The 57,006-nt window shown below is 55.2% G+C and carries 55 protein-coding genes; 33 read left to right on the forward strand and 22 right to left on the reverse strand.

From position 1 onward, the window contains the following. Nucleotides 1-1,152: carbamoyl-phosphate synthase large subunit (gene carB, locus VGH19_24020; protein HEY1174453.1), on the reverse strand; the 1,152-nt coding region annotated here is incomplete at its 3' end. Between the two features lie 407 nt (nucleotides 1,153-1,559). Here carB and VGH19_24025 point away from each other — a divergent pair. After that, on the forward strand, nucleotides 1,560-4,676 hold the full coding sequence (locus tag VGH19_24025; protein HEY1174454.1) for an ELWxxDGT repeat protein: 3,117 nt from the start codon (nucleotides 1,560-1,562) through the stop codon (nucleotides 4,674-4,676). 9 nt (nucleotides 4,677-4,685) lie between these two features. Here VGH19_24025 and VGH19_24030 read toward each other — a convergent pair whose 3' ends face one another. Beyond that, complete coding sequence (locus VGH19_24030) at nucleotides 4,686-5,135, reverse strand: TIGR03067 domain-containing protein (GenBank protein HEY1174455.1); 450 nt, start codon at nucleotides 5,133-5,135, stop codon at nucleotides 4,686-4,688. Between the two features lie 293 nt (nucleotides 5,136-5,428). Then, a complete protein-coding gene (locus VGH19_24035) occupies nucleotides 5,429-6,562 on the reverse strand; it encodes a Gfo/Idh/MocA family oxidoreductase (GenBank protein HEY1174456.1) in 1,134 nt (377 codons plus the stop codon). 323 nt (nucleotides 6,563-6,885) lie between these two features. Here VGH19_24035 and xseB point away from each other — a divergent pair, with 323 nt between their 5' ends. The 4 genes from xseB (at nucleotide 6,886) to VGH19_24055 (ending at nucleotide 9,821) form a co-directional block, all read left to right on the forward strand. Further along, nucleotides 6,886-7,170: an exodeoxyribonuclease VII small subunit gene (xseB, locus tag VGH19_24040; GenBank protein ID HEY1174457.1), complete on the forward strand. Its 285-nt coding sequence runs from the start codon at nucleotides 6,886-6,888 to the stop codon at nucleotides 7,168-7,170. A gap of 10 nt (nucleotides 7,171-7,180) precedes the next feature. After that, nucleotides 7,181-9,172 (forward strand): 1-deoxy-D-xylulose-5-phosphate synthase, encoded by a 1,992-nt coding sequence (dxs, locus tag VGH19_24045; protein ID HEY1174458.1) that lies wholly within the window; start codon nucleotides 7,181-7,183, stop codon nucleotides 9,170-9,172. Between the two features lie 104 nt (nucleotides 9,173-9,276). Further along, on the forward strand, nucleotides 9,277-9,528 hold the full coding sequence (locus VGH19_24050) for a hypothetical protein (protein HEY1174459.1): 252 nt from the start codon (nucleotides 9,277-9,279) through the stop codon (nucleotides 9,526-9,528). Nucleotides 9,529-9,533: 5 nt separating this feature from the next. After that, entirely contained in the window at nucleotides 9,534-9,821 is a 288-nt protein-coding gene (locus VGH19_24055) for a type II toxin-antitoxin system RelE/ParE family toxin (protein ID HEY1174460.1), read from the forward strand. Between the two features lie 6 nt (nucleotides 9,822-9,827). Here the strand turns inward: VGH19_24055 and VGH19_24060 are convergent, their stop codons facing one another. Then, nucleotides 9,828-10,802, reverse strand: a complete 975-nt coding sequence (locus VGH19_24060) for a J domain-containing protein (GenBank protein ID HEY1174461.1) — start codon at nucleotides 10,800-10,802, stop codon at nucleotides 9,828-9,830. Nucleotides 10,803-10,973: 171 nt separating this feature from the next. Here VGH19_24060 and VGH19_24065 point away from each other — a divergent pair, with 171 nt between their 5' ends. The 7 genes from VGH19_24065 (at nucleotide 10,974) to VGH19_24095 (ending at nucleotide 16,364) form a co-directional block, all read left to right on the forward strand. After that, nucleotides 10,974-11,879: a rhomboid family intramembrane serine protease gene (locus VGH19_24065; GenBank protein HEY1174462.1), complete on the forward strand. Its 906-nt coding sequence runs from the start codon at nucleotides 10,974-10,976 to the stop codon at nucleotides 11,877-11,879. Nucleotides 11,880-12,026: 147 nt separating this feature from the next. Continuing rightward, nucleotides 12,027-13,361, forward strand: a complete 1,335-nt coding sequence (gene purB, locus VGH19_24070; GenBank protein ID HEY1174463.1) for an adenylosuccinate lyase — start codon at nucleotides 12,027-12,029, stop codon at nucleotides 13,359-13,361. Between the two features lie 120 nt (nucleotides 13,362-13,481). After that, on the forward strand, nucleotides 13,482-14,072 hold the full coding sequence (gene msrB, locus VGH19_24075) for a peptide-methionine (R)-S-oxide reductase MsrB (GenBank protein HEY1174464.1): 591 nt from the start codon (nucleotides 13,482-13,484) through the stop codon (nucleotides 14,070-14,072). A gap of 183 nt (nucleotides 14,073-14,255) precedes the next feature. Then, entirely contained in the window at nucleotides 14,256-14,876 is a 621-nt protein-coding gene (locus VGH19_24080; GenBank protein ID HEY1174465.1) for a MotA/TolQ/ExbB proton channel family protein, read from the forward strand. Continuing rightward, a complete protein-coding gene (locus VGH19_24085; GenBank protein ID HEY1174466.1) occupies nucleotides 14,876-15,340 on the forward strand; it encodes a biopolymer transporter ExbD in 465 nt (154 codons plus the stop codon). Before VGH19_24080 ends, VGH19_24085 begins: the two co-directional genes overlap by 1 nt. Next, nucleotides 15,337-16,143, forward strand: coding sequence for a hypothetical protein (locus VGH19_24090; GenBank protein HEY1174467.1), 807 nt, complete (start codon nucleotides 15,337-15,339; stop codon nucleotides 16,141-16,143). The genes VGH19_24085 and VGH19_24090 overlap by 4 nt, the downstream gene beginning before the upstream one ends. Further along, nucleotides 16,140-16,364 carry a hypothetical protein gene (locus VGH19_24095; GenBank protein ID HEY1174468.1) on the forward strand — a complete coding sequence of 75 codons (225 nt, stop codon included), beginning with the start codon at nucleotides 16,140-16,142 and terminating at the stop codon, nucleotides 16,362-16,364. Before VGH19_24090 ends, VGH19_24095 begins: the two co-directional genes overlap by 4 nt. 46 nt (nucleotides 16,365-16,410) lie before the next feature. Here the strand turns inward: VGH19_24095 and VGH19_24100 are convergent, their stop codons facing one another. Next, entirely contained in the window at nucleotides 16,411-17,982 is a 1,572-nt protein-coding gene (locus VGH19_24100) for an IMP dehydrogenase (protein ID HEY1174469.1), read from the reverse strand. Nucleotides 17,983-19,168: 1,186 nt separating this feature from the next. Here VGH19_24100 and VGH19_24105 point away from each other — a divergent pair. Genes VGH19_24105 through VGH19_24120 form a run of 4 tightly spaced genes read left to right on the forward strand, consistent with a single transcriptional unit; the run spans nucleotide 19,169 to nucleotide 23,277 of the window. Continuing rightward, a complete protein-coding gene (locus VGH19_24105) occupies nucleotides 19,169-19,378 on the forward strand; it encodes a hypothetical protein (protein HEY1174470.1) in 210 nt (69 codons plus the stop codon). Further along, a complete protein-coding gene (locus tag VGH19_24110; protein ID HEY1174471.1) occupies nucleotides 19,375-21,495 on the forward strand; it encodes a hypothetical protein in 2,121 nt (706 codons plus the stop codon). The genes VGH19_24105 and VGH19_24110 overlap by 4 nt, the downstream gene beginning before the upstream one ends. Then, nucleotides 21,473-22,348, forward strand: coding sequence for a hypothetical protein (locus VGH19_24115; protein HEY1174472.1), 876 nt, complete (start codon nucleotides 21,473-21,475; stop codon nucleotides 22,346-22,348). The genes VGH19_24110 and VGH19_24115 overlap by 23 nt, the downstream gene beginning before the upstream one ends. Next, a complete protein-coding gene (locus VGH19_24120; protein HEY1174473.1) occupies nucleotides 22,345-23,277 on the forward strand; it encodes an SIR2 family protein in 933 nt (310 codons plus the stop codon). The genes VGH19_24115 and VGH19_24120 overlap by 4 nt, the downstream gene beginning before the upstream one ends. Nucleotides 23,278-23,851: 574 nt before the next feature. On the opposite strand, the gene VGH19_24125 is transcribed toward VGH19_24120, so the two are convergent. Next, on the reverse strand, nucleotides 23,852-24,397 hold the full coding sequence (locus VGH19_24125) for a hypothetical protein (GenBank protein ID HEY1174474.1): 546 nt from the start codon (nucleotides 24,395-24,397) through the stop codon (nucleotides 23,852-23,854). 402 nt (nucleotides 24,398-24,799) lie between these two features. Between VGH19_24125 and ruvC the strand changes: the two genes are divergently transcribed. The 3 genes from ruvC to VGH19_24140 are packed head-to-tail and all read left to right on the forward strand — an operon-like array spanning nucleotide 24,800 to nucleotide 26,776. Next, on the forward strand, nucleotides 24,800-25,459 hold the full coding sequence (gene ruvC, locus VGH19_24130) for a crossover junction endodeoxyribonuclease RuvC (GenBank protein HEY1174475.1): 660 nt from the start codon (nucleotides 24,800-24,802) through the stop codon (nucleotides 25,457-25,459). A 13-nt stretch (nucleotides 25,460-25,472) separates the two neighbouring features. Further along, nucleotides 25,473-26,075 (forward strand): Holliday junction branch migration protein RuvA, encoded by a 603-nt coding sequence (gene ruvA / locus VGH19_24135; protein ID HEY1174476.1) that lies wholly within the window; start codon nucleotides 25,473-25,475, stop codon nucleotides 26,073-26,075. After that, nucleotides 26,072-26,776: a lysophospholipid acyltransferase family protein gene (locus tag VGH19_24140; protein ID HEY1174477.1), complete on the forward strand. Its 705-nt coding sequence runs from the start codon at nucleotides 26,072-26,074 to the stop codon at nucleotides 26,774-26,776. The genes ruvA and VGH19_24140 overlap by 4 nt, the downstream gene beginning before the upstream one ends. 25 nt (nucleotides 26,777-26,801) lie before the next feature. On the opposite strand, the gene VGH19_24145 is transcribed toward VGH19_24140, so the two are convergent. The 4 genes from VGH19_24145 to VGH19_24160 all read right to left on the reverse strand — a co-directional run bounded on the left by VGH19_24145 (nucleotide 26,802) and on the right by VGH19_24160 (nucleotide 28,826). Further along, nucleotides 26,802-27,326, reverse strand: a complete 525-nt coding sequence (locus VGH19_24145) for a hypothetical protein (protein HEY1174478.1) — start codon at nucleotides 27,324-27,326, stop codon at nucleotides 26,802-26,804. Nucleotides 27,327-27,410: 84 nt separating this feature from the next. Beyond that, on the reverse strand, nucleotides 27,411-27,785 hold the full coding sequence (locus VGH19_24150) for a DUF721 domain-containing protein (protein ID HEY1174479.1): 375 nt from the start codon (nucleotides 27,783-27,785) through the stop codon (nucleotides 27,411-27,413). A gap of 78 nt (nucleotides 27,786-27,863) precedes the next feature. Then, nucleotides 27,864-28,358, reverse strand: coding sequence for a hypothetical protein (locus tag VGH19_24155; GenBank protein HEY1174480.1), 495 nt, complete (start codon nucleotides 28,356-28,358; stop codon nucleotides 27,864-27,866). Nucleotides 28,359-28,445: 87 nt separating this feature from the next. Beyond that, the gene (locus VGH19_24160; GenBank protein ID HEY1174481.1) at nucleotides 28,446-28,826 is read right to left on the reverse strand and encodes a dUTPase; all 381 of its coding nucleotides are present in this window, start codon (nucleotides 28,824-28,826) and stop codon (nucleotides 28,446-28,448) included. A gap of 162 nt (nucleotides 28,827-28,988) precedes the next feature. Between VGH19_24160 and VGH19_24165 the strand changes: the two genes are divergently transcribed. Continuing rightward, complete coding sequence (locus VGH19_24165) at nucleotides 28,989-30,179, forward strand: SAM-dependent methyltransferase (protein ID HEY1174482.1); 1,191 nt, start codon at nucleotides 28,989-28,991, stop codon at nucleotides 30,177-30,179. Between the two features lie 160 nt (nucleotides 30,180-30,339). Here the strand turns inward: VGH19_24165 and VGH19_24170 are convergent, their stop codons facing one another. Then, a complete protein-coding gene (locus VGH19_24170) occupies nucleotides 30,340-31,725 on the reverse strand; it encodes a neutral/alkaline non-lysosomal ceramidase N-terminal domain-containing protein (GenBank protein ID HEY1174483.1) in 1,386 nt (461 codons plus the stop codon). Between the two features lie 129 nt (nucleotides 31,726-31,854). On the opposite strand from VGH19_24170, the gene VGH19_24175 reads away from it, so the two are divergent. Together VGH19_24175 and VGH19_24180 are read left to right on the forward strand one after the other, a co-directional pair. Next, entirely contained in the window at nucleotides 31,855-32,526 is a 672-nt protein-coding gene (locus VGH19_24175) for a hypothetical protein (GenBank protein ID HEY1174484.1), read from the forward strand. Between the two features lie 2 nt (nucleotides 32,527-32,528). Then, entirely contained in the window at nucleotides 32,529-33,080 is a 552-nt protein-coding gene (locus VGH19_24180; protein ID HEY1174485.1) for a LemA family protein, read from the forward strand. Between the two features lie 11 nt (nucleotides 33,081-33,091). Here the strand turns inward: VGH19_24180 and VGH19_24185 are convergent, their stop codons facing one another. Then, the gene (locus VGH19_24185; protein ID HEY1174486.1) at nucleotides 33,092-34,450 is read right to left on the reverse strand and encodes an ectonucleotide pyrophosphatase/phosphodiesterase; all 1,359 of its coding nucleotides are present in this window, start codon (nucleotides 34,448-34,450) and stop codon (nucleotides 33,092-33,094) included. A 108-nt stretch (nucleotides 34,451-34,558) separates the two neighbouring features. Between VGH19_24185 and VGH19_24190 the strand changes: the two genes are divergently transcribed. Next, nucleotides 34,559-34,945: a hypothetical protein gene (locus VGH19_24190; GenBank protein ID HEY1174487.1), complete on the forward strand. Its 387-nt coding sequence runs from the start codon at nucleotides 34,559-34,561 to the stop codon at nucleotides 34,943-34,945. A gap of 4 nt (nucleotides 34,946-34,949) precedes the next feature. On the opposite strand, the gene VGH19_24195 is transcribed toward VGH19_24190, so the two are convergent. Further along, on the reverse strand, nucleotides 34,950-35,477 hold the full coding sequence (locus VGH19_24195; protein HEY1174488.1) for a hypothetical protein: 528 nt from the start codon (nucleotides 35,475-35,477) through the stop codon (nucleotides 34,950-34,952). 156 nt (nucleotides 35,478-35,633) lie between these two features. Between VGH19_24195 and VGH19_24200 the strand changes: the two genes are divergently transcribed. The 4 genes from VGH19_24200 to VGH19_24215 all read left to right on the forward strand — a co-directional run bounded on the left by VGH19_24200 (nucleotide 35,634) and on the right by VGH19_24215 (nucleotide 41,404). Next, nucleotides 35,634-37,460 (forward strand): serine hydrolase domain-containing protein, encoded by a 1,827-nt coding sequence (locus tag VGH19_24200; protein ID HEY1174489.1) that lies wholly within the window; start codon nucleotides 35,634-35,636, stop codon nucleotides 37,458-37,460. Nucleotides 37,461-37,636: 176 nt separating this feature from the next. Then, complete coding sequence (locus VGH19_24205; protein ID HEY1174490.1) at nucleotides 37,637-38,548, forward strand: hypothetical protein; 912 nt, start codon at nucleotides 37,637-37,639, stop codon at nucleotides 38,546-38,548. A gap of 20 nt (nucleotides 38,549-38,568) precedes the next feature. Continuing rightward, a complete protein-coding gene (locus VGH19_24210) occupies nucleotides 38,569-38,991 on the forward strand; it encodes a hypothetical protein (GenBank protein HEY1174491.1) in 423 nt (140 codons plus the stop codon). Nucleotides 38,992-39,256: 265 nt separating this feature from the next. After that, entirely contained in the window at nucleotides 39,257-41,404 is a 2,148-nt protein-coding gene (locus VGH19_24215; GenBank protein HEY1174492.1) for a fused MFS/spermidine synthase, read from the forward strand. 155 nt (nucleotides 41,405-41,559) lie between these two features. Here the strand turns inward: VGH19_24215 and VGH19_24220 are convergent, their stop codons facing one another. Then, a complete protein-coding gene (locus tag VGH19_24220) occupies nucleotides 41,560-42,417 on the reverse strand; it encodes a DUF1080 domain-containing protein (GenBank protein HEY1174493.1) in 858 nt (285 codons plus the stop codon). 261 nt (nucleotides 42,418-42,678) lie between these two features. Here VGH19_24220 and VGH19_24225 point away from each other — a divergent pair, with 261 nt between their 5' ends. After that, entirely contained in the window at nucleotides 42,679-44,592 is a 1,914-nt protein-coding gene (locus VGH19_24225) for a sulfatase-like hydrolase/transferase (protein ID HEY1174494.1), read from the forward strand. Between the two features lie 6 nt (nucleotides 44,593-44,598). Here VGH19_24225 and VGH19_24230 read toward each other — a convergent pair whose 3' ends face one another. Next, nucleotides 44,599-45,681 (reverse strand): Shedu anti-phage system protein SduA domain-containing protein, encoded by a 1,083-nt coding sequence (locus tag VGH19_24230; GenBank protein HEY1174495.1) that lies wholly within the window; start codon nucleotides 45,679-45,681, stop codon nucleotides 44,599-44,601. A 125-nt stretch (nucleotides 45,682-45,806) separates the two neighbouring features. On the opposite strand from VGH19_24230, the gene VGH19_24235 reads away from it, so the two are divergent. Further along, nucleotides 45,807-46,562: a class I SAM-dependent methyltransferase gene (locus VGH19_24235; protein ID HEY1174496.1), complete on the forward strand. Its 756-nt coding sequence runs from the start codon at nucleotides 45,807-45,809 to the stop codon at nucleotides 46,560-46,562. Nucleotides 46,563-46,799: 237 nt separating this feature from the next. Here VGH19_24235 and VGH19_24240 read toward each other — a convergent pair whose 3' ends face one another. Next, complete coding sequence (locus tag VGH19_24240) at nucleotides 46,800-47,327, reverse strand: tetratricopeptide repeat protein (protein ID HEY1174497.1); 528 nt, start codon at nucleotides 47,325-47,327, stop codon at nucleotides 46,800-46,802. A gap of 317 nt (nucleotides 47,328-47,644) precedes the next feature. Between VGH19_24240 and VGH19_24245 the strand changes: the two genes are divergently transcribed. Next, nucleotides 47,645-50,014: a TIM-barrel domain-containing protein gene (locus tag VGH19_24245; protein HEY1174498.1), complete on the forward strand. Its 2,370-nt coding sequence runs from the start codon at nucleotides 47,645-47,647 to the stop codon at nucleotides 50,012-50,014. A 24-nt stretch (nucleotides 50,015-50,038) separates the two neighbouring features. Here VGH19_24245 and VGH19_24250 read toward each other — a convergent pair whose 3' ends face one another. The 4 genes from VGH19_24250 to VGH19_24265 form a co-directional block, all read right to left on the reverse strand. Then, a complete protein-coding gene (locus VGH19_24250) occupies nucleotides 50,039-50,356 on the reverse strand; it encodes a hypothetical protein (protein HEY1174499.1) in 318 nt (105 codons plus the stop codon). Between the two features lie 77 nt (nucleotides 50,357-50,433). Then, nucleotides 50,434-50,769 (reverse strand): ribonuclease E inhibitor RraB, encoded by a 336-nt coding sequence (locus VGH19_24255; GenBank protein HEY1174500.1) that lies wholly within the window; start codon nucleotides 50,767-50,769, stop codon nucleotides 50,434-50,436. Nucleotides 50,770-50,817: 48 nt separating this feature from the next. Then, nucleotides 50,818-51,372, reverse strand: coding sequence for a hypothetical protein (locus VGH19_24260; protein ID HEY1174501.1), 555 nt, complete (start codon nucleotides 51,370-51,372; stop codon nucleotides 50,818-50,820). Further along, nucleotides 51,369-51,836 carry a hypothetical protein gene (locus tag VGH19_24265; GenBank protein ID HEY1174502.1) on the reverse strand — a complete coding sequence of 156 codons (468 nt, stop codon included), beginning with the start codon at nucleotides 51,834-51,836 and terminating at the stop codon, nucleotides 51,369-51,371. The genes VGH19_24260 and VGH19_24265 overlap by 4 nt, the downstream gene beginning before the upstream one ends. Before the next feature lie 164 nt (nucleotides 51,837-52,000). Here VGH19_24265 and VGH19_24270 point away from each other — a divergent pair, with 164 nt between their 5' ends. Continuing rightward, entirely contained in the window at nucleotides 52,001-52,480 is a 480-nt protein-coding gene (locus VGH19_24270) for an Lrp/AsnC family transcriptional regulator (GenBank protein ID HEY1174503.1), read from the forward strand. 73 nt (nucleotides 52,481-52,553) lie between these two features. Here VGH19_24270 and VGH19_24275 read toward each other — a convergent pair whose 3' ends face one another. Together VGH19_24275 and VGH19_24280 are read right to left on the reverse strand one after the other, a co-directional pair. Next, nucleotides 52,554-54,458, reverse strand: a complete 1,905-nt coding sequence (locus VGH19_24275) for a hypothetical protein (GenBank protein ID HEY1174504.1) — start codon at nucleotides 54,456-54,458, stop codon at nucleotides 52,554-52,556. 80 nt (nucleotides 54,459-54,538) lie between these two features. Beyond that, complete coding sequence (locus VGH19_24280; GenBank protein HEY1174505.1) at nucleotides 54,539-55,498, reverse strand: trypsin-like peptidase domain-containing protein; 960 nt, start codon at nucleotides 55,496-55,498, stop codon at nucleotides 54,539-54,541. Nucleotides 55,499-55,644: 146 nt separating this feature from the next. Between VGH19_24280 and VGH19_24285 the strand changes: the two genes are divergently transcribed. Together VGH19_24285 and VGH19_24290 are read left to right on the forward strand one after the other, a co-directional pair. Next, nucleotides 55,645-56,025 carry a PH domain-containing protein gene (locus tag VGH19_24285; protein ID HEY1174506.1) on the forward strand — a complete coding sequence of 127 codons (381 nt, stop codon included), beginning with the start codon at nucleotides 55,645-55,647 and terminating at the stop codon, nucleotides 56,023-56,025. Between the two features lie 69 nt (nucleotides 56,026-56,094). Beyond that, on the forward strand, nucleotides 56,095-56,850 hold the full coding sequence (locus VGH19_24290) for a tetratricopeptide repeat protein (GenBank protein HEY1174507.1): 756 nt from the start codon (nucleotides 56,095-56,097) through the stop codon (nucleotides 56,848-56,850). Nucleotides 56,851-57,006 lie beyond the last annotated feature (156 nt).

Raw genomic sequence — 57,006 nt, forward strand, 5'->3', positions numbered from 1 at the left:
GAGCGTGGCGTCCGCTTGCGGGAATTTCTCGAAGGCGAAACGCGGGATCTTCGTGACGACGTAATCGATGGTCGGCTCGAAGCTCGCAGGAGTCTCGCGCGTGATGTCGTTCTTGATCTCGTCGAGCAAATAACCAACGGCCAGCTTCGCGGCGATCTTGGCGATGGGGAAGCCCGTGGCCTTCGACGCCAGCGCCGAGCTGCGGCTCACGCGGGGGTTCATCTCGATGACGATCATGCGGCCCGTTTGCGGGTCCACGGAGAACTGGATGTTCGAACCGCCCGTCTCCACACCGACCGCGCGAATCACGGCGAACGACGCGTCGCGCATGATCTGGTATTCCTTGTCCGTGAGCGTCTGGATGGGCGCGACGGTGATGGAATCGCCCGTGTGGACGCCCATGGGATCAAAGTTCTCAATGGAGCAGATGATCACGCAGTTATCCGCGCGATCACGCATCACTTCCATCTCGTATTCCTTCCAGCCGAGCAAGGATTCCTCGATGAGGATTTCGCTCACCGGGGAGAGGTCCATGCCGCGCTTGGCGATCTCTTCAAATTCATCGCGATTGTAAGCGATACCGCCGCCCGTACCACCGAGCGTGAACGCGGGACGGATGATGAGCGGGAAGCGACCGATCTTCTCGGCCACGGCCCACGCTTCCTGCATGTTATGCGAGGTGCCGGAGATGGGGACATCCAGACCGATCTCGAGCATCAGGTCTTTGAAAATCTGGCGGTCTTCGCCCTTCACGATGGCTTCAGCCTTCGCGCCGATCATCTCGATACCGTGCTTCTCAAGGATGCCCTTGCGATGCAGGGACATGGCGGTGTTCAACGCCGTCTGGCCGCCGAGCGTCGGCAGCAAGACCAGCTTGCCCTTCGCGCCGGTGCGCTTCATCTCGTCGAGCTCGCGCACGATGATCTTCTCCACGGCCTCGGGCGTGATCGGTTCGATGTAGGTGCGGTCGGCGAACTCCGGGTCCGTCATGATGGTGGCGGGGTTGGAGTTCACGAGGATGACGCGGTAGCCTTCCTCGCGCAGGGCCTTGCAAGCCTGGGTGCCGGAGTAGTCGAACTCGCACGCCTGGCCGATGATGATCGGACCCGCGCCGATGATAAGAACCGAGTGAATGTCTGTGCGCTTTGGCATGTTACAAAAATCTTCGTCCTGACGACGCCCGGACCGCCCGCTCCACGGGTTGGCCCTGACAAATCAAAACGCCCCGGATGAAACACCGAACGGCCAAGAATGGGAAGGAGAAGTTTTTAACAATCGGGGAATGTAACAAAACCCCTCCCCTAAGAGTTTGCCAGGGTTGACCGCAGTATGATACTTAATACCCTGTCTACCGCCAAGAAAGAGGGGGATGTGACACATCTATGTCGTTCAAGCGCCAAATCTCGCTGCTCACGTTTTGCCTCGGGCTGACCACCTTCCAGATCGGTTGGGCCCAGCCCGCCCGGATATTGGGCAATCTCCAGCCGGAAGATGCCGGACGGGGCAGTTCGCTGCCTTATTCCACGGGTCATAGCAGTTCTGCGCCGTATGATTTCGCCGTGGTGGATGGCATCGGATACTTTGCGGCAGAAGATGCTGTGCATGGGATGGAGCTTTGGCGGACAGATGGCACGCCAGAAGGCACCCGGATGGTCACAGATATCAACCCCGAATGGCCTTCCAGTGGGCCCAAACAATTCATGGCCGGTGAAACACTGGTCTATTTCACAGCCACCGGACCTTATGGGCAACGTCTGTTCAGAAGTGATGGCACGGCAGCGGGCACCTTCCCTGTGCGGGATGAACTGCCGCGTGGTCCCGCAAATGAGCTGAGCCGCGCTCTTTTAGGTGTCGTGGGCGATCAACTCTACTTCGCCGCTGCAGCAAACGGCGACTATGACTTTGAGCTCTGGACCACTGACGGCACGCGAGCAGGTACCAGGCAGGTGAAGAATCTGACCGCAGCGGGCGCGGGCGTCATGTTTCCCGAACAGGCACCTGGTGGTGGCGCTGCGCTGGGCAATAGGTTCTTCTATTCGGCCAATAACGGCGTAGAAGGCTATCATCTCTGGGAGACAGACGGCACCTCCGCCGGAACACGGCAGGTCAAAAATTTGGTGCCACCTGGGAAACTGGGCGGATTGACTGGAGACTGGGTCAACGGCTATCCGCAAAATTTCCTCGCCTCGGAAACACTGGTTTACTTCACCGCCACATCTCCAGTAGATGGCCGGGAATGGTGGCGTACGGACGGCACACCGGAAGGCACGTATATGCTCCCGCAATTCGCGCCGGAACGGCCGGCGCATGATGAAGCCGGCTTTTCCAGCATCTCGGAGGCAAACCATGCCATCACGCTCGGCAATACTTTGTTTTATTCAGTACGCCGGTTTGATTCCCAAGGACTCAATTACACAGCAATTCCCGGGGTGGCTGTCTCCGATGGCACGGCCAGTGGAACCCGCTTGTTAAGGGACAAGCTCGAGATCCGGTTCAGACTGACGAAGGAAGCGGACAAAGTATGGTTCATTGCCAGGGACTGGAATGCCGTCAGTGATCCAGAGCATCACTACGGTCTCTGGGCGGCGACTGCGGAGGAGTGCCATTTTGTCGCCAGTGTGAAGGCTGAATCCCGGTTGGTGTCTGCCGGTGGAAAGTTGTATTGCACCAATCCCGCAGGCGGTTTGATGACTGTGGATGCAGCTACGGAAGTGGTGCTGGGCGGGGGTGTCTGGGATGCGGGAGAGGAAGAATGGACTGTTCCGTCACCTTTTTTCGAATTGGATGACTATACTGAAGGATATATCGGACTCACACATGCCGCGGCCTTGGGATCACGGGTCTTCTTTTCAATATTCACAGCTGAAAACGGAGGTGAACCCTGGATAACGGATGGCACCACTGCCGGCACAAAAATGCTGCGAGACATTTATCAGCATCCGACCAGCAGCAGTGAGATGTTCACGACTCCCGCGAACGCCATGTTTCTCGGGTCGCAAAATACCATCTATTTTCCAGCTCGTACTGAACCCGGCAGTTTATTGTATCACTTGGCGAGATATTCAACGGGGAGTGCTCCAGAAACAGTGCCTGGTTATATTCCCAGCAATTTGAACGGAACTGCGTGGGGCGTAGAACTTGATGATGTCATTATCTGCGCGCTGAATCCCACGTCAGACGGCGAAACCCAGCCGTCCCAGTTATGCGTTATCTTGGGGGATAGCATATCCTCACTGATACCTGAGACAGATGCCGGGCATTTGAACAACCCATCTGGATTTACCCGTCTAGGAGACGATGTATTCTTCTTCGCCAACAGCGCTGCCGGTGAATTGAGTCTTTGGCGCACTGCCGGCACTGCTGCAACCACGGTCAAAGTGAAAACATGGCGCGATTTCGAGGGAAGATACTGGTCCATTCCGGGAGCTATCGTCGTCTCCGGTGAGCGCATCTATTTTCCAGTTTTCTATACCTCCTCGATCGAGCTTTCTGAGAACAACTATGAGTTAATCTCCAGCGATGGCACGCCCGAAGGCACTTACTCCTTTGCCACCATCCCCACGACGTATTCCCCTATTGGCGGAGGCTCTGCCATGATCACTCTATTACCTTTGGGAAATGGTGTGCTGTTTAATCATTCCATTGGATACGGTTATAATGACGGCACTCGGGAGGGGACTGGTTTTTTCAATCTTTTTGATGATGTGGCGATCACCAGCCTGGTCTCCGTCAGAGGTAAAATATGGTACACTATCTCCGGTAACGGACTCTGGTGCACAGACGGCACGGTCAATGGCACCCGACATGTCAGCAGCACAGCTTCCTACATCCGCGATGGGTTCGAATTCAAAGGAATGGTGTGCCTGTTCGCTGGTGACAAGATCCTTACCATCGATCCGGACACAGCGGTGATACAATCGGATTTCACGATCGATCCGGATAAATTTGGGGGTATTTTCAGAACTGCTGTCACAGAAGATTTCATTTATTTCACCCTGTCAGATGATGCCCATGGAATCGAGTTATGGCGGACCGATGCCTCTCTGGAAAGCATCACGCTCGTACAGGATATCGGGCCGGGCCTCAGGTCATCCGATGTCGCCAATCTAAGGCAAATCGGCACAAATATATTCTTCACGGCGGAAGATCATCGCGGGCGCGAACCATGGATCATGCCGTCATCACTGAGCGCGCCTTGTGAAGTGTTCCACCCGGGAGATCGCTCCGTCATCGTGGGGAATGCATTCCACTTCGTCCCTGCATTGGTTTCAGGATCGGCCGAGAGATGGAGATGGTGGAATCTGCCGCCGGGATTGAGCTATGACTGCAAAACGGGCATCATCACGGGTATTCCACAGATGAGCGGGACCTTCAAGGTGACAGCTGAAGCAGCCAATAGCGGGGGGACAGATGTGATGTCGTTCACTCTTCGCGTGGTCGATCCCGATTACGCCCGCATCAGCCTGACTCCAGCAACAGGCATTCCGGGCAAATTATCCTTGTCGCTTAGCGCCATCGCCGGGCTGCGTTATCAAATCTTTACGAGCACCGATCTCGTCGAGTGGGAACCGGTAACGCTCGATGCCGATGCGGATTTTGTGATTCCAGAATTGGATACTGAAGCAGAGCAGCGCTTCTTCAAAGTGCTGACACTTGAACTGAGGATCAAACCTTAGGCGATCGAACTATTTCTTCCGCGTGAGGATCATCAAATACGCATCCGGCGGAGTGGTGCGGAAGGCGGTCGGGCGCGGTTTACCAGGATTGTTCGAGCACCATTTCATGTTATCGCCGTCAACGGTCATGATGCCTTGATAGCTCTTGCCCATGAGCTGGCCTTTCGTGGCGGTGGTATCGATGGTGATCAAATTACCGCTGCGGCTGATCTTATAGGTCCCCTCGCCCATGTTGTTTCCGTGGGGGTCTTTCGCGGTGATCTTGTCCTCCGTGATGACCATCTCGCCGATGCGTGCGCGGGCGCTGCCGGGTTTGGAGCCGTCGCCGTCCACGGCAGCGCCTTGCCAGATGCCCATGATGCGTTTTTGATCGGCGGAGGGTTCGGCGGCAATGGAGTTTAAGGTCATGGCAGATATCGCCATGGCAAACAGGGTGGTCACGACGCGGGTCGTCTTCATAGATAGAGATGAGGTTGCGGTTGGCGGAAGAACAACGAACCTGGCTGGAACGGGTTCATTTGTTTGGTAGTGGGACCTGCCTCTACCCTGCCCTAAACCAATCCATCTTGCAAGGTCACGTGCAGCAGGTTGCACCTGCACGCCACCATGGGCGGTGGGCAGGTGTGCACTCTTTTGCCATCCCTACCCTGCCCTTGCTTATGGGGGTTGCTGCGACTCGGAGAGTCGCGCTCCAGCCGGGCCGGTTGCACCGGCGGGCCTATGGACAGGCGATGGCGCCTGTCCCACTACCATTACGCCAGCGCCACTACTTGATGCGTCTCCTGCGACTTCAGCGCTGCTTCGAAGAGTTCGTGGCTGAGCACGGCTTCTTCCGGGGTGGCGCAGGCGAACTTGTCTTTTAAGGCACCGGCGCGTTCGGCGGCGTAGGCGGCCCACATCTGCAGGAAGCAATCCGGGAAACCGGGCTCGAAGATGCCGCCGGTGATCGTCGGGAAAGGCGTTTGGAAGCCGAGATCGATCCGTTGCCAGATCTGCTCTTTTTGCCGTTCGAAGACCCAGAGCGTCTTCGGCTCCTTGGTGCTGTACTTGATGCCGCCTTCCGTACCTAGCACCTCGATGAACCACGTGTTCGTCTCGCTCGGGGCCAGGCGTTTCATCTCCAGGCGCATCGGCACTTCCGCGCCGTCGATCAATACTTCCGTGTGGAGCATCGCGTTATCCCACGTATCGCACGCGGCCATGCCGCCTTTGCCATCAGGGCGTTGCGTGTAGATCTTCTGGAGTTGCGCATACACGCGCAGCGGTTTCCAGCCGAGGCGGAACGGCACATGCACCGCGTGCATACCCAGATCGCCCATCACACCGATGCCCCCGCAGAACTTCGTCATGCGCTTCCAATTGATCGGCTTCGTCGGGTCCAGATCGCTCGCGTGATGGAATCCCGAATGGATCTCGAGAACTTTGCCAACCTTGCCCGAGCGCACATAATTCACCACGCGCTGCGGTCCCGGCAGGAACGGAAACTCCGAACTGCACCGCACGAATCGCCCGGACTTCACCGCTGCCGCTTGGATGCTCCGCGCCGCCGCCAGATCGATGCCGAAGGGCTTTTCCGCCAGCAGATCTTTCCCCGCCGCCAGCACGTCCAGATACAGCTTTTCGTGGAGGTTATGCGGCACCGCCACATACACCACGTCCACGTCCGGGGATTTCAGCAACTCCTGATGATCCTTCGTGAGCAGCTTCACCGTGGGCACCTGCTTGAACCACTCGAGCAAACTCTCCTGGAGATCGCACACCGCCGTGAGTTCCACCTTCACCGGGAAATCCTGGAGGACGAACCAGCGCGCGAACGCACTCGCCGCCTCCCGCCCCATCAACCCGCCGCCGATGATCCCTACCCGCATGGTGCTCTGCTGTTTCATAGATAAGTCAGTCAATTGATCGATCAATCAAATCAGGTGCGTACGATAATCGGACGAGTATGGGACGATGCAAGAACTCACTTATTCAGGTCGGTTGCGCCAACAGGCTGCCCACTCTACTGCAGACGGCCCTTCTGTTCGTCCATTGATTGCGCATGCTGACTGAACGGGAACCACGGAGTAAAACAAATCTGGAAAACACCTTAACAATAAGCACAACCATCTCTGGTTCAAGTGATTACCAAAAGCAAACGAAAGCGACTTCAGATGACGGAATTTAATCCGCTGGACGCATGGGCGGACGTGTTTTAGGGTCAGCCCTTATGTCGAAGATTGCCAAAGGCGCGACGACGGCCGCGGCGGAGCTTGCAGAAGTTCCGTTCGAGGTAGCGTTGCAGAAGCTCGAAGCCATCGTGGAAACGATGGAGTCGGACGAATTGCCTTTGGAGACTTTGCTGGCCCGCTACGAGGAAGGCACGAAACTGGCCGCGCAGTGCCAGGCCCGCCTCGCGGATGCTGACCTCAAGATTTCCAAGCTGGAGAAGAAATCCTCCGGCGACTTCACGCTCACTCCGGTGGAACTCCCGGGGGATACGGCGGAAGATTAAAAAACCAATTATGAGCCGATACCTGGACATGGTGGATCATCCGTCCCACGTCAAAAAGCTGAAGCTGGACCAATTGACCCAGCTTTCCGAAGAGATTCGTTACGAGCTGATCACGAAGCTCTCTAAGAACGGTGGTCATCTCGGGCCGAACTTGGGCGTAGTGGAGCTGACGCTCGCGATGCATTATGTGTTCTCGACGCCGAAGGACAAGTTCGTGTGGGACGTGAGCCATCAGGTGTACGTGCATAAGTTGCTGACGGGCCGCAAGGACCGTTTCCACACGATCCGCACGACGAATGGCTTGAACGGTTTCGCACTCCGCACGGAGAGCGAGCATGATTGCTACGGTGCGGGTCATGCGGGGACGGCGCTTTCCGCCGCGCTCGGTATGTGCGCGGCGCGGGATCAGCGTCGCAGTGATGAAGACGTGGTCTGCGTGTTCGGTGATGCGGCGCTGACGAACGGTGTTTCGTTCGAGGCGTTGAACAACATCGCGCATACGACGAAGAAGTTCATCGGCATTCTGAATGATAACGAGTGGAGCATCGCGAAGAACGTGGGTGCGATCTCGAATTATCTGAACAAGTTGATCACGAATCCGCGCTACGACCGCTTGCAAAAGGATGCCTCGAGCTTCTTGAAGAAGTGGGGTTCCACGGGCGAACTCGCGGTGCGCTTGGGCCATAAGGCCGAAGAGGCCGTGAAGGGTGTCGTGAGCGAAGTCTCGCTCCAGCATAACGACGACGACAAGCGCGGTGATGGCCGGGGCGGTTTCGGCAGCAGCTTGATCTTCGAGGAGATGGGCATGAAGTACATCGGACCGATCGACGGTCACGATCTGCAATTGCTCATCAGCACGCTGGAATACGCGAAGACGTGCGAGCAGCCGGTGGTGATCCATGTGCTGACGAAGAAGGGCAAGGGCTTCGACGCCGCCCTGCAGCATCCGGAGAAGTTCCACGGCACGGGACCTTACAATGCGGAAACGGGCGAGACGGCTCCGGCGAAGCCGGGCACTCCGCCAGCGTTCCAAGATGTGTTCGGCGAGACCTTGGTGCGCCTCGCGCGGAAGGATAACTCGATCGTGGGTATCACGGCAGCGATGCCGACGGGCACGGGCATGAAGGCCCTCGAAAAGGCGATGCCGGGACGTTACTACGATGTGGGTATCGCGGAAGAGCACGCGGTGATCTTCGCGGCGGGTATGGCCACGATGGGTTTCCGTCCGGTGGTGGCGATCTACTCGACGTTCTTGCAACGCGCTTACGATTGCATCCATCACGACGTGTGCTTGCAGGATCTGCCGGTGATCTTCTGCATGGACCGCGCCGGTCTCTCGGCGAATGACGGCCCGACGCATCACGGCTTGTTCGATATCGCTTACTTGCGCTGCTTGCCGAATGTGATCGGTATGGCGCCAGCGAACGAAGATGAATTGGCGGACATGATGTTCACGGCGTCGCACGCGAAGCATGCGAGCTTCATCCGTTACCCGCGCGGTGTCGCGGAAGGCGTGCCGGTGAAGGAAACGCCGAAGATTCTCGAAGTGGGCAAGGCCGAAGTGGTGAAGCACTTCGCGAACAACGGCGGCAAGAAGGTCGCGGTGTTCGCCCTCGGGCCGATGCAGAAGATGGCGAACAAGATCTCCGAGCTGTTGGGCGAAGGTCACGACGTGGCCATCATCAACCCGCGGTGGTTCAAGCCGCTGGATGAGGAGACGACGGCGTTCTTCGCGCAAGGCGCGGACGCGGTGGTGACGATCGAGGATCACGTGATCGCGGGCGGTTACGGCAGCGCAGTGCTGGAGCTTCTCTCGAAGAAGAACATCACCACGCCGGTGGTGCGCATCGGCTGGCCGGACGAGTTCATCGAGCACGCGTCCACGGTGGATTACCTGCGCGAGAAGCATGGTCTGACGGCGGAGAACGCAGTGAAGCAGGTGAAGGAAATCTTCGCCAAGGGCAACACCACGGCGCAGCCGAAGACCTTCGCGGTGGCGTAAGGAAAGAAACGGTTTTTCAGAACGGCGCCTGAGAGATCGGGCGCCGTTTTTTAATGCCTTAATTCAAACTGGCGAAATCAGCCGAGCAATAGTATAGGTGCTATATGACGGTGACACTGACATCTGATCAGGAACGATTCGTGCAGGAGCAGATTCGTGCAGGGAAATATTCCTCCGTCGAACAGATGGTCGCGGAGGGGCTGCGCTGGGTGCAAAGCGAAGAGTTTATCCAGCAGAATATTGAGTCATTGCGGCAGCAGGTGGATATAGGCATCGGACAGCTTGAGCGCGGGGAATCCAGCCCGGCAGCGGATGTTTTCGCGCGGTTGGAAAAACGTGTGCAGAAGAAAGCGTAGCTTTCATGGCTGCTGTAATATTTTCCGCGCAAGCTGAGGAGGATTTGGCGTCGATCACGGATTACATTGCTGCTGACAATCCCGATGCGGCTTTAAATCTGCTGAGTGAAATCCAAACCAAAGTCTTCCTTTATAGTCGCACCCCAGAATTAGGGAAGAAGGCGGATCATTTGAGAGCGGGACTGCGTTACTTCATCAAGGGTAACTATTTGATCTTCTATCGTTCTAACAAAGGGGTGCTTGAAGTGGTCCGGGTTTTGCACGGAGCGCAAAACCTGCCGGAACTTTTTTAAAAGTATCTACCGCGCAGTCACCTGCACCGGAGGCACCGGCTTCGCCACGAACTTGATGTAAGTATTGCGTGCCGGGCCTTGGCCCCAGATGGGTTCGCCATGCCAGTCAGCGCCCATGACGAACTTCATGAATCCAGGGCCTTCAGACCACATGCGATTCTGCGGGATCAGTTGCACAGGTTGTCCGGTCAAGTCGCGTTCTTTGATGAACTGGCTGACTTGTTCCAAGTTATCCATGCTGGTCCAACGTCCGTCCTTGGAGGAAGAGACGAAGCTGACGGTCTTGTTCGTGGTCATGCCGGCCACGCCGAAGAAGAGGGCATCATTCCAGCGGAAGCGGTTTTTCACGGGATTGAAAACGAGCCAGTCACCTTCGCGCAGAGTGAGGTTAACTTCTTCTGTGCAGGCACCGAAACGATCGGCAACCGTCTTGCGCTGGCTGTCCGGCACGAGCTTGCCGTTATGCCAGATCTCGGCCACGAAGCATTCGGTGGCGAGGCAAATCTTATGTGCGATGACCGGGCCGGGCGGTTCGGGTGGCTTTGGTGTGGCAATGGGAGTTGAGGAAGCATTCGCAGCAGGTGAAGTCTTATTGCCCAACCACTTTTGCTGCCAGGCAATGCCAGCGGCAGCGATGACCACGATCAAGGCCAGCGCCAAGCCCCAGACTTTGAAGCCGGAAGATTTTGTGGCGGCGGCTTCGTAAGCAGTTTCAGGTTCGGGATGCGGCTCGGCTTCGGGCTCGGATTTGCCTTCAAAGGCGGCCTGTTCCTCGGCCACTTTACGTGCCTGCATGATGCGTTGATAGGCAGCATTGATGTCCCGCAAGGTCTCATCCGCCGCCCGCTTCTCCTCGGCATCATGGCCGAACTGGTCCGGGTGCCAGCGTTTGACCAGTTCGCGATAAAGTTTCTGCAGGTCAGCGGTGCTGATGTCGGCGTGGGTACCGAGTTTCTCGTATGCTTTGGCCAATTCGTCCATGCGTCATGTCCTCCTCAAAAAAGGGCAGAGGTAAAACTATTTGAGTAACACCGGAAGGCGCATTCTGGTCAAGGTCATTTGGCGCTTTTGATTACGTAAAGACGCGTATTCAGCGGAGGTGGCATACAATCCCATTGTCGCACCTGAGGTTATGCATTAACGTATGCTGAAATGCTGGCAGACAGAGATTACATGCGTGAACCGGCCCGGTCTGAGCCCATGCGGCTGACGACCAAGCTGATCATTGCCAATGTGGCCTGTTTCGTGATCTTCAACATCTTCGCCGACATCTCCCAAAATCCGGGCTTGAGGAACGTCCTGTATCTGAGCCGGGAAGGATTGATGAGCGGTTACGTCTGGCAACTGCTGACCTTCCAGTTTCTCCATGGCGGCCTGTTGCATCTGGTATTCAACTGCCTGGCTATTTACTCCTTTGGACGGATGGTGGAGGAGCGGATGTCAGGAAAACGATTCCTGCAACTCTACCTGACGGCAGGCGTGCTGGGCGGAATGGCTCAGATCTTGGGTGGCCTGGTTTTCAAGAGTTTTGCCGGCCCGCTGGTAGGTGCTTCAGCGGGAGTGTTTGTTTTGGTCAGCGCGTTCGCCCTGATGTTCTGGTATCAACGGTTCAAAGTTTTGCTGTTCTTTTTCATCCCTGTGGAGCTGTCCGGGCGTATCGTGTTCTGGGCTGCTTTGATCATGTCCTTGATCGGCATGACGGCTTCTCTAATAGTCAAAACGGAGGGGTCGCAAGTCGCCCATCTCGCACATCTGGGCGGATTTTTCACGGTATTCCTTTTCATGAACCGCTACGGTGAACAGGTGACTCCCGCAGGCTGGATATCGCGGCGAGCAGCGTCCCGGCCAGCACCGACATTGGTCAATGCTGGCAATAAACCGTCAAGCTGGCGCACACCCCCGGCCGAGGTTACCGTGGAGGAAGAGCCGACGGCTGATTTCATCAGCAAAGAAGTCGATCCTATCCTCGACAAAATCTCTCAAAAAGGCATCCACAGCCTGACGGATCAAGAGCGCAAGATTCTCGAAAAAGCGCGTTCCAAGATGGCGAAAAAGTGAGGAACCGTTGAATGGTTAAAAGGGTGATCCGTTAAACGAGTTCACAATTTGACGATTTAGCGCTTTTAACGTCCTTCACTGATTTCCTTGTCCGCTGCACTTTTCTCTTTTGCCTGCGCTACCACGCGGTAGGATTTCACCCGCTTTATGATTACGCGTTATTCGCGCCCGGACATGCGGGCCATTTGGACCGACGAAAACAAGCTCAAGATCTGGCTCCAGATCGAACTGCTCGCCAGCGAGGCGTTGGTGGCGGAAGGCGTCGTGCCCAAGAAAGATTTCGCCAAGATGAAGGCGGGCGCGGACCTGTGCTTTGCAGATACGAAAGCGCTCGTGGAACGCCAGAAGGAACTCGAGAAGACGCTGAATCACGACGTCATCGGTTTCACCACGGCCGTCGCGGAGAAGATCAATGATCAGGCCAGCCGCTGGTTGCACTTCGGCCTCACCAGCTCGGACATCGTGGACACCGCCTTTGCCGTGCAGATGGTGCAGAGCGCGGACATCCTGATCAAGGACGTGAAGATCGTGCGCGAATCCATCGCCAAGCGCGCGAAGGAGCACATGCTCACCCCGTGCATCGGCCGCAGCCATGGCATCCATGGTGAGCCGACCACGTTCGGCCTCAAGCTCGCGCTGATGTATGATGAATTTGGCCGCGCCTTGGAACGCCTTGAACGTATCCGCGAAGTCTCCGCGCTCGGCAAGTTGAGCGGCGCGGTCGGCACGAACGCGCATCTCTCTCCGAAGGTAGAAGCCTATGTGTGCAAGAAACTCGGCCTTAAGCCTGCGCCCATCGCCACGCAAGTAGTGCAACGTGATATCCATGCGGAATACATGAGCGCGCTGGCGCTCATCGCCGCGAGCATCGAGCGTTGGGCGGTGGAGTTCCGTCATCTGCAACGCACGGAAGTGCTGGAAGCCGAAGAGCCGTTCACCAAGGGCCAGAAAGGCAGCAGCGCCATGCCGCATAAGCGCAATCCCATTACATGGGAACGCCTCACCGGTTTGGCCCGCGTCATCCGCAGCAACTCGATTGCCGCTCTCGAAAACGTCGCCCTCTGGCACGAACGCGATATCTCGCACAGCAGCGTGGAGCGCATCATTTTCCCGGATTCCTGCACGCTCCTCGATTACATGTTCGGTCTGCTCACGCGCATGATGGACGGCCTGAACGTCTATCCCGAGAACATGAAGAAGAACCTGGGCCTGAGCCTAGGCATGTGGAATAGCCAGACCGTTCTCCTCGCGCTCATCCGCAAGGGACTGACGCGTGAAGATGCGTATGGCCTCGTCCAGCGCAACGCCATGAAGACGTGGGAAGTGAAGCACGCCGGTCGCGATGACGCCGATTTCCTCGAAGTGCTGAAAGCCGATCCCGATGTGGCCAAGCACTTCAAGAAGGGCGAGTTGGAAAAACTTTGCTCCCTCGACTTCCACATGAAGGAAGTGAAAGCGCGGTTTAAGACGGTGGGATTGTAAGCTGGTTGCACCAGGGGCTTATAGAGGAATGCCGCTTGGTCGGACCGCGGGACTGTGCCCCGCAGTCCGCAAGGAAGCTCCACAAGAGTGTTGGAATATTTCCACCGCTTGTGTCATCCTATGAGTGTGATCAAAGCCGCCCTTTACATCTCGTTGCTTATCGGCGCCATCGGCTTCGCAGCCTGCAGCCAAGCGGAAGACAAGACGGTGTCGTCCACCACGACAACCAACGCTCCCCAGCCTGCCATGAAAACTGACGCCAAGACCGCCGGAACCAATGCCGCTCCCGCCAAAGTCGTGAAGACAGAGGAAGAATGGCGCAAGCAACTCACGCCGGAGCAGTATCATGTTTTGCGCATGGCGGGCACGGAACGCGCCTTCGGCGCGGCGTATGAGGAGTTCAAGAAACAAGGCGGTGGCACGTATTACTGCGCGGGTTGCAATGCCGAGCTGTTCTCCTCAAAAGAGAAGTTTGATTCTCACTGCGGCTGGCCCTCCTTCTACGACCCGGCGAATGCCAAAAATGTGAAGACGCGCGCGGACATGGCTCACGGCATGGTCCGCACGGAAGTGCTCTGCGCGGTTTGCGATGGTCACCTCGGTCATGTCTTCAAGGGAGAGGGTTTCAAGACGCCTACGGATCTGCGTTATTGTATCAATGGCGTGTCCTTGAAGTTCGTGCCATTCGCGGACGATGGGAAAAAGAAATAGCCGAGCGATGGACTGTCCTGCGCAAACCGTCAAGCGCCCTCTCGTTTCCCTCAAAAGATCAGCCACATCACCAAAGGTTTGGTTTGGCAAAATGCCCCTCCTACAACATTAAGGCTTGAAGATAGGTCCATCACGAGGCTTACCGGTTGAGTTTTCTGCGGCGTGCCCGTAAGGTGACTCAATATGTTGCCCAAGTTATTGGCGCATGGTGGCGTCATGTTGTGGTTGATCTTGATGGCTAGCGCGGTGGCCCTCGCTGTGGTCATCGAGCGCCTGCTGCATTATCACCGTGCGCAGATCAATTCGACGGAGTTCCTCATCGGCGTAAAAAACGTGCTGAAGCGCGATAACGTGGTGGAGGCGCTCTCCATCTGTGATGCGACGCCGGGACCGGTGGCGCGTCTGGTGAAGGCGGCCATCTTGGCGCGAGATCGCGGTCGTGATGGTGTGCGTGAATCTTTGGAAGAGGCGGGGTTGATGGAGGTGCCGCGGCTGGAGCAGAAGTTGAACTTGCTGGCGACGATCGCGCAGATCAGTCCTTTGATGGGGTTGCTGGGGACGGTGATGGGTTTCATCCGCATTTACATGGTGATGGAAGAGCAAGGGCAGTATGCGCAGGGCGGACTGCTCTCCGGCGGTATCTGGCAGGCGCTGATCTGCACGGCGGCGGGATTGGCCGTCTCGATCATCGCGTATGCGGCTTACAATTATCTGGTGAGCCGGGTGAACTCCATCGTGCTGGACATGGAGAAGACGTCCACGGAAGTGTTGAACCTGGTCACGGATCCTAACGCGCGTCACTGATGAAGTTTCCCCGCCAGCTCAGGCCGTTTCGCGGGTCGTTTGATTTCGCGCCTTACGCGGGCGTGTTCTTCATCTTCATTTTGTTCGTCGTGTTGCAGTCGTCGATGATCTATCAGCCGGGTGTGCAGGTGGATTTGCCGAAGGCGGAAGGGTTGCCGGGTATCAATGGACCGGTGCTGGTGGCGGTGGTGGATGCGAGCGGGCAGATCTTTTACGATAACCAGATCATCGAGGAGAAGGCTTTGCAGACGGCCCTTCGCGCGGAGTTGCGACGAATAGGAAGGACCGTGACGCTCATCATCCAAGCAGATGGAAATGTGAAGTATGAGCAACTCGTGCATCTGAGCACGCTGGCGCGTGAAGCGGGGATCGAGAAGGCTTTGCTGGCGACCCGGCCTGCCGCCGAAGTGCAACCGGCACCCGTGACGGTGAGCACGAACAAAGCGAAAACGAAGCAGCCATGATCGCGGACGAGCCAACGTGGTCGCGAGCGCGCTGGATGCGCGTGATCGCGGTGCTGTTCGCGGGGCAATTGTTTCTGGCGTGGGCCTTGGCGGAGCGGGCGGTGAAGCCTGTTCGTGAAGCTAAGTTTGGCGCACCGGTGGCATTGCTTACGTTGCCTTCCGCGAACTTGGCGATCCAAAACCATCCTGAGGTGGCGGGTGCGACGTTGTTTGCGCTCGTCGATCCGCGCGGTTTTTCGGGCAAGGCGTGGTTGCGATCCGAATCACGCGAGACGCCGTTGACGGATTGGAAGGAGCCGGAGTTTTTTCTCGCGGCGAATCCCGATCGATTGGGATTACCCTTCCAACGCTTCATTCAGACGAACGCGCCAAAGCTCACCAGCGCGGCCATCATCCCTGTTTTCCAACAAACACCCATAAATCTTCCTCCTGTTTTGCCTCCGGACCAATCCTCCTTCGTTGTGCTTGGCGAACTGGCCCAGCGCAAGCTGCTCGAAGCTCCCGGCATCCCGCTCGTGCCGCTGGCGGGTGCGTTGCGCTCCACGCAAGTCACCATCGCCGTGGACGCCTCGGGCGAGGTCTTCAGCGCGGTCGTCGAGCGCACCAGCGATGACGCCACCGCCGATCAACAAGCGCTCGAAGCCGCCCGGCAACTCGCGCTCGAGTATGCGCGCAAACTCCGTTTCGCACCCTCGCCCACGCGCAAGCCCGGCAGTGCCATCGGTGCGGACCTCACGTGGGGCACGGTCAGTTTTCGTTGGCAGACCACCGCGCCATCCCTCATCAAACCCGATTTGAAATGAGCGCTGATCTCCTCATCTTTGCTTACGTGGCGCTCACGCTCGGCGCGCTCTGTCTCATCGGCCTTTACTACGAGCGACGCGAGGAGAGCTTCCAACCCTCGCCCAGCAAGGACCACATCTTCCGCTGCGAGAAATGCGCCTTCGTCTACACCGATGACGAAGACACCGACCTCTCCCGCTGCCCGCAGTGCGGCAAGATGAACGAACCGATGGAGTTTTAACTCCTCGCAGCCGACGACGTGAGGAGGCGGAACTAACCGCCCACCCCTACTCCTTCGTCCCGCTCTTCACCTCGATCACATCGTGCGGGGCCGCTTCCTTCTGGCCTGCCGGACTCACGCGGATGTAACGCGCCTTGCTGCGCAATTGCTCCAACGTCCCCGCGCCCAGATAACCCATGCCTGACTGGATGCCGCCGATCAACTGCGTCAGCACGCTATCCACCGAGCCGGACACTTCTTTGAGCGCTTCCACGCCCTCGGCCGCCACCTTGCGCGTCTTATCCGCCGTGTGACCGTAACGCGCCGCGGAACCCGCCTTCATCGCCGCGATGCTCCCCATGCCGCGATACTGCTTATAAAGTTTCCCGCTGATCTCGATGATATTTCCCGGTGCCTCCGGGCAACCCGCCAGCAACCCGCCGCAGATCACCGATTGCGCCAGCGTCAGCGCCTTCACGATATCGCCCGACTTCGTGATGCCGCCATCCGCAATGATCGAGACGCCCAATTTCTTCGCCGCCTGCGAACAGATGTAGAGCGCCGTAAGCTGCGGGATACCCACGCCCGCCACGATGCGCGTCGTGCAAATTGATCCCGGCCCCTGCCCCACCTTGATCACATTCGCGCCCGCCTCCGCCAGGAACGCCACGCCACTTGCGCTCGTCACGTTACCCGCGATGATCGCCAGCTTCGGGAACGCGCCCCGCACCAGCTTCACCGTCTCACCCACACCCTTGCTATGACCATGCGCCGTGGACACCGCCACCGCATCCACCCCACGTTCCACCAGCGCGCCCACGTGATTGATGATGCGTTCGCGATCCAGATCACCGCTGCTTGAGCGCGGAGCCGAGATCGCCGCGCCGCACAACAGGCGGAAATGACTGTCCCGCGCCGGCTTGAACTGCGCATTCCGCTCCATCGTGATGCGCTCGATGTCACTCATCGTGAAGAGCCCGTGCAAGCGATCCTCGCCATCCACCACCAGGAGCTTATGGATACCAGGATTATCCGTGAAAAACTTGTCCGCACGCGCGATCGGATCCTTCGCCAGCTCCTTCACCGTGATCGTGTGCACTTGCGCGCGAGGCGTGAGCGCTTCGCTCACCTTCCGCTTTGCATAACGCGGCTTCACCACATGCCCCGAGAGCAGGCCGATGAGTTTCCCCTGCGCATCCACCACCGGGAACGTGCTGAAATCAAAATGCCGCTTCTCCATCATCTCCAGCACATCACCGATGTACTGCTCCGGCGATACCTTGATCGGATCCTGGATCAGCCCATGCACATGATTCTTCACCCGGCTCACCTCGGAGAGCTGCTCCTTCTCCGTCATGTTGTAGTGGATCAACCCCAGGCCGCCATTCAGCGCCATGGCGATCGCCATCCGCGCCTCCGTCACCGTATCCATATCAGCGGACACGATCGGGATATGGAGCTGCAGCCCTTCGGCCAGGTTCGTTTCCAGTTGGGTATCCTTGGGGAGGACATCCGAGTACAACGTGGACAAAGTCACATCATCGTACGTGAGACCGGTATTGGGGTAAGCGCCGAAGAAAGATTCGGCGGACTGATAAAACTGAGCGTCAAGCGCGGCGATGTCAGACGTAACTGCCATATACATACATGCAACAGACCGGCCCCCCCTGTAAAGTGAGAAACCACCCTGCGCTGGTAAGGACCGGTTCCACCCGGTCCCATACTGAATATGGCGGTAGGGCGACGCTGTCCTCAGCGCGCCGCTTCTTCCCCAGCCTCCCAAAGAGGCTCTAACCACATGGGCACAGTTCTTCCTTCTTAATTCCAAATTCTTCATTGGAGAAACCCTCCTTAATTGGGCTTCCAGCCGGGAGATTGTGCCTATTGGATTCCGAATAAACCCGCACAGCTCCCGCTGCTAGTGTTAGAAATAACTCACCCCACTAAAAGCGTCAACTAGAAAAATCAAAAATAGCGCAATAAATTTCATCTGAAACCGCAATTTGTAACGTTATTTACGTAACCGCCTCCCCCGCAACAACTCTCGGAGCACCGACCTCCGGTCCGGCGCGTCGAATGTAGCGCACGCATTTTCACCCCGGCGTTTTGGTCGGGGCCTGCGTGCGAGTTACGCGGCATCTTGCCGCGTGTCTCCCAAGGAGCGCGGCTTTTAAGCCGCTTCAACTTTCAATAGCTTCACCAGCTACGAATCTCCAAACCACTCCCCTCCGCAAGACGCCATTTCCTTCACCCTCGGCACATGTACGCAAGTGCCGAGGTATTCTACCGATTTCCATGGGCTGACGAGGCACGCGATCCGTGCTGCCGGATTCCAGACGGCAGTCCGCGACGACCGCCGAAGCCCAATCAGAAACTAGAATCCCAAACCGACCTCCCCACCGCCGGGCGAAAAAAGAAACTCCCCATCGCCGCCCTCCGGGAAGCCGCCGAAGTCTGCCGCATCATCCGCCCCTACCTAGAATCCCTCCTCATGTAATAATTTCCTACATCTTGGACGGTAGGGCGAGAGTCTTCAAGACCATGACAAACAATTCGCTGGTAAGGCGGATTTCTGTTGAGATGGGCTCTGGTAAATCCATCACAATCTATCAAGATAATATTGCGATTTCACCAAGATTTAATGCGTAACTGTTTCATGGCAAACAAGTTGATGCGTTCTTGCATCGTTATGGGTAATGGGAATATTTTGTTTAAAAATCCTTGCATCTCGTTTCCATTTGAGGATAGTTATCCACCTCTTTTTCGTTCAAGGAGGCAATGGACTGACTATGTATTCGTGGATATCAAGCTTGAAGATTCGGCAAATGGAATCAGCACTCTACGGAGGGCCTGAAACTGTGGAGCATGTTTATGAACGAGAGGACGACTTTCAGTCTGTTCATGTTCGTCGTCGTGATGAGACAGATTCGGTGCCTCATACAACAAACCCTGAAGGGGTTGAAATTTGGTATACTCAAGTATACGACAGTTCGACGGGGGAAATGCTCTTTGAGCAAGGGGTTAAAAACGAATGAGTGGAATAACCCTTTCAATTGTTTCCCGCGAATTTCCTAAGTGGCGTGTTTCGATTGGAGGGGAAGGAAGTCTTCCCTTGACTTCAGACAATGTTGTTCGTTCAAGTCTGATATACCCTCTCGACGCTGCTGCATACAAACCGCTTGATCTTCAAGATGGGCAAAGTTTTCTATGGTTTGGATTCACTGTCCATTCCTTCCAATGCATAGCAACGGTAAAGCGTGAAATGCCAGCGGCGCTTGCGACCAGCTTTACTTCTCATGGATTTGCCTCGCTGATTTTCCATACAAAAACTCAGTCGGAAATCGAAAAATTGAAAGGCTTGATTGAGAAATATCTCATAGGCGAAGAGCTTTGGAATATTAAGGATGGAATCATAGAGTCGTCGGAATCATTGTTGGCAGAAAGGCCAAAGTGGAATCCAGTGGAGTTGCATTTGAACCTTCACAGTAAAGACGATTATGTGATATTTCGTGATTTGGGAAACTCTTTGGAAAGTGTTGGACCGGAATTGCTGCGAATAACCGAAGAGCATGCCCAAATGGGGGGTAAGATCGCCAAATTAAGCAGCCAACTTTCAATCAATATACTTTATCTCCAAGGTAAAATATCTGAAACAGATTATAATAGCTATTGTGGTAAGATCTTTCATGATGACAGCGAGATTGCTCAGCTTTCCATAAAACAGCTCAAGCATGCTAAGCTTGACGCGCAAAGGACAACGGTTGCCATTCATCAATATAGAGATGAAGCGATCCAAGTTGCTGCCATCTTGCAAAGCATATTTCAGCAGGGTATTTCTGGTCTTGCCCCGTTACTGACTGCTCCGTATCAAGTTGGAACTTTTTCGCTTCTTGGCATTGGAGGTGTTTACGCGGCTTTGTTAGCTCTCTATTCTCATGTAAGGAAAGTTTTTACTGCCGTTCAACCTGAGAAGGTTGTTGCGGTGCAATTTCCAAAAACGAAGTCGCCTTCGTTTCCGTCGAAGCCAACAGAATACGAAAAGTGGAGGAATACGTTAAAAGATTATTCCGGTGTTACAGGTAGCCAGGCGGAAGGGGTTGGGAGTCCAGCTTTCTTTCATTTGCTATACTTCAGTAATCGCTTGGGATTTAGGGCAACAAAACTATCGATCACCGCGGCTTACCAATCAATTTGCCTAGGCTTGATGCCTTCTTGGAATGTTAGCACGATTTTTCATGAGTTCCTCCATGCTCATGTAAAAGCTCTTCTGACTGAAGTTTTTCCTCTAGATGAAGCCGTATTTCAAGCCGCTTATGAGAACTATCGAGTGCGAAGAACTGCGCCTGATCAATCGAAATATCTGACACCATTTATTCAGACCTTGATTCTCCATGTTGTTTCTTCGCTTTATTTTTCGAATGGAGATCGAGCTAAGGAGAAAGCAAACGAGTATAAAATCTCTGACTGCCTTGATCCTAAGACGTTACAAAAAGAGTTGTTAAGACATCATGACCAAATCGATGAGCTTTTCGTTCATATTTTAGATCTGAACTATTTTTACGACTGCGATACTGAAACCTACATTCGATCGATTTGGTCATCTTGGTTAACATTGCCATTTATTACAAAACGTCTTGGAGAGTATGCATTGCGGACGATTTGTGCCACGGCATCTATTGATGACGGCCGCCAAATAGAAAGGTTTAATCGTGCCTTAAAGAAACTCAAAGAACAGCTAGGACGATTGAGCGGCTATGATTTTATCGATGAAAACTTACTTAAAGAAGTCGTCCAATTTCTTGAAAATGACGATAATGTTGCGGATATACGGAATAGATTCTTTGTTTTATGTCCGTTGATTGACGTCATTGCTGAATTTTTTGTTTTTGGAACAATCCAGCCTCAATTGGTTAGAGAGGTATCCGATGTGCTCAAGGGGGACGATTACACATACGAGTTTAAAGCTGGTGAATATCTGCAAGACGTCATTGAAAGTCCTGTCAAATTCTTGACGGAGCAGCTTAAGCATTCTCTCAATAAATGGGAGCCCAACTTGCCATCCGAGAAAGCTGAATTTCTTACTTTGTGGTCGTTTCAGGCTATATCTTCGACTTTGACACTAGTCCCCTATGAAAACAAACGACAAAAATGACAGAGAGGGGTTGCATATTCGCTCCTTGCTTGTTTCGTTGAATGGCGCTTTTAACGATGACGCTTTTCTGAGCAAGAAGATATCTGGCAAGCAGTCGTTGAACGGTTCCTCCAATGAATGGTTTGGCTATGTAAAAATTAAGGCATTGGTGCGCGAGGGAATGGTGGAATTGGGTGGTAAAGACGTAGTTAGAAAAGGTAAAAATCTTTTCTCTATCCCTCCTCACTTAGAGAAGCGTGTGTTAAAGGGTGATCATTGCATATTTGAACCTATTATTGCCAAATTCAAACTGAACGACGGTTTTGCATTTCTCGTCTGTACACCATTTCCTGCTGTATTTAATGAGATATTTAAAGGGAGTGCGCCTAGCTTTTTTCGGAATGACCTGCGAAAAGTTTGCGACGATCAATTTTCTGCTGTTGGTGATGGCAACGCCAAAGTAGTTCGGCTTCATTGTAAATTAGGTGGAGATAAAGGTGAGCGAATTTCCAGTTTAACATGCATTGGAAAGAATGTTGTAACCTCGGCTGTAATGCGTGATATACTTTCTTTTGATGCCAAGAAGGGCGCGCGCGCGACTCCATTTGGCCCCGGTGCGCTCGCTCATGGTGTTGTGAAAAGAGATTTAGACCCGGTATCATGCCGTATCAAATGGGACGACGGGACGGAGAATGGAGTCTCTTTAAATATGGACAGATACGGTAATTTCTCTTTCTACCTCAAGCAGTATGATGCCATTTCTGAATTTTACCCGTTATTGAGGTATCTTTCAGATGTTGGTGCGATCGTATCTAGTAATATCAATCCTGTTTTACGTTCCGACGAGGCTCTGCACGAAGTGGATTCCCGATGAGTGTTTACGCCTCTCCAGATCAACTCTTAGGCGATCCTAAGCAGGTAAAGGCCATACTGGTGGATGCGCTTAGGGCGGGTTATCTGTCAGTTTTTCTTGGAGCGGGGTTGTCCATGTCGACAACTCCAGAATGCGACGATGATGTGAAAGTTGATCCCGTTTTTCCCTCTTGGGGAGAATTAGTGAAGCTAGTCTGTTCAGATTCTGGAGTTCCATTCGATTCAACAATCAAGACGAATGATTATCTTCTGCAAGCTTCTGAAGAAGCTGAAACTGCAGTGGAAGGCGCAGGGCAATCTTTTGCTTCCGTAGTCGAAAAGGCATTGTATACGCGTTGCAAATCATATAGCACAGAGTTTCTTAAAATTGATCTATTGATTGCTCTTGGTTCGCTTGTCATGACATCAACCCGGGGCAAGGCTTCTGCTGTTGTTAACTATAACTATGATGATTTGTTGGAATGGTATCTAATGCTTCATGGTTTTACGGTCTCAGTTGTTAGCAGTCTTCCAGATTTGATTCCAAGAGCTGATGTTGTTGTTTATCACCCTCATGGATTCTTGCCTTTGTCAACTAGACTTGCGGCCAAAAAGACTGGAACAGTTGTTTTGTCAAAACGAAGTTACCAACGAGTCCTAAAAGAGCTTGATCCTTGGAATGAATTCCAGAGATTTTGCCTTGGTTGTAATATTTCTTTATTTATCGGAATGTCTGGTGATGATCCCCATGTTGAGTGGTTATATTCCTCGGTTCATGACGATGTGAGTGGTGGAAGAATACTTGGAGTGATTGTTCTTATGGATACTCCTTTAAATAGGGGTAGAGCTGCTAGTGCTAAAAATCGAGGTATCATTCACTATTATATTAAATCACATAATGATTTACCGAAATTTATTTTGGAGCTTTGTCAGGCAGCAGCGGAAGCGTAAGCATTTACATCACGCACGCCTGTCCTCGCATTGAGAAAACAGTCCGTCTTTGGATGTTCGGAGTTCGATGTATTGCCCCGCTGATCCAACCGGTTGAATAACAGGAGGCTTGATTCGTCCGATACTACGCGGATTATTGAGGCCGCTATCATGTTTATCTACTTATGACCAAACAGACCATGCGGGTAGGCATCATTGGTGGCGGGTTGATGGGGCGGGAGGCGGCGAGCGCGTTCACGTGGCTTGCCTTCCAATAAAACCACCAGTTCAGCGAGATACAGCCGCGGTCCTTTCCTCGCGTTAGCGAGGGCAGATTCCTAGCCACGGGTTTCAACCCGTGGTCACACGTTATGCATCCCGCGTCGCGTAGCGACGCAAGAGGCATTGTGTCCGCAAACGGTGGGTTTCTTTCGTCACGATGTGACGAGCGGGTTGATGATTCCGATCGGCGGCTTAAAAGAGCGTCGCTAAGAATCTTTCGTGGCGAACGCCACGCCTTGGACTGAGGCGGCTTGAAAGCCGTCCCCCGTCCAAACGGGAGGAAACTGACGGGAAAATGGCTGGCTCGCGCAGCTTACTCTGCTGCCATGGCCGGCAAATGCGGCTCCACTCCGGCAACGTATAGCGTGGCGCTGTACGGCGCGGGATCAGCGATGTGGGCGTAGAAATCCACCCCGCCCTTCGCGGCGAGCTTCTGCAACTGGTCGAACGCGTAGCCAGGCTTCCGTGCGGCCGGAGAGCGGCCTTCCAAAAAGGCGACCAAAGAGCGGTTCTTGCCATCAGCCGCCAGATAATTCTCCAAGTGCCGGGTGGCTGGATAGGAAAGGCCTTTCGCAGCGCTCATGGCCACAACGATCATGTGGGCGCGTTGCATGGACCAATCCACATGACGGTTCACAGGGACGTCATCCAGCACGGCGAGGGGCAAAGTATCCATGCGGAGACGACGGCGGGGGCTGGCCTGGCGGTGCATGTCCTCGAGCATATGCAGCGCGCGCTCCTGGATCACCGGGCCATCGTAGAGCACAACGGCCCAGAGAGATGAAAGCGAGAACTCGCCACCGACAGTGTTGTTGCTGTCGCTTGTGGCTTTCGGAACATTACGTCTTCCCAAGTCCATGGTGTGACTATGAGCGAAAGCAAAATACAGTGCTATCCAGCGGGCTACGCGAATTGAAGTAAGGGAAATGCCTACAAGGCTGGGCAAATCCCGGAAAAGGACAGGGGGGAAAGCGGAGGATGTCGTCGTCCGGTTAGCCTCTCTTGGTTTGGTAAATGGCGCCGTAGCGGTGTCTCAAAGTGTTGCGGTGACGTGATTAAGCGTGCGAGCAACAGGCATGTGGAGGGCTGGCTCACGTCGCCGACAGGACATTTGCATGATCCAGGCGTTGGCAACGGCTCGGAAAAGCGCGTGCAAGAGTTGTGGCATCCTCGATGACGGGCGGTGGCCCTGCCCCGCGCAGGCTTCGTGTGATGCAAAATCCGTGTATGCGCCGGGCTGCAGGAGGTGCTGCGGGAAAGCGTGACATGGGAATACGGCGTTTGGCATCATCCGGGCGTGGGTATTTCCCCGAAAGACTTCGCTACCATGCAGGAACGCACGGCTACTGGCCGTCGCAGACCTGCTCCCTCGCCTGTGCCGATGGGGGCTGAGCTTTCGGTGCCTTCCAAGAAATCGGGGCATGCGCGATTGCTGGGTATCGATCCTTCTTTACGCGGAACGGGTTACGGGGTGATCGAGTTGGGCAAGCCGTATCCGAAGACATTGGCGCAAGGGACGTTGAAATGTCCGGCGGGTTGGGATCAATCACGGTGTTTGGCGAAGATTTCTCAAGGCATCCGCGACGTGATCCAGCAATTCAAACCCGAAGTGTGCGCGGTGGAGGGTTTGTTCTTCGCGCAGAATCTGCAGACGGCGCTCATCATGGGGCAAGCTCGCGGAGCGGCGCTGTGCATGGTGGCGGAGGCGGGTTTGGAGATATTTGAAATCTCGCCGCGCAAGGTGAAGCAAAGCATCGTGGGTTACGGCGCGGCACAAAAGTTGGCGGTGGCAAAGATGGTGCAGCGGATGTTGCATCTGGAAGAAGTGCCGGATGCGGATGCGGCGGATGCACTGGCTATCGCACTGGCCTATGCGCAAACGCAAACAGGTTTCTCGCTGACTCCGCCGAAGCGGGTTTAAGATTTATTAAGACATGATCGCTTTTCTCAAAGGCAAGCTGGTGGATGCACATCTCACGCATGCAATCGTAGACGTGCAGGGCGTGGGTTATGAAGTGCTCATCCCCTCCTCCTCTTATGACAAGCTGCCGCAACCGGGGCAGGAGGTTGTCATCCTGACGCATCTGGCCATTCGTGAAGATGCGCATGTGCTCTATGGCTTCATGACGACGGCGGAGCGGGACATGTTCCGCCTCTTGATCAATACGGTGAGCGGTATCGGGCCGAAGATCGCGCTGAACATCTTGAGCGGGATCAATGTGACGGCATTTCGCGGAGCAGTGGCGAATGGGGATGTGAAGGCGCTCTCACAGATTTCCGGCGTGGGCAAGAAGACGGCGGAACGCATCGTGGTGGAATTGAAGGACAAGGTGGGCGCGACAGCGGCATTTGAAGCAAGCAGTGCGGCCCGGGCCATCCCACCGGAAGATCAGAAATTGCACGATGCCATGCAGGCACTCATGGCACTGGGTATGAAACAAAATGACGCGCAGGAAGCGGTGCGCGCAGCCTTGGCCGTATTGGGAGCCGAAGCGACGACGGAGAAACTCGTGCGGGCAGCTTTGAAAAAGGGATGAGCGCAGCGAAGCCCATTCCACCGCGCAAGTCCGGCGTCGTCGTGCCACAGAAACCGAAGTGGCACGGACGGCTGGCGGCGCGTTTGATCTATGGGCTGACGCAGATCGTGGCGGCGACGACGCGATTTCGCTGGGAGGATAATTCCGGTTTGATGAAGCCGGGTGACAAGAACCAGGCCATCTACAGCATCTGGCATAACCGGCTGGCGTATTCTCTAGTCATCTATCAGCGCTATGTGCGCGAGCACACGGGGCGTGAACTGGCCTCACTGGTGAGTGCGAGCAAGGATGGTGGATTGCTGGCGCGGGTACTGGAGCTTTTCGGCACGCGACCGGTGCGTGGGTCATCGAGTCGCCGTGGACCACAGGCTTTGCGTGAGATGGTTTCGGCTGCGGAAGATGGTTGTGTGCTGGCCATCACGCCGGATGGGCCGCGCGGGCCGTGTTATCAGGTGCAGGAAGGAATCATCGGACTGGCGCAGGTGACGGAGCTGCCGATCATCCCGGTGTCTTATCACCTGTCATTCAAGTTTCGGATCAAAAGCTGGGATCGCTTTCAGGTGCCGTTGCCGTTCGGGACATGCACGGTGAAATTCGGGGAGCCGATCACGATTCCGCGCGAAGCAGGAGAGAAGGAGCGGGAGCAACTCAGAGCGGAGTTGCAGCGGCGGATGCTGGAGCTTAATGGAAATGACGAATGACGAAGGAAGGATGCGAAAGCATTCGTCATCTTTGAAAGTTCTCTCCGCTCAAAACCCAGTCAGGAACATTTGAAACAGTGTATGCCATCTCGGAATCATCGCCGGTGAACATCCTGATACTAATCACGTAATCCATAGCCTTGGAGCTGTGCTTGGTCGCCAGCGTTAAGAAGTTCTTCACGATAACTTTCTGAAGTTCCGCATGGATTTTATTTTGAGCCAAGAGCTGCTCAAGATAAGCAATGCTGGTCGGTATATTGGTCAGACCATTGCCCGGTGAAACCCGAGTGGAACCTTTGACCCGCTTCATCAGGCGCCAACAGGGCTCGGGTGATGGGCCAAAATGTGTTTCCAACAGCCGGGATAAAGCCGTCTCCTCGATCACATTCCTGACCTTCCATCCGCCGATGAAGCAGGTCCGTTGGATGCGCCCGGAGTTGATATCAAAGGCGACGACCTCTTCTCGGGTGAGGTAAAGGAAAAGCGCCAGCGCGGGCAAAAACACAACCAGCCAAAGTTTGGCGCGACGTGAAATCCGGACCGTTTTCATTGGGCACCTCTTTTCCTAAAACTTCGCGAGGCTTGCTTCTGAAACATAGCAGACCACAGCGGCACAAGCCAGCGGTGTTTGCTCTTACCCCACGCGAAAAGAAATCCGCACGATGGTTTCTTTACCGAAGCTGTGTTGAAGGCGGTCGAGGATTTCTTTGCGGCGGTAGCGGACGATCTCGTTCAGCCACACGTTGCTATCCACGGAGACGAACAGGGTGCCTTTGTTCAGGCCGGTGGGTTGGGCGTGGGCGGTGATCTGCGGATCAATGAGATGATTCCACACTTTGCCGATCTCAGCCTCGGAACGGCGACGGTCCAATCCCAAGCTGCCCATGACCTGCGAGACCAACGAGCCCGCAGGACGGCCTTTGTCCGCCGCCATCTTTTCAGCGGCGGCGACATTGTACCCGCGCCACGCGTTCAGGACGTGCGAGCGGTCGTTGGATTGATAGGCCATCGGGGGAAAATATTACTCACGAGACGGAGTAATGCGAGCAATTCACCGGTGAAGTTCTCCACCAACAATTCACAACTGCTATTTCAGGCTCTGGGCAAGCTGACGGGCCAGCCACTCGGCTTGAGCTTTTTCGGGGATGTGATCGCCCAAAGTGACCTGTTTACCCGAATGCAGCCGTAGAACCAATCGGTGATAACCCCAAGTATGACTTTTGACGGCGAAAATCCCTTCAATCTCCTCAGCCTTATAATCAGCGTGATGAGTGAAGAACCGCCAGTTTCCCTGCCAGCTCAGGCCATTTCGTCCTGTCTCTACGCGAGTGGTGTTCAAGGGCAGGACACTCGCCACACAAATGGCCCAAACCGTCAGCAAGTGATTTGAACTTTCGAGAACGACACTGCTAAACACCAACGCCCAGACAGAGGCCAGCAAGCCGGACCGGAGAATGAGCATGGGATTGCGCCACGCAGGAAACTCGATGAGGCAACCATCCGCTGTCCGTGAACAACGGATCTTGGCATCGCCTTTCGGCCTGGAGTCATTCCACGTCTTCTGTGTGCTGGTGGTGCTCATTCACGGATTCTATAGCTTCCACGATACACAACTGAGTCGAGGAGGGAAGCTCAGCTCCGCCTCCTCATTTCGGCGGCTACGAGACGACTAGATATGCTTCGAGTCGTCGTGATCTTTCTTCACGTAACCGGACTCTTGGCGTTTGAAATTCACTTCGTTCTTCTTCACGTAGGCGGCGTAGACGTCATCGGCGCTCATGCCGAGGACTTGGGCCATGCTGATGAGGAAATGGAAAAGGTCCACAACTTCCACACGGGCGTTCTGTTCATCGAACTTTTGGTATTTGGCCCACCATTTCCACGGGACGCTGTCGGTGAGCTCGGCCATCTCTTGCGACATGGCGCGGGTGTAGTTCAGTATCCACTTGGTCTTTTCCTCTTCCGTCATGCCGTCCGTATGCACGCCGATGCGTTCATTGAGCGCCTTCTGCATCCGAAAAAGTTCCCGCAACTGGTCTGGTTTTTCCATGCGGGAAACGATTTAGGCACCGGGCATTTAGTGCAAGAGCAAAGTCCGTAGAAAAGCTCGGTCGCCCAAGCGCTTAAGATGAAAAAAGACAAATGAAGGCATCGAAAGAGACATAAAGCGGCGGCTTTTCATTTGGCGGGTGGCTTGTAGTATGTTTCGCAGATGCAGAATACAGATCCTATCGCGGAGTTCATCGAGAGAATCGGCACGAGCCTGCAAGACGGCACGTTTGTGCGCTTGGTCTTGTCCGGGCCCACCCAGCCGGATGACGGCTTGGAGCGGGTGATGGTACGTCGCGTGGTATTGAAGCAGGTGCCGCATCTGGCGGTGACCTTCAAGCGGCGCACGAATGACATCGCCAAGAATTTGCCGATGGAAAAAGCGATGAGCTGGATCGAGGAGCAAGTCCACGGCGAGTGGAAGAGCGTGCTGTTGGGCACGACGCAGAAGGACTGGCAACTGCACTTCCCGAGCAAGGGCAAGCCGCAGCTCTCCATGCATAAGGCGAGCGTGGCCACGGCTCCGACCGCGACGCATGATCGCGAGCGCGTTCGCATGCTGGATGCGTCTGCGAATGACTGGCTCTCAGCACTCGGCGTGGTGGATCACACGGGCAAGGTGTTGCCCTCCATGAACGACAAGCACCGGCAGATCAACCGTTACCTGGAGATCCTTTCACACTTGCTGGATGATTGCGGATGGCGACCGGGCCAGCCGTTGAACATCGCGGACATGGGTTGCGGGAAGGGTTACCTGACCTTCGCCATCTGGCATTGGCTGCGCCGCACGAAGAATTCACCGGTGGAAGTGTTGGGTGTGGAAGCGCGTCCTGACTTGGTCGAGAAGACGAATGGCATCGCACAGGAGATCAATGCAGAGGGATTGACCTTCATGGAAGGGACGATCGAGAGCGCGCGGGTGAAGGAAATCGAGGTGTTGATCGCCTTGCACGCGTGCAATACGGCTACGGATGAGGCGTTGCGACAGGGCATCGATCTGCGCTCCAAACTCATCGTGGTGGCGCCGTGCTGCCATAAGGAAGTGCGCCCGCAAATGCAGCATCCGATGGTACTCGCGCCGGTCTTGCGTCACGGCGTGATGGAAGAGCGCATGGCGGAATGGGCTACGGATGGCTTGCGTGCGCTGTATCTGGAATGGGCTGGTTACAAGACGAAGGTGTTCGAGTTCGTTTCGTCCGAGCATACGCCGAAGAACCTGATGATCGCCGCAGTGCGTGATGGTGAGCCTTTTGTGAATCACGCAGCGAAGGAACGGATCGAGGAGATGAAGAAGTTCTTCGGGATCAAGAAACACAGCCTGGATTCTCTGCTGAAGGTGGAGATACCGAAGTGAGGCGGAGCGTGCCCGTCCTAGGGCACAGCAAGGTGAAATGCTTCAGTTGGCAGCAGAAAGGTTGATGGCTGAGAGAGTATCGTTATACGCGAGCTTTCCGGCAAAAGGTGAACTGCCTTTGCTCAGGTGAATTGCTGTACCCGAGGACAGGCAGGCTCCATCACCGGTTCGGCCTTACTTGGCGGTCGAGTTCGTTCACCTTGTTAGCGATGGGCTCTTCCACACCTGCGGCCCATGGACCGGGATGCGTGGGGCTGAAGAGCATCGCGCCGCCGCCTTCGTAGCCACCTTCTTTCAGGATGCGTTCACTGGGAATGTAACCCATGACGTCATTGGAATATCCGGCCACCCACACGGCGGAACCCCTATTTCCGAACTCTCGTTTGAAACGGAGCGAATAATCCACGACGACTTCGCCGCCGAGAGCGATGAGCTTAACTTCGTTGCCGAGCTGTACCACTTGTACAGGATAGGGATAGGTCTTGGGTAGCGCTCCATCTTTGGCGATGCGATCAAGCATGCGTTGGGCGTGAATGACTTGGTATTTGTCTTTTGATTGGAGACGTGCGGTGAGTTCTTCACGAGTGGGCGGAGTGGCGTAAGTGAGATCAATCTCGGCATAGGCGGATTTGAGTGAACCAGTGAGCGGCTTGGCGGTGGCGAAGAGCGCGGCCTCAACTGAGGTGGCTAGGGAACGACCATGCTTTTGTGCGAGGTCAATCGTTCCGCGCGGATAGGGATTCTGATCACCGCCGCAACCCGTCATGAAGAGCGCGGTGACGCCGGGATTGTCTGCTTGCAGATATTCCTGGGCGAAACCGGCGTAATCGCCGCAAAACTGATAGAAGCTCAAGGTGGTATTATGGCAGGCATAACCGAAGAGGACGGCGCGCAGCTTGCCATCGGGGCCATCAACGCGGAGCACGGGGACATCGTGATCTACAGGGCCATCAGGGTTCGGGGCATTGCGGTAGTCGCCGTTCGGCAGAGGCAGTCGGCGGTTCATGGCGAAACCGCAACGGGCGTGGGTATAGGCGATCTTAGAGGGAGCGAGTTGTTTGAGAGCATCCCCGATGAGGGCGAACACCTTGTTCTCCAAGTCTTCGCCATAGCGTTCTCCCTGTAGCGTAGGGTTGAATTCAACTTCATCAGATGGTGTGCGACCGACGCGAAATTCTGGTCCGCAATGGGTGTGCGAGGCGTTCAGGATGAATTGCTCGGGCTTGAGTTGATGAGCGGTAAGCAGGCGTTTCTCCAGGCTCTTGCGCATGATGCGGGGGATACCGATGAGATCGACGGTCACGAATACCATACGAGAGCCGTTGGCATCTTCGATGGCGAGGGCTTTGGCGAAGAGGTCTTGAGCCTTGCCTTCGGAGGGTTTGTTACGCGAAGCGTAACCGGCCATGAACATGTTTGTGGCGGGAGTGATGACGGTGGTGGAGACGCCTGCTTTCCAAGTGAGGCTATTACTTGCAGCGGGTTGCGCTGAGGAACTGATAGCGAAACTCAAGAGGCCGGCCAGCAAGATGAGTAATGCAGACATGGGATGGGTTTACTGCATCTGACGTGGATTGTCATCTGCTGCTTCATTTCATCGCTATAAATGCGATGGGAAATTCTACTCGTCACACACGGGGCTGCGTGATGAACTTTCATCGTCACAGGCAGGCACATGGAAATACTTTTTGTTGTTCTCTTCATCGGCTTTGTCATCGGTGCCGTCATCTTGGGCGGGATCGCCGCGAAAAAACGGCGTGAAGCGTTTGAACTGGTGGCGGCACAGCTCGGGTTGCGATTCTCGGCTGAAAAGGACCGGGGCATCGCGGACCGCTATTCCTTTCTCAACAAGCTTGACCAGGGATCCAACCGGTATGCTTACAACATCCTTTCCGGCACCTTTTCCGGGCACCAAGTCATGGTCTTCGACTACCATTACGAAACGTATTCCCGGGACAACAAAGGCAACCGCCGGACACATCACCACTATTTTTCATTCTTCATGCTGATGCTTGATCGTTCGTTTCCCGAGCTGACCATCGGGCCAGAGGGTTTTCTCTCCAAGTTCGCGCAGGTGTTCGGATACGATGACATCGACTTTGAATCGCATGAGTTCTCGCGGCAGTTTTGCGTGCGGTCCAAGGACAAGAAGTTCGCCTATGATATCTGCCATGCGCGGGCAATGGAATATCTGCTGGCGAATCCGGATCTGGTCATCGAGATCGAAGGGCCGGTGCTGGCCATCGCATTTTCGCGCTGTCTGGAGCCCGGACAAATCCCCGGAAATCTGGAGCGTTTGCTCGCCTTGCGCAAATTGATGCCGGAGTATCTTTTCAACCAACGATAACCATGCCTGCGATCTTGATCTTAGCTGTAATCATCCTGCTGCCGTTGATGTATGTGGTGCTGCAATACAACGGACTCATCGCGCTGCGGAACCACATCCGCGATGCGTGGGCGAACATTGATACGGAGCTGAACCGACGGTATGATCTGATCCCGAATCTGGTCGCGACGGTGAAGGGCTATGCGGCGCATGAGAAGGAAACGCTGGAGAAGGTGATCGAATTGCGGAACCGGTGTGCGGCCGGGGCGCAGGGAAACCGGCAGGAGGATGAGAAACAACTGGTGGATGGTTTGCAGCGCTTGCTGGCGGTGGTGGAGAATTATCCCCAACTGAAAGCCGATCAGCATTTTCTGAAACTTCAGCAGGAGCTGGTGAACACGGAGGACCGTATTCAAGCCGCGCGTCGTTTCTACAATGGCAATGTGCGGGATTACCGGAACAAGTGTGAGATGTTTCCGAGCAGCCTGATCGCCAGCGCGTTCAATTTCGCGCCAATCGATTATTTCAATGTAGATTCAGCCGTGCGGGATCAAGTGCCATCGGCGCAGTTTTGATCCAATTCCGATTACTTCAGCAATTCCTTCAGCACACGGCCATCCACATCCGGCATGGTGAGGCCGAGGATGTGGGCGGTGGTGGGAGCGATGTCGAGATTAGTGATACGGTCGATTTTGACACCGCGCTTCACAGCGGCACCACTGATGATGAACGTGCCGTCAAGTTGCGGATCGGTGTTCAGATAACCGTGATGGCCGGGATAGGCATCTGAGGTCACTTCGGTGATGGGCGTATCGAGGACGTGAGAGGCGTTGAAGGCGTAGCCGGATTTCGCGAAGAGCAGGAGATCGGGGGATTGCTTGTTCACATCCGGAGTGGCGATGCCGTACTTGGCGTAGTCTTTAGGTTCTACCAACTCGGCGATGCCTTCCAGACCCGACAGCAGGGATTTAGCTTTGGCAATCGTTTCGGCTTTGTTCGCGGAGTTCACCGCGTAGAAGAGGCCGACACCACCGGAGGCCATCACGTAGCCATCGCAGCTCTTGATGCTGGGGCCAGCGGCCTGGATGAGGCCGTTCTGGCGCAGGATGACGTTCGGGCGGATGAGTTTTTGCGCGGTCTTAAAGCCGTGATCGGTGACGATGATGATGGTGGTCTTTTCACGCAGCTTGGCACGATCGAGGGCGTCTATGAGTTCGCGGATGCATGTATCGGCGTAAGCATAGGCAGTGAGGCTGGCCATGGAGCCTGGGCCATATTTGTGGTTGTTCGCGTCCGTGTTCAGCAGATGGAAATAAAGAAGGTTCGGCTTGTGCTTCTCCATGATGTGCACAGCAGCGCGGGTCCACATGAGATCGCGCCAAGGAGGATTCCCGCGGTTGAAGTCATCCAATTCTGGCTGCGTGATCAAACCGGCTTTGACCATCTCCTGTTCGATCTGGCCTTTGGGGTTCGGGCGCTCGGCGAAGTCCCAGTTGAAAGTGTTCGCATTGGTGGTGGGCACCCAATCGACATGCGCAGTGGTGAGGCCAGCTTTGAATGCATAGTCATACACCGTGGGCACGCGGACAATCTCGCCCTTGTCACGCCATTGCTCGATCTTCGGCGGCTGTGCATTGCCGGGGAAGGTGAGCAGGCCGTTATACATCGTGTGATGTTTCGCGGGGGTAACGCCGGTAGCGAGGGTGGCGTGGTTGATCCACGTCACGGAGGGATTGGAGACCTTCATCGGTGCGCTGATGCCTTCAGCGGCCAGCTTGCGCAATGTGGGCATGGGCAGCTTGGAATCTTCCCAGATCCAATGCGGGAAACCATCCACAGTGATGACGATGACGTGTTGGTCTTTGGCAGGAGCGGCTTGGACCAACGGAACCAAGGCGAGGCAAGCTATCGCCAAAACAAGAGCGGTTAAGGAACGTGAACGCATAGGATGAATGACATCCAAGCGCAGATGTTTATTCAGGGCAAGAGTGCTTGTGTATCATTTCGGTGGCGTCGCATTGCACCGTAAGGGCTTGCGGCGTACACTTTTGTTGTGACCTTGACCGATCCACCGGCAGAAAAATCGACCGCGATGCAGAAACTTCGCGCGTGGTGGTTTACCCGTGAGCAGTGGCAGCGTTGGGCGATGATGATGGCGGCCATCATCATCCTGATATTCGCGGTGGAACGCTGGCAGCGTTGGGAGCAGACGGGCAAGGCCCTCGGGCAAAAGACTTGGGAACGTGGCGGAGTGATCCAACTGGATGAGAACAACGACGGCGTCATCGACCAGGAGAAGCGGCCCGGCAAATTACCGGGAGAATTCACCATCCGGAAGGATGCAAACTTCGACGGGATGTTTGACATCCGTTACCGTCAGATGACGAATGGCATCGCTACAGATCTGGAGACGATCAAGGAAAGCGCGCCGAGACGGTGATATGTCAAACTGCTGCGGGAACTTCCGCTGATGTCCGCATGCTGGATATCTGCGCTTCTGGCTCTGCTATATGCGCGAAGAAATCCACCCCATACCTCCCGGCCAGAGTTTGCAGGCGGTCAAATGGCAGGCCGCTGGCACGTGCAGCCACAGAATAGCCTTCCAAGAAAACGAAAAGGGCACGATTGGTGGAGGAGGACCCGGCCAGCCATTGCTCCAGCTTTTGCTCCACGTTCGCAGGCAATGAAACGGAGGCATCTGCGGCAAGCATGGCCACCTCAGAAGCCTGCAAAGAAGCATCGATGGAGGTTTTAAGAGCCGATTCCTTCAATGCATCAAACTGCCAGGCAGTGAACTGGATTACGCGGTTGGTTTCTAATGTGTGCGCAAGGCCGGAGACAATTTTTCGGGAGCGTTCAAGCGTATTGCTGCAGTCATAAAAGATCGCCATGCGCAATGCGGGAGAAGCGGGGTTGGCCTGTGCCGGGTTTTGGTCGTTGTTCAATATCAGCCGGCTTCTCTTATAAAGCATGCCGTCAGAATGGAGATTATCTTTTTTATAAACCATCCGCCTCACTACGTGGACACACTAAGGGATGTACTTAGGCTTTGGGACACTGCTCTCCCTTATCACATCCGCACTCCCCCATTGCCCGCCTCCTCCATTTCTTATAGAACATGCTCATCCATGAGCACCAAATTCCCTTTGCGGTGTCCTTTCGCTTTATTCCATCTCCTCTGTTTGTTGCTCTGCACATTCGCCCTGCCCGCCGCCGAAGCTCCCAACCTCACCAACGCCATCGCCCAAGCCCGCGCCCTCATCCAAAAAGAACTCGCCCCCAAAGTCCCCGGCGTCTCCGTCGCTGTCGCCATTGATGGTAAAATCGTCTGGTCCGAAGGCTTCGGCTACATGGACCTCGAAGCCAAAAAGCCCGTCACCACCGAAACCAAATTTCGCATCGGCAGCATCTCCAAATCCCTCACCTCCGTCGGCCTCGCCCTCATGGTCGAGCGCGGCCAGATCGATCTCGACGCCCCCATCCAGAAATACGTTCCTGATTTTCCCGATAAAGGCGCACCCATCACCACCCGCATGCTCGGCGGCCACCTCTCCGGCATCCGCCATTACGCCGGATTCGAGAATCGTCGTAATCAAGCCTACGCGAATTCCCACGCCGCTCTCACCATCTTCCAGAACGATCCCCTCGTCGCCCCGCCCGGCACGAAATACAATTACACCACTTACGGCTGGACCCTTATCAGCGCCGCCATGGACTCCGCCCTGCAACAAGACTTCATCAGCCACATGGATAAAAACGTCCTCCAACCGCTCAACCTCAAACACACCCGCGCCGATCAAAAAGGCATCACCGATCCCCACTGCACGAAATTTTATTCCGATAACCTCCTCGGCAAACTCACCACCGCACCCGAAGTGGATAGCAGCTACAAATGGGCTGGCGGCGGCTACCTCTCCACACCCGAAGACCTCGTCCGCCTCGGCTCCGCGCTCCTGCAACCCGGCTTTCTGAAAGCCAGTTCGCTCAAGCTCCTCTTCACCCCACAAAAAACCTCCGATGGCAAACCCACCAACTACGGCCTCGGCTGGTTCATCGGCAAAGACGCCCAAGGTCATCGCATCCTGTGGCACACCGGCGGCTCCACCGGTGGTAAATCCGTCCTCCTGCTCCATCCGGAAACCAAAACCGTCTTCGCCCTCGTGAGCAACCACTCCACGCCCACCCTGCCGAAGAAAGATTGGGAAACCATCACCGAACTCTTCGCCCCCTTCTACACCGCCGCCAAATCTTCAACCACGAACGCCACCGCTATCACCAAGGGCCGCCAATTCCTCGTCAACCTCATGGATGAAGAACTCGGCCTCCTCCCCGAATTCCGCACCGCCAAAGTTTACTGGCTCTACCACGACAACTACCTCGCCGCCAAAGTCCTGAACACCTCGCACCCCGCCATCGCGAAACGCCTCCGCGATTCCATCACCCGCGAAGGCGCCACCAAATCCGGCAAGATCGAGATCCTCTTCGGTGAATCCGCGCAACCCCTTCCCTTCCGCCAATACGAACTCACCGATGTCCGCCGCGCGGGTGACAAACTCATCCGCACCGAGATCGTCACGCCCACGCTCATGAAAGGCTGGGAGCAATACGCCGACCTCCTCCTCTTCGCCAGTCTCGCCGAAACCGATCGCACCATCGCGCGTCAACACTATGACGCCGCCCTCCGCCTCTGGGATGGCACAGGCTTCCTCGATCCCGCCGCGAAAACTTCCCATCGCTACGCCACCTACAAACTCGCCCTCGCCCTCATCGCCCGCAACCGCTTCACTCCCACACCGGAACTTCCCGCTGGCCTCATCGAACGCCTCCGCTCAATGCAAGCCGACACCGGTGGCTGGATCACGGATTACGATGCCACCGGCAAACCCCTCGGCTTCGCCAATGTCGAGACCACCAGCCTCTGCCTCCTCGCCCTCGAAGCCCAATCAACTCAGTGAGGGATGAACTCGGGAGCGGAACGACGTAGCACAGATACCCGTGCTGCCGGATTCCAGCCGGCAGTAAGAGGATGCACGTCGTAGCACTTCGCGTCTCCCTCAACGGTATTCCAAACGTCTCCCCTTGCCAAATCCACCTTCATCCCGTTCATTATCTTCAACAACCAAGGAGACACATGAAACCCCTCATGCCATCGCTCCCCAAGAAGGCCGTCATTCGCTATGCTTGTCTTGCGGCTGTTCTTCTCGCCATTTCTCTCTGGATGCTCCATTGGATCGCTCGCGGCCCTTTGGATTGCCTTCGCTGGCGCTTCACGACCCATGACGGCAAGGTGCTTCATGATGAGATCTGGTTCGCCACAGTATCTCCCCTTTCGTCCGAACCTTGGAACAGCAAGATCTCCACCCTGTCTGGCCTGCTCGAAATCAGCGTGCCCGTTTCCGATAACCTTCCATGGTATCAGAAGCCTTTTCAGAGCTTTCGCCCCATCAAGCGCATCCCTTATAGAGATGGCCTCATTCACGGCTCGGTCATCTTACTCAACGAGGCCAGCCACGAAACACATATTCAACAGTATCGTGGAGGCAAAGAACATGGTATCGATTGTCTCTTAAATCCTGATGGCAGTCTCAGTCATCTAGTTAGTTCAAAGAATGGCATGCTGGACGGCCCGCGCATAGACTGCTGGACCAACGGACTTCTTTCAGAAGTGGAGCATTTTTCCAGCAACAAGAGAAACGGCTTCTTACGAAAATGGTCGGAGACAGGTAGGCTTATTGAAGAAGCAATTTCTTCCGATTACCGCCACTCCTGGTGGCTTCATCATAACGGCGCCAAATCAAATGAGATTAAATTTTCCACCAACGGCACTCCCTCTGAGACGATGATTTGGGCAGCCGATGGGAAACTCATCGGCAAGGGCACTTATAAAGAAGACCAAGTGTGGGACCACCGTTATTCCCGCCCGTGGAACGGTTATTTCGTAGACTGGGGCAAACTCGGCATTAACCCGCAGTTAGAGTATTACAAAGAAGGGGTGCGCACGGAACATACCGTAGAATGGCTGGAAAAAAGCACTAACCCTTAACCATTCGAAATGCGCCCACCATGAGCTCCCTCCCGCCAGACATCTACGAGCACGTCTCTCGTCTGGCCATGGACATCACGAACGCCACCTTGGCCGACGACTCTGCCCTCGCCGATTCATTGTATCAAAACCTCCGTCTCTACCACGAAGAACAGCTCGTAAACGGCCGCACCCATCCCTTCATCCTCGAAACTCTCGCCGACTACACAGATGACGCCGCTCAAGCCTTTCACTACTACGAAGAAGCCATCGCCCTTTCCCGCCGTCTGCCCGGTGATGAACCCACCCACACCATCCTCATCGCCATCGGCGAACGCCTCCTCGAACTGAAACGCACCGAACACGCTGAAGCCTTCCTCCGCGATGGCCGGACCGAAGCCCTGCGCCGCAACGATCTCGATGCCGTCAAACAAGCCCACGAGTTATTAACCAAACTGGCATGAACTCTGGGAAAACCCCTCTAACATGGTGAAACAAAGCTGCCACTTTGCCCTAACCCCGGCCTTCACCACAGGCTTCAGAAAAAGAAACGGCGTTCGAAACCTTTTTTCTATCCCCCACCTCAATCGCCTTTTCTTTCATTTGGACATTGCTCATTCCTTCGTCATTCGGATTTCGTCATTGGTCATTATTCCTTCATTAGCTCCGTTTCTAATTCCATTGACGCCCCATAAGCCCGCTCGCTAGCGTCTGGCGAAATAAATCCACATGTTCGCCTACGCTTTCACGATCTTTACGGGCGCATTTTTGCTCTTTCAGGTCCAGCCCTTGATCGGCAAGTACATCCTCCCGTGGTTCGGCGGCGGTCCCGGCGTGTGGAGCGCGTGCATGCTCTTCTTCCAGCTCCTGTTGCTGGGTGGCTATGCCTACGCCCACTTCATCGGCAAGCTGCCCACGCGCAAACAAGTCACCGTTCACAGCGTGCTCTTGGTTCTCTCCCTCGTGCTGTTGCCCATCATCCCCTCAGATCGCTGGCGTCCTGAAGGCGGAGCCGATCCCACACTCGGCATCATCGAACTCCTCGCTGCCACCGTTGGCCTCCCCTACTTCGTGCTCTCCACGACCGGCCCCTTGATGCAACGCTGGTTCAGCCTCACGCACCCCGGCCAATCACCCTATCGCCTCTACGCACTCTCAAACGTCGGCTCGCTCCTCGCTCTCTTGTCCTATCCATTCCTCGTTGAACCCTCCGTCACCCGCGTCACACAAGCCCATCTCTGGTCTGTCAGCCTCATCATTTTTGCGATTAGTTGCGGCTGGTGTGCCTGGCGCATGCGCAAGCTCGCCGATGCCGGTGTCGTCGCCGAAGAACGCAAGCTCGAAGCGGAAACACCTGAAGTCATCACTCCCTTCCGCCGTTTTCTCTGGGTGATTCTGCCCGCCTGTGCCTCTGCCAGCCTGCTCGCCACCACGAACAAGCTTTGCCAGGACGTCGCCGTCATCCCCTTCTTGTGGATCGCTCCGCTCTGCCTCTACCTGCTTACCTTCATCATCGCTTTCGACAGTCCACGCTGGTATCTGCGCCGAATTTTCGGTGCCTTGATGATTTTATCCGGCATCCTGCTCATGCTGGTGGTTCTCGAACCCACCCTTCCGGAAAAAGTGCAAGCCATCGGCTTCATCGTGAGCTTCTTCAAAACCCTGAAGGATCTCTCCATGGTGAAAGAAGCCGCACTCTTCTGCGCCGCCCTGTTCTTCAGTTGCATGGCCTGCCATGGCGAACTGTATCGCTTGCGCCCTTCACCCAAGCACCTCACCAGCTTTTTCCTGATGATCTCTGCCGGTGGCGCCATCGGCGGCATTTTCGTAGCCTTGGTCGCTCCGCTCATCTTCGATCACTACTACGAATTCCATCTCACCATCGTCGCCGCACCGCTCGTCTTCCTGCTCGCCGTCTGGCACGACCGCCACCGCTATCAGCAACGCGCATGGTTCGATCTCACCGTCGGCTTCGGTCTCGGCATGATCTTCTTCATCGCCGCCGGTCTCGTCGCCGAGATCCGCAACGACCTGAAATCCGCCGCTCACACCCAGCGCAACTTCTACGGCGCACTGACCGTGTTCGATTACTACAAAGACGAACCCAACCACCACTACCGCCTCCTTCAGCACGGCACCATCACCCACGGCATGCAATTCACCGAGCCGCTCGCCGCCAAATGGGCCACAACATACTACACGGATAAATCCGGCATCGGACTTGCGCTCAATCATTTTCCCCGCGAGAACAACCGCCGGGTGGGCCTGGTCGGCCTCGGCACCGGCTCCATGTGCGTCTATGGCCGCTCCGGCGATTACCTGCGAATCTACGAGATCAACCCCATCGTCGTCGATTTCGCCACCAACTACTTCACCTACTTGAACGATTCCCAGTTCAAGATCGACATCGCCCTCGGCGACGCCCGCCTCACCATGGAGAAGGAATTGGAACGCGGTGAAGCCCAGCAGTTCGATATCATCGCCCTCGACGCCTTCAGCAGCGACGCCATCCCCGCCCACCTCCTCACTGTGGAAGCCATGGAGATCTACCGCAAACATCTGAAGCCGGACGGCGTCATCGTCGTGCACGTCTCCAACCGCTACCTCGATCTCCACCCTGTCGTGCTGAAACTTGCCGAGAACATGGGCTGGCGCACCGCCACCATCGATGATGATCCCGATGACGACGAGGAACGCAGCGACAAATGGTGGTTCTACGCCTCCACTTGGATCCTAGTCAGCAAGAACGACAAGTTGATGGACAAAGACGAGATCAAAGGTGCCGCCTACATCTACGACGAAAAAGAGACCGCCAAGAAAGATAAAAGCCGCCTCTGGACCGACGATTACACGGCCTTGTTCGAAGTGCTATACTGAAAAATCGCCAATCGTGGTAGGGCTGGGTGTCCTCACCCGGCCGTCCTTTCTCAGCCGAGGAACGAGGCTCTAACTCCCTTTCTTTCGATGTTGGAAGTTCGGCGTTGGATGTTCGATGTTTCCCCGCTGAAAACTGAACACTGAAAACTTGAAACTCATTTAGCCGCCGTCTGCACAGCCGCCTCCGGCATCTTCGCCAGCGGATGCAGCTCCAGCTTGCGGAAGAAGATCTCCGCCCCGTTCGACTGCAATAAAATCTTCCCGCGATTCGGCAGCAACTGCGTCGCCTCCACGCTCTGCTGCCCATTGATCAGCACACGCAATTTGTCTCCCGCACTGAGAATCTCGATCTTGTTCCACTCACCGTGCTTTGCTTCCAGTTCCTGCACCGGTTTGCCGATCTCCGTCCACGCCCGGGTGTGCGTATTCGTACCGATCGTGAACTTCGCCCCGCTATGGATCACCACATTCCCCGTGCGCCCCTCGGCGATCTGGCACTCGAAACCACGCATCCACTCCTTGTCCTCACCCACGCCATGAACGAACAAGCCGCTGCTGCGCGGTTTCTCCGTGCGATTGCCCGACTTCAATTCACCCCACTTGTATTCCGCAACCAAACGGAAATCTGAATACTCCTTCCGGGTCGCCAGATAACCCAATCGTTCCCCTGAGACACGCAATACACCCTCCTCAATGCTGAACACCCCCTTCGGGTCCACGAACACCCCTGCCCCAGCGATCCACGTATAAAACGTATCCAGCCCTTCCTTGCCCAAGAGCTTCACCACCTTGTCATCGTCCTCAGCCTTTTCCTTCACCTCATCAGCCGCTTCCGCCGTCTGCTCCACAGGTGCAGACTCCTTCACCTTGGCCTGATTCGTAGCGACCGCAACTGTCGCGACTGTCTGCGTCTGAGCAGACGCCTGCCTCATCGACAGCACGCCAAACCCCGCCAACAACAAGGTCAGCGCGATACAAGACGGCTTGGTAAAATCCACAATGTCTCTGGCCATAGCTTGCACCATCTCCATTCCCATAAACTTTGGCAACGCCATTCTCAGCGATCGCCTTAAACTCCGTAACCTCCGCTACCTGATTGAATGACCAATGACGAAATCCGAATGACCAAGGAATGACAAATGTCCAATGATGCTTGGGGCATTAGCCATTGCTCATTCCTTCGTCATTCGGGCTTGGGCATTGGTCATTTGTGATTTTCCCCGCTTCACTTTGTAACCTCTTTCCCCCATACTCCCGTCCAACCCAGCAACCAGATGAAACACATCTTTGCCACCCTCTGCCTCCTGTTCATCGCGGCCTTCGCGCAGGCCGCCGACCGCCCGAACATCCTCTGGATCACCAGCGAGGATAACGGACCGCAACTCGGCTGCTATGGCGACACCTACGCCACCACGCCGAACCTCGATGCCCTTGCCAAACGCGGCATGCTCTATCGCAAGGCATGGTCCTGCGCGCCCGTTTGTGCACCCGCCCGCACCACCATCATCTCCGGCATCTATCCTACGTCCACCGGTGCCGAGCACATGCGCAGCGAGGTGAACCTGCCTGCGGGCTTTAAGATGTATCCGCAATTCCTCCGCGAAGCCGGTTACTATTGCAGCAACAACAGCAAGGAAGACTACAATCTGGTGAAACCCGGCCAGGTTTGGGACGACTCCTCGAACAAAGGTCACTGGAAAAACCGTGCTTCCGGCCAACCGTTCTTCGCCGTCTTCAATTCCACCGTCAGTCACGAAAGCCAGCTCCGCACCCGCCCGCACAAAGCTATCCACGATCCCGCGCAAGCTCGCGTACCCGCCTATCACCCGGACATCCCGGAAGTACGACAAGACTGGGCGCAGTATTACGACAAGATCACCGAGATGGACACCATCGCGGGCAAGAATATGAAGGAGCTGGAAGAAGCGGGCCTCGCGGAAGACACCATCATCTTCTACTACGGCGATCACGGCTCCGGCATGCCCCGCAGCAAACGCTGGCCTTACAACTCCGGCCTGCACGTCCCCCTCATTGTTTACTTCCCGCCGAAGTATCAACACCTCGCGCCGAAAGATTACAAAACGGGCGGCGAATCCTCCCGCCTCGTCAGCTTCGTCGATCTCGCGCCCACACTGCTCTCACTCATCGATGTAAAACCTCCCACGTGGATGCAAGGCAATGCCTTCGCCGGCAAATACGATGCGCAACCGAATAACTACATCTACGGCTTCCGCGGTCGCATGGATGAACGCTACGACCTTGTCCGCAGTGTGCGCGATGACCGCTATCTCTACATCCGCCACTACATGCCTCACTTACCCTACGGCCAATATCTTGACTACATGTTCCAGACACCCACCACACGCCTCTGGAAACAGCTCTACGACGAAGGCAAACTGAACGAAGTGCAATCCCGCTTCTGGAAAAGCAAACCCGTCGAAGAACTCTACGACCTCCAAAACGATCGCGATGAGATCAACAACCTCGCAAGTTCAAAGGAACACGAAGCCATCCTGAACCGTCTGCGCAAAGCCCATGAAGAATGGGTGTTCAAGACCCGCGACGTCGGCTTCCTCCCCGAAGGCGAAGTCCATTCCCGTGCGAAAGATTCTTCTCCCTACGAGATCGCGCAGAACGATAAAACCTACGACCTCAAATCCATTCACACCATGGCCGCCCTCGCTTCCTCGTTGAAGCTAGACGCCTTGCCCGAACTCAAGCGCGGCCTGAAACATAGCGATAGCGCCGTCCGCTGGTGGGCCACCCAAGGCCTCCTCATGCGTGGTGAAAGTGCTGTGAAACAAGTGCTGCCCGAACTCCGCGCCGCCCTGAAAGATTCCTCCACCTACGTCCGCAACACCGCCGCCGAAGCCCTCGGCCGCTTCGGTGAATCATCCGATCTGAATCCGAGCCTCACGATCCTAATCGCCGATGCCGACTTCACCAAAACAGGCTTCTACGCCGCCCTCTACGCACTGAACGGCATCGACCACCTCGAAGCCAAAGCCAAGTCTAATACCAGCGGCATCAAAGCCCTGCCCAGCGAATTGACCGGTTACCCGAACAAACTCGGGGAATACCTTCCTCGCCTCCAAGAACGCATCCTCGAAAACCTCGGTGAACCAGTGACACGTAATCCGTCCGAAGCCCCCGCACCCAAAGCCAAGAAAAAGAAGAAGGCTGAGTAGTAAAGATTACCGCAATCCAGGCTGAACCCCATCACCTGCATCCTTAACAAGTCGTAATATGCGTTTGGCTATGGAAACAAGCTGATCATATGTAAAAACTGTGATTGCTTTGTTCATCCCTTGCTTCATCAAAATGTGTCTTTTTTGATCTTCAGTAAGGTTGTAACCAATTATGAGCACGCACCGAGGATTTTCAAAAAAAAGCTTCTTCTGATCCTGCAAGTACGCTCTTTGTCTAACACAGAAGTCCAAGTATCTTTCAGCCTGATTCCAAGCGTCATTAAATTCAGCAGATAAATTCCCATCGCTTTTGAAAAGCTTCAAAAATGGGTGTTTCAACTCAATCACATCATGACATCCGTCATAACACCGAACAGCAGTAAAGTCCGGGATATTGATATCGTCCATTTTCGCATGCCTTAGTAACTGCGAATAATTCCCCGCCAACATCCACTCGCTCCTCGTGAGAATCTGTTGATACTTTGACTCTTCCTCACAATTTGAATCCAATAATGCTTGGAGTAATTTTAAGCTGTTCTCCATTTCAGCAATCCGCGCCACACCTTGAGGCAACATTTGCTTCAGCCCAAAAAGGACCAAAGTTTGTTGTGCTAGCATATCCTCGATCCGATAAACCCTTTGATTCTTCTCAAAAGCCAGAGGACCAAAATCATAGAAAACAGATCTTCTCCAACCAAAAGATTGAACCACCACAAAAGCTGCATCGACCGGAATCGAGACCCCCACATCTACCTCGGGAATATCTGAAATATCGTTAACATAAACATCCTCACCAGACTTAATTGAACGGTTAGATTTAACCGTCATTTTCATATCAAGCTCGTTAACATATGCTGTAGCAGATAAATCGGCATTAACGACAACAAGAAGATGATGAATTTGAAACGGGTGAGGAAAACCCGGGATTTTCGAGAACAAACATCCATGCAACTGTTCCAGCCTATCCGCTAAATGCGCATCCTTGGGGCCAACCAATTCCCTAAAAATCACCTCAACGGTCTCCCCAGCTGCAGCAGTATTTAAAGAAAATCCAGAAGGGAATTGTTTAAGCTGAAAACTTATCGGCATAAAAAATTTTCTGACTGCCATTCACGCACAAAACCTCACTGAGTTCAATAGTAGCATCTTTTTTTGATAGGAATTTCCATCTACCCTTGACTTGCTCAAAGCCAGAATTGTCTTAGCTTTCCCCCATGCCCCATCTGATTTACCTGCTGGCATTGTGCTTGTGCGCGAACCTCTCCTTCGCCCAAGAAAAGGAAAAGGTCACCCTCGAATCAGGCCGCTACGAGCAACGCCATCGCGCTGGCTTCGATGGCACGGGCCGTTACTACATGGGCCGCGAGATCGCGCATGTCATGGGCCATCAAGCGGCCGATTGGCTCGAACGCCCCGAGCGCGAACAGGAAGAGCACACCACGGAGATGATCAAGCTTCTCGACCTGAAACCCGGCGAGAAAGCCGCGGATATCGGCGCAGGCACGGGCTACATCACCCGCCGCCTCGCGGAAGGCGTGGGCAAGAGCGGCTCGGTTTACGGCGTGGAGATCCAGCAGGAGATGCTTGATCTCTTGCAGAAGAACATGCGCGAACGCGGCCACACGAACATCATCTCCGTCCTCGGCACCGTCAGTGATCCCAAGCTACCCGCGAACACCCTAGACCTCATCATCATGGTGGATGTGTATCACGAATTCTCTCACCCCTACGAGATGATGGATAACATGGTGAAAGCACTGAAGCCCGGTGGCCGCATCGCTTTCGTCGAATTCAAAGCCGAAGACCAGAGCGTCCCCATCAAGCGCACCCACAAGATGTCCGAAGCCCAGGTAAAAAAAGAAGCCCTCGTTTTCAAAGACCTCGAATGGAGCAAGACCCACACGACGCTCCCCTGGCAACACGTCATCGTCTTCAAGAAGAAAGCTGCTACACCCGTTAAAGACCGTTAAATGGTGATTCGTGAATCGTTAAAAACAATTCCGACCTCCCCATCCCTGTAGTGCCAGAGGCACGACTCGAGGGTAGCCGTGGGTGAAGCGCAGCGAAACCCACGGAAGACCATTTTAAAATCAACCCGAGTCGCGTAGCGACGACCCGACATTCTCTCGATGTTGGAAGTTGGGCGTTCGATGTTCGATGTTTCCGCCCCGCTTTCTTCATTCTCCCTTCTTAATTCTTCATTCTGTTCACAACGCCTCAATCCGTTCCCACAACGGCTTCAGATCATCATCCACCATCGCCATCGCCTTGATCGTGCGCACGTCTCCGGCCACATCCATCGCGCGCTGCAACCACGACCACGCTTCATCGAGCCGCCCCATCTGCGTGGCGTAACACGCCAGATTATACGGAATCGTTTTCTCTCCTGTGAACAGGTCTGCCGCCGGTCGCAACGCATGCCACGCCTTCTCCAATCCCCCACCCGGCGCGCGTCGCAAGCTGTAAGCCCGATGGATCCACCCGAACGCATTCGTCGGTGCGATCTCCACCAAGCGCTCCGCCACCACCAGTGATTCCGCCCACTCCTTCAACTCCGCGTGCAAGCCCCACAGTAACTCCAGCACCTCCGGCTGATCGCGTCCCGCCGGAGTCAGCGATTGCAACTCAATCACCGCCTCCCGCGAATTCCCGAGCATGGACCACCCGATCGCCGCATCGAACAACAAATTGTCCGGATGCTCAAACCGCAGCTTCTTCTCTTTTTTGATGGCCATGTAACGCTTCCCTAAAAATGAAACCCAATCCCAAGGAAAGCAAGCCACAGAAGCGGAGCGCGACTCTCCGAGTCGCAGCAACTCACCTAAGCAAAGTCATCTCCCCTTCGCAAAAAACGCTCATTCCCCTTCATTCTCTCTTCGCGCCCTTCTGTTAAACCTCTCCGTTCCCTCTGTTCCCTCCTGTTCAAAATTCCACCTCATCCCCTCTTTCGATGTTCAGAGTTCGATGTTGGATGTTCGATGTTTCCATCCCAATATTGGCCCGCCGGTGCAACCGGCTTGTCCCTTCCCCTCATTCCGTCTTTACTCAGCGCATGGGCAAACGGCCTGAGCCAAAACCAGTCGTATTCACGGACCTCAAGTTAAAGACCGCTTCCACCCAAGCGGCCTCTCTGCTCACCCAAGCCGGTCGCGTCGAAATCTCCGTCCTCGCCCCCGACCTCATCCGTCTCCGCGCCACGCGTAACAAATCTTTTAACGAAGGCTCCTTCGCCGTCGTAGAACAATCTCGCTCCGCTGTCCCCACCCGCATCACCGAGCGCAAGCAACACCTCGAACTCAGCACCGAACAATTCCGTTTCCGCCTCAACAAACAAACCGGCTCATGGCGTGTGACCGACTCTAAAGATTGGGTGATCCTCGAAAGCATTGGTGCCATCGAACACACCAAGAAAACCGGCATCACCACGCGCCTCAAACTGGAGCCGAAAGAAAGCATTCTCGGCCTCGGCGAATGCACCGGCCCGCTGAACAAACGCGGCCTCATCCGTGATTTCTGGAACATCGATGTCCTCGGCCACGCCTCGTGCATGCACCCGGCCTTGCGCAGCCTTTATATCGCGATCCCCTTCGGCATCGGCTGGCGACAAGGCCGCGCCTTCGGCATTTTTTGGGATAATCCCGGCCGTCAATCCTGGGACCTCGGCTGCACCGATGATAAGACTTGGAAACTGACCGCCACCACCGGCGATGTGGATCTCTACATCTTTCTCGGCCCCGCTCTGCCGCAGATCATCTCGCGCTTCAGCGAACTCACCGGGCGTATGCCTCTCCCGCCCAAGTGGTCGCTAGGCTATCATCAATCACGCTACGGCTATCCCTCCCGCGAACGCATCGAGGAGATCGCCCGCACCTTGCGCCGCAAACAGATCCCGTGCGATAGTATCCATCTCGACATCCCGCACATGGATGCCTACCGCGTCTTCACCTTCGGCAAGACGTTTCCGAAACCCGGCGAGATGATACGCCAGCTCGCCATCAAAGGCTTCAAGCTTACTGCCATCCTCGATCCCGGCGTGAAGATCGATCGAAAATTTCCCGTCTATCAACGCGGCCGCCGTTTCGATTCATTCGTGAAGGATGCACATGGTAAAGACGTCGTGGGCAAAGTGTGGCCGGGTAAATCCGTGTTCCCCGATTTCTTCCAGATCGATGTCCGCAACTGGTGGGGCGAAGAGCAAGGCGCGCTCAGCCGACTCGGCATCCAAGGTTTCTGGAATGACATGAGCGAGCCCGCCGCCTTCGATCTCCCCGGCAAAACTCTGCCCCTCGATGCACGTCATCACACGACGTTTGGCTCGAAATCCCACGCGGAAATCCACAATGCCTACGGCCTGCACATGACGCACGCCACGTATGACGGCATGCTCGCTGCCGCACCGGACCGACGCCCCTTCGTGCTAAGCCGCGGTGGTTACGCTGGCATCCAACGCTACGCCGCCATCTCCACTGGCGATAATAGTTCCACTTGGGAAAACCTCACCGAGACGATTCCCATGTTGCTCAACTTGAGCTTGAGCGGTGTGCCGAATTGCGGTGCGGACGTTGGCGGTTTCCTTGAGAGCGCTTCCGGTGAATTGCTCGCGCGCTGGATGCAGCTCGCCACCTTCACGCCCTACTTCCGCAATCACACGAACAACGAATCAAAAGATCAGGAGCCATGGGCCTTCGGCACCGAAGTGGAAGGCATCTGCCGCCGTTACATCCAGCTTCGCTACCAGTTACTACCGTATCTCTACTGCCTCTTCGCCGAGGCGCGCGAAACCGGTGCGCCCATCATGCGCCCGCTCGCGTGGCATCACCCGCAGGACGCCATCGCTGCCGCGTGTGGCGATCAATTCCTGCTCGGTGAAAACGTTCTCGTCGCGCCCATCCTGCAACCCGGTGGTGTGGCGCGCAGTGTCTATCTGCCGCGCGGCACGTGGTTCAATTTCTGGAATGGCGAAGCCTTCGATGGCGGCCAGCACATCCTCGTGCAAGCCCCGCTGGACACGATTCCCGTCTTCGTCCGCGCCGGAACCATCCTGCCCTTCGGCCCCGTGCAACAATACGTCGGCGAAGTCGCCGAACCTTTCCAAACTCTCCACATCTGGCCCGGCGGCAATGGCGTGCTCGATTGGTATGAAGACGACGGAGTTTCCAACGACCATCTCACCGGCCAATTCAGCCGTCGTCGCCTCACCACCAAGCCCATCGGTGAACAAACCGAGATCGTCATCGGCACGAACGAAGGTGAATTCCACAGCCCGCACCAAGCCTGGCGCGTCATGCTCCATCAGCAGGACAAGAAACCGAAGCTGACCATCAACGGCCGCACCTTCACCCCACATCACGAAAAAGACTGGGGCTTGGCGATTATTGATCTACCGGTGGTGAAACAGGAGATACGGGTGTTGGTGAAGTGATCCACGAGTGAAAACACCGGCAAGCTATTCCAAATGCAGGTATTTTCCTTCGCCGGTTCGATCGTTCACCCGAATATGAAAGGCTGTGAAACCAGGGGTGATATGACGGTAACGCACTAGCCACATGTCAGTTTTCGGATCGTAGTGTATGTCACGAAGTTTGTATTCATCCATTCGTCGGCCACGCGTTTTCGCGATCTCAGCCGCTACATTGAGAACCTCTGGTTCTGTGCGTTGTGCCGTGGACGAAGCAGTTTTCGGTTGAGACGGGTGTTGGCAGCCACTGCAAAGCACCATTGAAAATACCAGGACAATTCCTTCCTTAAAAAGTGCCTTGCGCATAAGCGCACAATATTTCCCACATCTCACCGGTCAAATATAAAGCGAAGCGCCAATCCCCGGTCCGTCGCGAGTGTCATTCATTCCTGCATGACGCCCCAGCCATCCAGATACCCGTCGACGTGTGACGTTCGCTCTGCCAGCGTTTTCTCAAACGCATTGATGCCATCATAAGTGACCATCATTCTTTTGGACAACGTAAGCTCCATGCCTCCTTCAGGGTAAGGTTTCGTCTCAATATTCTCGAGCCTCTCCCCCGACTTAAGGTCGGCTACATATATGCGGGCAATTTGATCTGCTTCCGCCTCCGTCGCATAGACGGCATGAAAATCAACCACATGCTCTTTGCTAAAATCGAAGCCGTGACTTTCCATCCGACGAAACACATCGCCATTGGCGTCATCTGGATAGTTCATTTTGTCTTATTGGCAATCGGAGCGCCGACCTCCGGTCCGGCGAGAGCTTCATTCACGCAACTCAGTAAACCCGATTTTCTTCAGCGCTTCTCTGGCTTTCTCAAGATCAGGAGCCAGCTCAATGGCTGATATTTCCTGATAAGATGGCATTAATCCATTTTCTGATTTGGCTGTTAAAACTTTCCTGGTCGATTCACCAGACAAGAGTTTTTGCAATTCTTCTTCGGCTTCCAAGCGACGTTTTTCACCCACCCATGCAACCAAGCTGCCGCAAAAATGCCGTCTGCTTTCATACCAACCTCCGCCACTATCACTTGCCACCGCCATTGAACGGATTCCTCCGGCATGGTTATCGCGGTATCGGATGGCAATCCACTGGTTGTTCGTCAATGGAATGACTATCCCCCAATCGCCGACCGCATTCGTCAGATCACCTGTCGTTTGCGCAGCCTTTAGCAACTTGATAGACTCGCGCCGCACGTTGGAATGCCAAGTCGCCGGATAGATGAACTCGACGTAGGCGTAGAAGCCAGCAATGCACAGGAGTGCCAAAAAAACTATTGCCTTCAACGGTCGTCCAACCCTATTAGGGGCAAAGCTCATATCGTGAAATACTTGATATACACAACAACCTGATCCTTCTCACGCACAAGATGCGCTTGAATGTAAAAGCCGCCTTGATGCGAAAACTTGGAACGGATTTCGTTCGTGAATGAAGCAGGCCACCAGTTGCACCTGCTGTTCGCAAAATCCACATGAAACTTGCCCGGAAACTCCTTCATCGCCACTAGGCGCTTCTCCATCAAGTCTTCGGTCCCCGATGGCATCTCGATCTTCGCGAAAACGATGGGATCAATCGGTGGCTTGTAATGAAAGCGTAACCCTCTGGCACCCGCTGGAAGCACTAAAGCCGTTTCTGTTTCAATCTTTTTGAGCGCGTCCGCGGTAAATGATTTTTCATCCAGTTCGAACTCGGTGAGATAGAGGTCCTTTTTACTGCCGCTGAGAGAATAGCCAAGTCCTCCAATAGCCAAGATAGCTAACAGGATGAAGAACCCTTTGCGCATGAGGAGAATGTAATTTTAGCGACCACTGGCGGTCAAATTGAAAGACGAACGTTAAGGCATCACCTTTGGTCTTTTGGGCTTGAAGCTTCTCTGGAGCTTTGAGCTTGGGATTTGGAGCTTTCTAAAAAGCGTGCAACCCCGCTGCATTTCTGTCTAATGAAGGCATGGATGCTTTGTTGAAATTGTTGCACGACAACGCCGCGCTGAAGCCCGCGCAATTGTCCGCCATGCTGAACCAGCCGGAGGCCGAGATCACGGCCAAGATCCGGGGCTATGAAGAGGATCAGGTCATCCTCGGCTACCGCACCATCCTCAATGAGGAAAAGCTGGGTGTGAACATTGTCCGCGCCGTGATCGAGGTGAAGATCACGCCCGAACGCGAAGGCGGCTTCGACCGCATCGCCCAGCGCATCGCCAAGTATGACGAGGTGCGCTCCTGCTATCTTATGTCCGGTGGTTACGACCTGCTCGTCATCGTGGAAGGCGAAGACCTGCGCGAAGTCGCCCGCTTCGTCTCCGAGAAGCTCGCCACGATCCAGGGCGTCCTCTCCACCGGCACGCACTTCATGCTCAAGCCCTACAAGGAACAGGGCGTGTTGATGAAGAAAGAGCTGAACGAAGAACGCCTCGCCGTGACGCCTTAAGCTCAAACCATTTTAGAAAAGCAAAAGGGCCGCCATCAGGCGGCCCTTTGTATTTTCTAAATTTCAGTCCGGCTTACTTCGCCTTCGGCGGAGTCGGGCCGTAGAACTTGTAGTTGATGCCCTGCCCATCCACCGAGATGCCGCCCACGGAGTAGTGGAAGTATTTCTCGATGGCGGAGAATTCCGGCAGCAACGTGAAGTCGAACCACTCAGCACGACGCTTCTTGCCTTCCTCATTCACCGCACCGCCTGAGAACAGCATGTCGAACATCTCCGGATTCTTGCGCAGCGCATTGATAACGATCTTGGAGGTGATGGCCTGGTTCTCATAGACCAGCAGGCCGCTGGACATGCCGCCAACCTTTTGCGCGGCTTCCGCGAGACCGGCCGTTTCCTTGAGCGGACGTCCGCCGCCTTGCGCGCTGCGGACATATTCCTCCACCATGGCCGGTTCCGTGGAGAATGCCACATAACCGCCGCTGGCCACATAGTGGAGCGCCTTCTCTACCGTGCCCTTCCCATCCGGAGAAGGCGTGGGCGGCAAGGGTGCCATGTAAATCTTCTTGCCCAAGAACTCACGCTCCGTGGGCTTGTCGCTCGGCGGCACCATGAAACTGCTGCCCGTGCGGAGGGCATTGGCCAGCTGTTCGGCATTAGGAGAACCGACGAGCACGATCGATGGCGGAGAGGACAATTGCTCAAGTGTAGTGCCAGTGGGCGCTTTTTCATAGGAGATGATGTCATCCCCGAGGTTGCCGATGAGCTGTTTCTTCAGGTCAAAGTTCGGATCCTTGTCCTTGCCCGCGGCACCCAGCGTCATCTGCAACAAACCGCCCATCTGCGGCGAAAGCGCGGTGAGCGTGTCCTCAATGGTCTTCCAAAGTTTCTGGCCATCCAGGCGGAAGCGCATGAACTTGGTCACATCCGCACCGACGAAGGCCGGAGGGGAGGAATCTTTCTGCTCAGGCAGCAGGATCTGGAAGATGCCCTTGCGCTGGTCCTGCGGGATGCCGAGATGCATCTGCACGGTGGAGCCTTCGCCTGTAAGTTTGCCGCTGACTGCGAGCGTCTTCAGACCGCGCAATCCCAACGCTTCCATGATCTTGTCCGGTGATGGCATGGGCATCGCTTCTTCACCTGCCGGGGCCTTCTCCTTGGCCATCATCTTGACAGTGATGTCATAGATGCTCTGCACATTCACCCACACGTGGAACATGGAATCGCGGAACATCGCGTTGTGCGTGGACTGGTAGTTCGGCACTTCATCCAGGGAAGGCAGGCTGCCACCGCTTTGCTTGATAAGGATCTTCTCGAAGACACGCTTGCTCTCGCCCATCAGGAAGAGCGATCCCGAACGGCCGATGGTGATCTCCGTCGGCTTCTTATCCTTTTTTTCGGCCGGTTCCGCCTCTTCTTCTTCGCCCGTGGTTTTGCGCGGGAAGGCATTCGTGAAGATCTTGTCCATCTCACCCGGAGGGATGACCACCGTATAGAAATCCACATCACGGATCTTCTCCGTCTTCACCTGCTTGCCGGTCTCCGTCCAGCGTTTGCGCAAGGCTGCCAGCTTGCTGTCCAGTTCAGTCGCCTTGTCCTTGCTGTCGATCATCAGGAGTCCCGCCGGTTCTTTGTCATCGCTGCCATCCCATCCGTCACGGATCAGGGCCAGTGTGAACTGTCCCTTGGCCAAAGAGAGATAGTCATCGAATTTGATGCCCAGCTCTTTCTCCATCGGCGCGATGATGTCGCTGTTCCACTTGCCGAGCACCTTCTTCAGGAAGGGCTGCATGGCCGGGTCCGAGTAAAGCTGGCTCGCCGGATTGGATTTGATCTCGCTGCGGGCCTTGTCCAGGTCCGGCACGGTGATCAGCACGAGCGTATCCGATGGCAGCAGCTTTTCCGGGGCAAGCGTCTGCGCCTGGACGTTGAAAGCGAGCATCAGCGTCAGGCTGAGCAGCGCGAAGCGTTGTTTGATCATAATCACTGGCTGTCTTAGATTTCCTTCAGTTCCCCAATAATCGTAGTATTTGGTTAAAATTCAACTGATAGCCTGTTCTCTCACTTCTTGGCAGCAGGCTGTTTCATCCGGCTCGGCGGTTCCAGATAGCGATAGGCATTGCTCGGATTGCCGCTGTCATAGGCATAGGCATCCCGGTGGTTCAGGAAATACTTCACTGCGCTCACCGGAATCGCAAAACCCAGGCCTTCGCCGAACATGATCTTCATGTTCGTCACCCCGATCACTTCGCCGCGCAGGTTGAAGAGCGGACCGCCGCTGTTGCCCGGATTGATCTGCGTGGTGGTCTGGAGGTAAAGCTCACCCTGCATCTGGCGTGTCTTCGTGCTCACAATGCCTTCCGTCACCGTGCGCTCCAGCCCAAGCGGACTGCCGATGGCAAATACCCGCTCACCCACCGCGAGGACATCCGCATCTCCCAGCAAGACAGGCACGAACTTCGGCGCCCCGGCATCCTCGATCTTCAACAGGGCCAGGTCGGCGAACTTGTTCATGGCCACGATGCGCACTTCCTTATAGGACTTGCGCTCAAGCTGCCCCTTCTTCTGGTGATAGACCTCGATGGATATCTCAGTCTCACCTTCGATGACGTGAAAATTCGTGATGAGGAAGCCTTCATCATTCAGGAAGAAACCTGACCCTGTGCCGCCAGGCGTGCGCACCTGGACCACGCCTTCACCCAACTGGCTCACCAGTTCACGCACCGAACGCTCTGGTGGCGGAGTGACCGCCGCGCGATACAACCCCTCCTGCACCGTGGCAGCAGGCTTCACTTCGACAGGCTTGACCGCAGTCTTCTCAGGTTTCTTGATCTCGGCGATCTGGTCACGGGGGATGACGAGGACGGTATAGCCCACGTCCACGACGACTTGATCCGGCTTTTCCGCCAGCACTTCACCAGAAACGACCGCCTTGCCTTTGAGCTGAATCTGTACGGGCTCGGCCATCACGGGCAATGCCGCGAGGACCGCCACCGACAATCCCACGAGTGGCTTCAACATGGGCCTAACCTAGGAGCCTCCGCGCCCAAAGACAAGTGGCCAAAGCTACAAAAACGCCGGGGCTTTATAGAATCCAGTTTATCACTCATATCCTATGCTGGTTGCACCAAATGACCATCGAAGGCAGATTACCCTTTAAACAACCTATGAGCCTCTTCCAACAAATGCTCGGCAACGTCACCGAGTTCCCCACCGATAAAGCCCAGGCTGAATTCGCCCCCATCCTGGCCGAAGGCGAAAAAGTGGTGAAAGCCTTCAAACTTATCCGTGACCAGATCATTCTCACAAACCTGCGGATCATCACCATCAACAAGGAAGGCATCACCGGCTCCAAGCACTTCACCACCTCCATCCCCTACAGCTCCATCAAGATGTTCGCCAAGGAAAGCGCGGGCATCTTCGATCTGGATGCCGAACTGCGCATCTGGCTCCATGCGGAGTCCGAGCCGATCAAGTGGGAATTCTCCAAAGGCGTGAACATCAACGAAGTCTATCAAACGATCAGCACCTATGTGCTGAAGAAGTGAATGTAGCCGCCCACGGACATTCCTCCACCTTGCAGGTTGGTTTTCCTTTGATGTAAGATGCTGGGGTCGATGTTTTTCAAACCGTCAAAGTCCGCGCTCCGCCTTCTGGCACTGTTCCTGATCAGCGCCAGCTCCGTCTTTGTCCATGCCGAGGAAAAGACGGTGTCTCCTCCTTTCGTAGTGGTTTTGGAACGCGCCCAGGGTGGCGACATCCTTTCTCAACTGATCGTAGGCACGATGTATGAGGAGCGCGGTTCCTACACCAATGCCTTCCGGTGGTATAAGGAAGCGGCCCAAAAAGGCGATGCCAGCGGCCAATTCAAACTTGGCCTCTTGCACGCCCAAGGCGCTGGTGTTTCACGTGACCTCATCACCGCAGTGAAATGGTTCGAGCTTTCCGCCAAACAGGGTTTTCCCGCCGCGCAATACAATCTGGGCGTGTGCTGGGAAAAAGGACTGGGGACGACGAATCGCAGCTATGTCGAAGCTCTGAAATGGTATCAGCTCGCCGCGGAACAGGGCGACGCCTTTTCACAAAAAGCCCTCGGCGTCTTCTATGAAAAAGGCTACGGCGTAAAACCAGACCTGGCTGAAGCTTATAAATGGTATGCCCTCGCGTCCGCCAATGGGGTGATCGATGGGGAAACCTTGCGCAAAAACTTGGTGGCAAAATTTAAACCGGAGGAACTCGCTGCCGCTCAAAAACGCTTCAGTGATTACGCTGCCGCTCAGGCCGCCAATTCCACCCAGCCTCCTCCTCGTCTACCAGTCGAAGTGAACGCCAAGGCTCCCACCAAAGCGAAGACGAAAGATTTCTTGGATTGATATAGGGCGCAGTGAATCCTATGCCGTTAGGCACGAAAGATTCTTAGCGGCGGCTTTTAAGCCGCCGTTGCCGTTTTTCGGGGAGCGTCGCGTCAGTGACGCAAGATTCCGTGATAGCGGCTTGCTCGCTCTTGAGAACTATTTTGACACTGAGCC

Source organism: Verrucomicrobiia bacterium (genome assembly GCA_036405135.1).
GTDB lineage: Bacteria > Verrucomicrobiota > Verrucomicrobiia > Limisphaerales > JAEYXS01 > JAEYXS01.

Bases quoted from the DNA above. Each gene is read 5' to 3' on its own strand.
- VGH19_24030 (HEY1174455.1), bottom strand. From the start codon at position 5,135: ATGAAGACGACCCGCGTCGTGACCACCCTGTTTGCCATGGCGATATCT.
- VGH19_24035 (HEY1174456.1), bottom strand. From the start codon at position 6,562: ATGAAACAGCAGAGCACCATGCGGGTAGGGATCATCGGCGGCGGGTTG.
- xseB (HEY1174457.1), top strand. From the start codon at position 6,886: ATGTCGAAGATTGCCAAAGGCGCGACGACGGCCGCGGCGGAGCTTGCA.
- dxs (HEY1174458.1), top strand. From the start codon at position 7,181: ATGAGCCGATACCTGGACATGGTGGATCATCCGTCCCACGTCAAAAAG.
- VGH19_24050 (HEY1174459.1), top strand. From the start codon at position 9,277: ATGACGGTGACACTGACATCTGATCAGGAACGATTCGTGCAGGAGCAG.
- VGH19_24055 (HEY1174460.1), top strand. From the start codon at position 9,534: ATGGCTGCTGTAATATTTTCCGCGCAAGCTGAGGAGGATTTGGCGTCG.
- VGH19_24060 (HEY1174461.1), bottom strand. From the start codon at position 10,802: ATGGACGAATTGGCCAAAGCATACGAGAAACTCGGTACCCACGCCGAC.
- VGH19_24065 (HEY1174462.1), top strand. From the start codon at position 10,974: ATGCTGGCAGACAGAGATTACATGCGTGAACCGGCCCGGTCTGAGCCC.
- purB (HEY1174463.1), top strand. From the start codon at position 12,027: ATGATTACGCGTTATTCGCGCCCGGACATGCGGGCCATTTGGACCGAC.
- msrB (HEY1174464.1), top strand. From the start codon at position 13,482: ATGAGTGTGATCAAAGCCGCCCTTTACATCTCGTTGCTTATCGGCGCC.
- VGH19_24080 (HEY1174465.1), top strand. From the start codon at position 14,256: ATGTTGCCCAAGTTATTGGCGCATGGTGGCGTCATGTTGTGGTTGATC.
- VGH19_24085 (HEY1174466.1), top strand. From the start codon at position 14,876: ATGAAGTTTCCCCGCCAGCTCAGGCCGTTTCGCGGGTCGTTTGATTTC.
- VGH19_24090 (HEY1174467.1), top strand. From the start codon at position 15,337: ATGATCGCGGACGAGCCAACGTGGTCGCGAGCGCGCTGGATGCGCGTG.
- VGH19_24095 (HEY1174468.1), top strand. From the start codon at position 16,140: ATGAGCGCTGATCTCCTCATCTTTGCTTACGTGGCGCTCACGCTCGGC.
- VGH19_24100 (HEY1174469.1), bottom strand. From the start codon at position 17,982: ATGGCAGTTACGTCTGACATCGCCGCGCTTGACGCTCAGTTTTATCAG.
- VGH19_24105 (HEY1174470.1), top strand. From the start codon at position 19,169: ATGGAATCAGCACTCTACGGAGGGCCTGAAACTGTGGAGCATGTTTAT.
- VGH19_24110 (HEY1174471.1), top strand. From the start codon at position 19,375: ATGAGTGGAATAACCCTTTCAATTGTTTCCCGCGAATTTCCTAAGTGG.
- VGH19_24115 (HEY1174472.1), top strand. From the start codon at position 21,473: ATGAAAACAAACGACAAAAATGACAGAGAGGGGTTGCATATTCGCTCC.
- VGH19_24120 (HEY1174473.1), top strand. From the start codon at position 22,345: ATGAGTGTTTACGCCTCTCCAGATCAACTCTTAGGCGATCCTAAGCAG.
- VGH19_24125 (HEY1174474.1), bottom strand. From the start codon at position 24,397: ATGGACTTGGGAAGACGTAATGTTCCGAAAGCCACAAGCGACAGCAAC.
- ruvA (HEY1174476.1), top strand. From the start codon at position 25,473: ATGATCGCTTTTCTCAAAGGCAAGCTGGTGGATGCACATCTCACGCAT.
- VGH19_24140 (HEY1174477.1), top strand. From the start codon at position 26,072: ATGAGCGCAGCGAAGCCCATTCCACCGCGCAAGTCCGGCGTCGTCGTG.
- VGH19_24145 (HEY1174478.1), bottom strand. From the start codon at position 27,326: ATGAAAACGGTCCGGATTTCACGTCGCGCCAAACTTTGGCTGGTTGTG.
- VGH19_24150 (HEY1174479.1), bottom strand. From the start codon at position 27,785: ATGGCCTATCAATCCAACGACCGCTCGCACGTCCTGAACGCGTGGCGC.
- VGH19_24155 (HEY1174480.1), bottom strand. From the start codon at position 28,358: ATGAGCACCACCAGCACACAGAAGACGTGGAATGACTCCAGGCCGAAA.
- VGH19_24160 (HEY1174481.1), bottom strand. From the start codon at position 28,826: ATGGAAAAACCAGACCAGTTGCGGGAACTTTTTCGGATGCAGAAGGCG.
- VGH19_24165 (HEY1174482.1), top strand. From the start codon at position 28,989: ATGCAGAATACAGATCCTATCGCGGAGTTCATCGAGAGAATCGGCACG.
- VGH19_24170 (HEY1174483.1), bottom strand. From the start codon at position 31,725: ATGTCTGCATTACTCATCTTGCTGGCCGGCCTCTTGAGTTTCGCTATC.
- VGH19_24175 (HEY1174484.1), top strand. From the start codon at position 31,855: ATGGAAATACTTTTTGTTGTTCTCTTCATCGGCTTTGTCATCGGTGCC.
- VGH19_24180 (HEY1174485.1), top strand. From the start codon at position 32,529: ATGCCTGCGATCTTGATCTTAGCTGTAATCATCCTGCTGCCGTTGATG.
- VGH19_24185 (HEY1174486.1), bottom strand. From the start codon at position 34,450: ATGCGTTCACGTTCCTTAACCGCTCTTGTTTTGGCGATAGCTTGCCTC.
- VGH19_24195 (HEY1174488.1), bottom strand. From the start codon at position 35,477: ATGCTTTATAAGAGAAGCCGGCTGATATTGAACAACGACCAAAACCCG.
- VGH19_24200 (HEY1174489.1), top strand. From the start codon at position 35,634: ATGAGCACCAAATTCCCTTTGCGGTGTCCTTTCGCTTTATTCCATCTC.
- VGH19_24205 (HEY1174490.1), top strand. From the start codon at position 37,637: ATGAAACCCCTCATGCCATCGCTCCCCAAGAAGGCCGTCATTCGCTAT.
- VGH19_24210 (HEY1174491.1), top strand. From the start codon at position 38,569: ATGAGCTCCCTCCCGCCAGACATCTACGAGCACGTCTCTCGTCTGGCC.
- VGH19_24215 (HEY1174492.1), top strand. From the start codon at position 39,257: ATGTTCGCCTACGCTTTCACGATCTTTACGGGCGCATTTTTGCTCTTT.
- VGH19_24220 (HEY1174493.1), bottom strand. From the start codon at position 42,417: ATGGCCAGAGACATTGTGGATTTTACCAAGCCGTCTTGTATCGCGCTG.
- VGH19_24225 (HEY1174494.1), top strand. From the start codon at position 42,679: ATGAAACACATCTTTGCCACCCTCTGCCTCCTGTTCATCGCGGCCTTC.
- VGH19_24230 (HEY1174495.1), bottom strand. From the start codon at position 45,681: ATGCCGATAAGTTTTCAGCTTAAACAATTCCCTTCTGGATTTTCTTTA.
- VGH19_24235 (HEY1174496.1), top strand. From the start codon at position 45,807: ATGCCCCATCTGATTTACCTGCTGGCATTGTGCTTGTGCGCGAACCTC.
- VGH19_24240 (HEY1174497.1), bottom strand. From the start codon at position 47,327: ATGGCCATCAAAAAAGAGAAGAAGCTGCGGTTTGAGCATCCGGACAAT.
- VGH19_24245 (HEY1174498.1), top strand. From the start codon at position 47,645: ATGGGCAAACGGCCTGAGCCAAAACCAGTCGTATTCACGGACCTCAAG.
- VGH19_24250 (HEY1174499.1), bottom strand. From the start codon at position 50,356: ATGCGCAAGGCACTTTTTAAGGAAGGAATTGTCCTGGTATTTTCAATG.
- VGH19_24255 (HEY1174500.1), bottom strand. From the start codon at position 50,769: ATGAACTATCCAGATGACGCCAATGGCGATGTGTTTCGTCGGATGGAA.
- VGH19_24260 (HEY1174501.1), bottom strand. From the start codon at position 51,372: ATGAGCTTTGCCCCTAATAGGGTTGGACGACCGTTGAAGGCAATAGTT.
- VGH19_24265 (HEY1174502.1), bottom strand. From the start codon at position 51,836: ATGCGCAAAGGGTTCTTCATCCTGTTAGCTATCTTGGCTATTGGAGGA.
- VGH19_24270 (HEY1174503.1), top strand. From the start codon at position 52,001: ATGGATGCTTTGTTGAAATTGTTGCACGACAACGCCGCGCTGAAGCCC.
- VGH19_24275 (HEY1174504.1), bottom strand. From the start codon at position 54,458: ATGATCAAACAACGCTTCGCGCTGCTCAGCCTGACGCTGATGCTCGCT.
- VGH19_24280 (HEY1174505.1), bottom strand. From the start codon at position 55,498: ATGTTGAAGCCACTCGTGGGATTGTCGGTGGCGGTCCTCGCGGCATTG.
- VGH19_24285 (HEY1174506.1), top strand. From the start codon at position 55,645: ATGAGCCTCTTCCAACAAATGCTCGGCAACGTCACCGAGTTCCCCACC.
- VGH19_24290 (HEY1174507.1), top strand. From the start codon at position 56,095: ATGTTTTTCAAACCGTCAAAGTCCGCGCTCCGCCTTCTGGCACTGTTC.